The following is a 56,946-nucleotide window of genomic DNA, read 5'->3' as shown; positions in this document are numbered from 1 at the left end:
GTCGGCGCGGTCGGTGTGGTCGGCGGTGCAGGCTGCTGTTCGACGGCGACGGCCGGTGCGGCCGGGGCCGGGGCCGGGGCGACCACGGGGGCGACCGGGGGTTCCGGTGCGACGGGCGCGGGCGGCGCCGCGGTCGCCGTCGGTGCCGGGATCGCCGGTGCCGGATCGGCGGGCGGCGCCGGCTCGGTCGCCGGGCCCTGCGCCGAGGGGTGCGCGCTGCGGCCGAAGAGGCTCTCGGCGATCCCCGGCGCGATGACGAAGCCGAGCGCCACGGCGGCTGCGATCGCCGCGCCGGTGACGCCGAGCGCCCAGCGGGTGGAGGTCGAGGTCGCCGAGCCGCTCTGCGACGAGGTCCCAGACGGCTCCGCGACTCCGTCCGGGCCGAGCGCATAGGCCGCCGAGCCCGCGCCGCCGTGCAGCCACGCGGTGTAGGCGGTGGCCCCGGCGACACCGGCGACGAGGGGGAGCAGCACGAGGCCGAGCCGCGAGCCCACCTCCTCCGCTTCCGCAGCGACGATGCTGCAGCGGGCGCAGTCGGCGAGGTGGGCGTCGATCCTGGCCGTCTCCCGTTTGGTCGTCTTCTTCCTGGCGTAGGCGCCGAGGTGGTCGATGGTCCACCGGTGCTCGGAGTCGGCGGCCACGGTGGCGAGGTGCGCCTGGATCCACGCCTGCCGCAGGCCCTCCCGCGCGCGGTAGGCGAGGGCGGCGACTGCGCTCGCGCTCATACCGAGCAGCGGCGCGATGTCCTTGGGCGACATCTCCTCCACCTCGCTGTACCAGAGCACCTCCTGCCATCGGCTCGGGAGGCTGCGGAACGCCCGGGCGGTCAGCGAGCGGTCGAGCGCGGCGACGGTCGCGTCCTCCTCGAACGACGGGTCCTCCAGGGCGTCGGCGTCCTCGAGCGGCGTCTCGCGCCGCGATCGGCCCCAGGAGGTGGCGATGTTGCGGATCGTTGTGAAGAGGTACGGCCGGAACGCACTGGTCGGGCCGCCTCCCGACTGGATCGCCGTGAGGATCTTCGCGTACGCCTCGGCGGTGATGTCCTCCGGGTCGGACGTGGAGGTCGCCGACCGTGCGACGACGGCGCCTGCGCGGTTGTGCCGTTCCCAGAGCACGCCGAAGGCGTCGTTGTCGCCGCCGCGGACGAGCTCGATCAGCTCCACGTCGGAGAAGGAGTCGTACGACGTCATTCCCGTTCCTCTCGGATCCTCGAAACTAACAAATCCGAGGGACGCCCGCACACGGGCGTCCCTCGGAGGGTGGTCGGAGCGATCAGCCGTGCAGCTGGCCGCGGTGGGCGGGCCGGCGTCGCCGGCCGAGCAGCACCCCGCCCAGGCCGAGCGCAAGCAGCACGACGGCAGCGACGATCGGGAGTGCGATGTCGGATCCGGTGTGCGCGAGCGCCACGGGGTCGCCGGTGCCGGCGGCGGCCGGGTGGGCGGGGGTCGCCGGCGGGTTGGGGACGACCTGGCCGCCCGGGGTGGTCGTGGCCGGGTCGGTCGGCGTCGGCGTGGACGTCGGAATCGCGTGGAACCCGAAGTCGAGCGTGAGGTCGGAGGCGCCGTCCGTGGTCAGGTCGGTGGACTCGGCGGTCCACGTCGACGAGTCGCCCTGGGTGTCGCCCACGTGCTCGCGGGTGGGTGTGAGCCCGTCGAGTGCCTTCGCCGACGCGGTCCGGTCGATCGTGACCGTGTAGTGCTGGCCGGCCGGGAGGACGGGGAGGCCGGAGAAGAGGTACTTCCCCTGGGCGTCGGTCACGGTGGGGCCCACGACCTGCCCGCCGACGCCGGTCACCGGCGCGCCGGTCGGTCCGGTCAGCTTCAACGTCACGCCCGGGATGCCGTGCTCGCCGGCGTCCTGGCGTCCGTTCGCGTCGGTGTCCAGCCACACGTAGTCCCCGACGGAGACGGACTGCGTCCCGCCGCCGACGCCGCCCGCCGCGGTGCGCTTGATGGTCTGGGTCTTGGTCCACGTCTGCCCTGGGGCCGTCACGGTGACGGCGTTGGAGTAGTTGCCGAGGCTCTGATCGGTGATGGTGCCCTGGTAGCGGACGTCGATGAACTCGTTCGGCGCGATCCGGTCGAGCACGATGTGGAGCGATGCACCCGCGCAGTCCACGGTGTAGCGGTAGGGATCGACCGCGGTGGTCGGGGTGCCTCCCGCGAGGCTGCCGCGCGTGGTGATCCGGATGGTGGCGCAGTCGATCGCGCTGCCGGGGCCGATCTGGTCGACGATGTCGATGGGGCCGGTGAATCCGGTGGGGTTGCCCGGCAGCTCGACCAGCCAGTTGATGTTGTCCTTGGGATCGCGGGTGCCCTCGTACGAGCCGTCGGCCCAGCCTGCGCCCTTCCAGAGTCCGCGCTGCGTGGGCGGGGTGGACGGCTGCGAGGTGCCGGGGTCCGTGGGCTTCGGGGTCGGCTTCGGGGCGATCTCCACCGTCGTGACGCTCGTGCCGAACGTGAGCACGACCGGCCCTCCGGTCTCGGTGACCACGCTGTGATCCCACTGCGCGGTGAGGAAGCCGGATCCGGCCACCGAACGGTGCGACGCGACGTAGTCGGTGAGTGTGAAGACCACGGTCTTGCCGTTCCACGCGGCAGTGGCGACCGGGCTCCCGTCCGCGGCGGCCAGGGTGAAACGGGCGAGGCTCGCGGCGTTCAGGGCGTCGGGGAGTTGCAGGGAGAACGTGTCGCCTGGCGTGCTGCCGTCCGGGACGGCCCAGGTGAAGTCCAGGCGGAGGCGCTCGCTGTAGCCGTACGACGACTTGTCGGTCTTCACGCTCGTGATCGCTCCGGGGATCTCGGCGGCGTTCGCGGGCGCCGCGAGGGCCGCCAGCCCCGTGAGTGAGAGGAGGACGGCCACCAGCGATGCGATAATCCGCTTCGGCCAGGGGGATTTGGCGGCTCGGGTGCCGCGCAGGGCAGGGTGATGCATCTCGGGTTTCACTGCTTTCGGGTAAGCGGTCCTTCCGGGGCGCGACGAACACGCCTCGGAAGAACGGGACAACGCCCCTCCTCGACAGCCGCACGCATTCGGGGCGTGAGGGAGCCGCGACGGCTTCGGGGGCCGTCGCAACGGAGGGGTACTTTCGCGTGGTTCACCTGAGAGACGTGGTCACCCCTCCGTTATGACGCGACGTCGGGGTGATTCTCAGGGTGAATACCTGCCGAGACGACGGTGGGACCTCCCGCCCTCCCGATTGGATGGGCCTGCGCAGGCGAATCCATCGTCCGCGCCACAGCGAACGAGTGGGTCCTCTGCCCACCAGGGCGGAGACGGAATGCGCACGAGCAGCGCCATGCGGACACTCGGAGCGGGTCGCCGGACGGCGATGAGCCCCGGCGTGAGACGGTCGGTCTCGCACCGGGGCTCTCGCGCGGGGTTCAGGTCAGGCGCGCCAGGTAGCGCCGATCAGACGAAGCGGTCGATGAAGGTCAGCGCCGTGTCGGCGACCTCCCGCCATCCCGAGTCGATGGTGAGCGAGTGGCCGCGGTCCGGGATCGTGACGAACTCGGTGACGCCCGGGTTCTTCGACTGGAGCTTGTAGCTGGCGTGGGTGATCGCGAGCGGGACCGTGTGGTCCTTCTCGCCGCCGATGATGAGCAACGGCCCCCGCTCCGGGTTCTTGGTGTCGACCTGCGTCTCTCCGCCGAACGGGTTGAAGTTGGCGAAGGCCGCCTGGAAGAGCGGCACCCCCGCGGCCGGCACGTGGTACGTGTCGTAGAGGCGCCTGCCCTCTTCTTGGCTGAGGTTGTTGACCCACCCGTACTGGAACTGCTCCCAGGTCAGCGTGACCCCGCGGCCCGCGTTGGCCGGATTGGTCAGGACGGGAGCGGCGGACTTCAGGGAGGATGCGGGCAGGGGCAGCACACCCTTGAACGGTGCGTTGTCGATCGCGACCGTGACGGAGGCCGCCCCGACGCCGGCGATCTTCTGCGCGATGAGCCCGCCGAAGGAGTGCCCGATGACGACGGGCGCGCGGTCGAGCGCGGCGATGGCGTCGAGGTAGTGATCCGTGACCTGCTGCACCATCTTGCGGGCGAAGGCCTCCGGGTGCTCTCGAGCCTCCTGGACGGTCGCAGGGTCGTCGGGCCAGCCCGGGGCGAGGGTGACGTACCCGAGGTCCTCGAACAGGTCGCGCCAGGACTGCCAGCTGCTGGAGAGGAGCCAGAGCCCATGCACGAACACGACCGGGGTGCGGTCGGTGTCGTTGGCCCGCGCGACTTCGGCGCGCTCCCACTCGGCGAGGGTGTCGGTCATGTCGGGTTCCTTCCGGTCGGTGGACGCGTTCCGCCGCGTCACAATGGTCCGAATCTGCCAGCCGCGGCCCCACGGGACCGGTCCGACCGTGCACGACTCCCGACTCACCGTGCACGCCGCGATCGCGCTGGCCCGCTGTCCGGCGGTCAGTCCCGTGCGGAGTGGGCGGACCGCCAGTCCGACGGGCCGACACCGAACTCGGCCCGGAACCGTCGGGCGAAGTGGCTGGGATCCCGGAAGCCGACCCGGTAGGCGATGGTCGTCACCGACAGGGCGTCGGGTCCGGTGCGCAACAGGAGGTCCCGTGCGGCGCGCAGGCGCTCGACGATGATGGTCTGCTCCACCGAGAGCGACCCGCGATGGAACAGCTTGTAGAGCTGCCGCAGCGAGACATGGTGCGCCGCCGCGACCGCTGCGGGCGTGAGTCCGGGATTGTCGAGGTTCTCCCGGATGAACCGGAGGATCGTCTCGACGAGCTCGGCTTCGCCGGAGTACGGACCCTCCGAGTGCCGATCGACGGCGGACAGGACCAACGCGCGCACCAGGGCGAGCGTCGACTGCGCGACCTGCTCGCCGGCCGTTGTGCCCTCGAGCCCGGCACGATTCCTGCTGAGGAAGACCATCTGGTTCCGGACGAGGTCGTAGAGCGGGCTGGCCGCAAGGGCGGGCGCCGCCGCGCCGATCACACCGGCCGGGATTCCGAGCACATCGTGCGACATCCGGATCGCCAGGGCGCCGCCGACGCCCTCCCACTCGACCGAGTAGGCGGTGAGGCCGTCGTTGAGCGCCAGCTCGCCCGGCCGGACGAGCACCTGGCGCCCGGCCTTGTCGTATCGCAGCTCGTTACGGCACTGCACGGTCAATGAGACGAGGTTCTCGCCCGCGCTGTCGAAGTGGGCCGACGTGCGACGGAGCGACAGGCCGGTCGCATCCGAGGCGAAGAAGCTGACGTTCTCGCACTCCCACACATCCATGCGGCACCGACGAGCGCCGTCCGCCGTCCCGAGGGCGACCTCGATGGCGCCCACACCCGAGAACGCGGCCTGCAGCGCGTCGGTGCGCTCACGGACCGGGTGATCCTCGGTGTCGAAGACGATCATCCGTTCACGACCGCGACCGAGTCCCGTTCCACCACCGGCATCGGGATGAGGTGCCGCGCGGGCGTCCTGTCGCCCGCGAGCGCCAGCTCCATCGCCTTGCGGCCCATCTGCTCGTAGGGGATCCGCGCGGTCGAGAGCGACGGGCGCAGGATGGAGGCGAGCACGTCGTCGTCGAAGGAGACGATCGAGACGTCGTCGGGGATGCGCACGCCGGCCTCCTGGAACGCCTGGTAGACGCCGAAGGCCACATTGTCGTTGAGGCAGATGAGCCCGGTGACGTCGGCGCCGCTCTCGAGCAGTTCGCGGGCCATCCGGTAGCCGGCCTCCGGCTCCCAGTGGCGCTCGTGCAGGTCGGCCACGAGCTCGATGGAGTTGTCGGCGAGCACGCCGTCGATCCCGGCGAAGCGGTCGAGGATCGTCACCGACTCCTCCGGGGGGAGGATCTCCGGCGCGATCCGGCCGAGCAGCGCGATCCGGCGATGGCCGGCGTCGAGGAGCAGTTGCGTCATCGCGGCCCCGGCGGCCCGTTCGTCGGGCAGCACGACGGGGTACTCGGTCGCCGTCGTCGCGTTCAGCATCACGACCGGGATGTCGTCGGGCAGCGGGGGCAGGCCGACTCGGCGGGCGGCCATCGACCCGAAGACGAGGCCGGCTGCCCGGCGGTCGACCATCGCGTCGAGGGCGTCGCCGAGCCGCTCGGGGTGGTGGCCGGTCTCCGCGATCAGCACCGTGTGCTCGTGGTCCTCTGCGACATCGAGGAGGCCCCGGATCATCGCAGAGGCGTAGCGGGTGAGCGTGACGTCGTCGGACACGAACCCGATGATCGGCGATTTGCCGAACCGGAGTGTGCGTGCCGCGGGGTTCGGCCGGTAGTTGAGCTCCTCGGCGATCCGCCGCACGCGCTCGGCCGTCTCGGGGGAGAGGCGCGTACCCGGGCGGTCGTTCAGGATCAGGCTGACGGCCGCCTTGGACAGGCCGGCTCGCCTGGCGACGTCGGCGATCGTCACCCTCTCCGGCATGCCGACCTCCTTCGCTCTGCGGACCATTCAAGCAGGAGATTTTCCCGCCGCGCTTGCGCAGGCCTCATCCTATTGCTATTTTCTACCTTGCTAAACGCGTTTAGCAGCAAGCTAAACGCGTTCAGCATCGCCCGCACCACGCGGGACGACGATCACACATCCAACGGAGGATCACCATCGTGAGGAAGACCATCAGCCGGGCGCTCATCGCCACGGCCGTCGTCGCGGCCACCGCGGCGCTCACTCTCACCGGCTGTGCCAAGGGCGGCGGCGGCACGGGCACGTCCGGCGGCCAGCTCGTCATGTGGACGCACAACGCCGGCAACTCGGCGGAGCTGTCGGCCATCGAAGCCATCGTCTCCGACTTCAACAAGTCGCAGTCGAAGTACACGGTGAAGGTCCAGGCCTTCCCGCAGGACTCGTACAACCAGTCGGTCACCGCGGCTGCCGCCTCCAAGAAGCTGCCCTGCATCCTCGACATCGACGGCCCCAACGTGCCGAACTGGGCCTGGGCCGGCTATCTGGCGCCGCTCACCGGGATGGACTCGACCCTGTCGAAGTTCCTCCCGTCGACGGTCGGGACGTACGACGGCAAGACCTACTCGTACGGCTTCTACGATGTCGCGCTCGCGATGATGTCGCGCAAATCCACGCTGGAGGCCGCCGGCATCCGCATCCCGACGGTCGACCAGCCGTGGACGGAGGCGGAGTTCCAGCAGGCCCTCGACAAGCTGAAGGCGTCCGGCACATTCCAGTACCCCGCCGACTTCTCCACCGGGCTGACCGGCGAATGGTGGCCGTACGCCTACTCGCCGTTCCTGCAGAGCGCGGGTGGCGACCTGATCGACCGGAACGGCTACAAGACCGCCGACGGCGTCCTCAACGGAGCGAAGGCGGTCGACTGGGCGAAGTGGTTCCGCGGTCTCGTCGTGAGCGGCGACATCTCCGCCAAGTCCGGCACCGACCCCGTCGCGGACTTCGTGAACGGCAAGACCGGCATCCTCTACGACGGCGGCTGGGCCGCCGAGCAGGTCCGCGCGCAGTTCAAGGACGACGCGGTCTTCCTCCCGTCGGTGGATCTGGGCAACGGCCCGAAGATCGGCGGCGCCTCCTGGCAGTGGGGCGTCTCCAAGACCTGCTCCGACTCCGCCGGCGCCCTGGCGTACATGAAGTTCGCCGCGGCCGACAAGTACGTCGCAGCGGTCGCCACGGCGACGGGAACGATCCCGGCGACGGACGCCGCCGCCGCGATGGTCCCCGGCTACCAGGCGGGCGGCGAGAACGCGATCTTCCGCGAGTTCTCGAAGAAGTTCGCCGAGGTGCGCCCGGTGACCCCCGGTTATCCGTTCATCGCCACCACCTTCACGAAGGCCGCGCAGGACATCATCAACGGCGCGGACCCGAAGTCGACCCTCGACCAGGCGGTCAAGGACATCGACGCCAACCAGAAGTCGAACAACTACTTCAAGTAGCCGCCGCCTTCAGCAACCGCTGGCCCGGTCCGGGCGGCGCCTCTCCCCGCCCGGACCGGACCAGTCGACAGACAAGGACGTCACTCATGAGCACCATCGCCAAGCCGGCGCCGCAACGCAGCGCCGTCGCACCCGCCCCGCGCAGGCGGACGAGGACACGCGTCGTCGGAGGCCGCAAGGAGGCCGCCGTCGGCTGGGTCATGCTCCTGCCCGCTGCCGTCCTGATCGTCACGTTCCTGCTGGTCCCGATCGGCCTGACCTTCGGGCTCGCGTTCACCAACGCCCGCCTGGTGTCGCCCGAGCCCGCGCAGTTCGTGGGCATGGACAACTTCGTCGCCCTCTTCACCGACGACACCTTCTGGGCGTCGCTGCGCAACACGATCATCTTCACCGTCGTGATCGTGCCGCTGCAGTCCGGCCTCGCGCTCGTCCTGGCGCTCCTGGTCAACACGAGGACCCGCGGGACGACGTTCTTCCGCACCGTGTTCTTCCTCCCCGTCGTCACCTCCATCGTCGTCGTGTCGATGCTCTGGCTGTTCATGTACCAGAAGGACGGCCTGATCAACGTGCTGCTGGCGAAGATCGGCATCCAGGGGCCGGACTGGCTCGGCGATCCGCACTGGGCGCTCCTGGCGATCATCCTCATGTCGGCCTGGCAGGCGATGGGCTTCCACATGATCATCTGGCTCGCCGGCCTGCAGACGGTGCCGGCCGAGCTCTACGAAGCGGCGTCGCTCGACGGCGCCACCCGGTGGCAGCAGTTCGCCCATGTGACGTGGCCCGGTCTGCGGGCCACGCGCACCTTCATCCTCATCACGATCACGATCGCCGCGTTCGGTCTCTTCACCCAGGTGCAGATCATGACCCAGGGCGGCCCGCTCAACTCCACGACCACGCTGGTCTTCCAGGCGGTGCGCAGCGGATTCCAGCAGCAGCAGACCGGCTACGCGTCGGCCATCTCCCTGGTGTTCTTCGTGCTCGTGCTCGCGGTCACCCTCATCCAGCGATTCCTCACCCGCGACAAGGAGGCCCGGCGATGAGCGACACCATCCGCGACGTCGCGGACATCGACACCCCGCACGCCATCGAGCCGGACCGGAGGCGACGTTCGGTCTGGCGCCCTGCGCTGACGCTCGCGGTCAAGATCGTGCTGGCGCTCGTGTTCGGCCTGCCGCTGGTCTTCATGATCGTCTCGAGCTTCAAGCCGGACGCGCAGATCTTCCACGACCTCGACGGCATCCAGGCGTTCCTGCCGGTCGGCCACCTCAGCGTCGACAACTACCTGGGCGTGTTCGACCGGGTGCCGTTCGCGCAGTTCCTGTTCAACTCCATCCTGATCTCGGTGCTGACCGTCGGCCTCGGACTGATCGTGAACTCTCTGGCGGCGTTCGCGCTCTCCCGGATGCGGATCCCGGGCGGCCGGATCGCCCTCGGCGTGATTCTGGCGACCTTGATCGTGCCGTTCGAGGTCATGGCTCTTCCGCTGCTGTGGGAGGTCAACCAGCTGCCGTACTTCGACGGCACCCAACTCGTCCAGGGCTGGCTCGACACCTACACGGTGCAGATCGTGCCGTTCATCGCCAACGCGTTCTCGATCTTCCTCTTCTACCAGTACTTCGACTCCATCCCGAAGGAGCTGGACGAGGCGGCGCGCGTCGACGGCGCCGGCTGGTTCCGCATCTACCGGAGCATCATCATGCCGCTGGCCGGCCCCGCGGTGGCGACCGTCGCGATCCTGACCTTCCTGCCCGCCTGGAACCAGTACCTGTGGCCGCTCATGGTCACCCAGAGCGAGGCGGTGCGCCCGGCGATGGTCGGCATCGACTACTTCAAGCAGCTCAACACCTCGTGGGGTCAGATCATGGCCTACGCGAGCATCATCACCGTTCCGGTGCTGGCGCTGTTCGTGGCGTTCCAGCGCTCGTTCGTCAACTCCATCGCCTCGCAAGGGCTGAAAGGCTGACCGTATGTTCGTCCTCCCCGACAGCTGGGTGTGGGATTTCTGGCTCGCCGACGACGGGGACAGGTACCACCTGTTCTTCCTGTACGCGTCGAAAGCGCTGAAGGATCCGGACGCCAGACACTACCGCGCCTCCATCGGACACGCCGTCTCCGACGACCTGGTGAACTGGACCCGGGTGGTCGACGCTCTGGTGCGCGGCGACGCCCCCGCCTTCGACGAGCTCGCCACCTGGACGGGCAGCGTCGTGCGCGGCGACGACGGCCTCTGGCGCATGTTCTACACGGGCACGGCGCTCAGCGAGGGCAGCAACGTGCAGAGCGTCGGAGTGGCGACCTCGCCCGACCTCTACGACTGGACGAAGAGCGAGCGGAACCCCGTCCTCGCCGCCGACTCGCGGTGGTACGAACGCCTTGCCGACGGATACTGGCACGACGAGGCCTTCCGCGACCCGTGGGTGTACCGCGACGAGCGCGCGGGCGCCTGGCGGATGCTGGTCACCGCGCGTTCCAACCACGGCCGGCCCGACGATCGCGGCGTCATCGCGACCGCCCTCTCCGACGACCTGGAGACCTGGGAGCTGCAGCCGCCGCTCAGCGAGCCGGGAGGCGGCTTCGGCCAGCTCGAGGTGCTCAACACGGCCGAGATCGACGGCGAGAGCGTGCTCTTCTTCTCCTGCCTCGCCCCGGACCTCGCCGAGGAAAGGCGACGCACGGGCACCACGGGCGGCATCTGGACGGTCATCGCCGATGCCGACGGCCGGTGGGATCCACGACGGGCGCAGCTACTGACCGGCGACGACCTGTACGTCGGTCGCGTCATCCGCGACCGCGTGACGGAGCTGCCCCTGTTCCTGGCGTTCGAGAACACCGCGCCAGACGGGTCGTTCGTCGGCGCCATCGCCGACCCGCGTTCGATCTCCGTCCGCGACGGCGAGGTCGTGCTCGGCCCTCCGGCACGCGCGGAGTCCTGCGGCTCCGCCGTCGCCGCCGGTCGATGAGCGCGGCGCACGCGACCGACGTCCTGGTGATCGGCGAGGCGCTCGTCGACGTGTTCACCGGGCCGGGTGGAGCGCACGAGGCGTTCGGCGGCAGTCCGGCCAACACGGCCCTGGCGCTCGGCCGGCTGGGCCACCGGGTGAGGCTCGCCACCGCCATCGGCCGCGATCGGCGGGGGGAAGGGCTCACGGCCTGGCTGGCCGCCTCCGGCGTCACCGTCGAGTCGACGGACACGGCACGCACGGCGACGGCGGAGACCGTCCTCGCGCCCGACGGGTCGGCCGACTACGCGTTCGACATCGCCTGGGACGTCGACCTGTCCGGCGTCGCTCCTTCCCCGCTCGTCCACACCGGCTCCATCGCCGCCGTGCTCGAACCGGGAGCCGATGCCGTCGAGCGCTACCTGCGAAATGTGCAGTCGACCTCCACCGTGAGCATCGACCCGAACATCCGCCCGTCGCTCGTCGGCCCGGGCGACCGCGTCCGCATCGAGCGCCTGCTCGCGCTCGCCGACGTGATCAAGCTCAGCGACGACGACCTCGCCTGGCTCGCACCGGGGAGCTCGCCACGAGCTGCGGCATCACGCTGGCTGGAGGCCGGTGCGGCGCTCGTCGTGGTGACCAGGGGTGCGCGAGGTGCGCTGGGCTTCTCGCACAGTGCGCGCGTCGCGTGCGCAGCCCACCGGGTCGAGGTGGTCGACACGGTGGCCGCCGGCGACACGTTCACGGCAGCGCTGCTCGACGGGCTGGCGTCGGAGGGGCTGATCGGAGCGCAGCGACGGAACGCCCTCCGCGAGATCGGAGTCGACGCACTCGAACGTGTCCTTTCGCGCGCCGCCGTGGCGTCGGCGGTCACGGTCGGGCGCCGCGGCGCGAACCCGCCGACACGCGAGGAGCTGGCGGCCGCCGGAGGGTGACGGCGGGTCACACCGCCATCGTGCGGATGCGCACCTCCCGCTCCATCCGCTTCTCGTGGCGTTCGCGACCCTTGATCGCCTCCAGCTCGCGGCTCTTCGGGGGAGCGTTCGTGACCAGCTGGTCGAGCATCCGGCGGGTGGCCTGGGCGATCTCGTCGATCGCCTGGTCGAAGGCCGCGGCGTTCGCCCGGGAGGGACGGGTCGAGCCGCTGACCTTGCGGACGAACTGCAGGGCGGCTTCACGCACCTCGTCGTCGGTCGTCGGCGGTTCGAAGTTGTGGAGGCAGCGGATGTTCCGGCACATGCCGTGACGATACTCCGATCACGGACCGCGCTGTGCGAGTTCTCAGGAACCATGGCGCAGGATGTCTTGGTTACCCGCACCACGAATAGGAACCACCCCCATGAGCTCGCTTCGCGACCACATCGAGCGCACCCTCCGCGACACCGAAACCGACATCGCCGCCGAGACCGTCCCCGTCAGCACCGGTTCGTTCAGCACCGGCTCTTTCGGCGTTCCGCAGGGTCGCTAGCCCGGCGCGGCGCCGCCGCCCGTCCCGATCGAGAGGGGCGTCCGCAGGGCGGATCTTGACACCCGCCCCATCCGGGCCCTAGACAGAGCGCGTGGCGGTGTTCACCCTCGACGAGGTCCCGGCGGCCGACCGCGCCGCCGTGCTGGAGGATGCGTTCCGCAGCTACGCGCTTCCACTCCGGCTGCGACTGTCCCGTGCCGAGCGTCTCCGGGCCGAGTTCGATCGCGTGGTCGGTGATTTCGGCGTCGTGGAGTCGTTCCGCGTGGACGGCGCGACAGGTCACGTCGTGCGCGACGTCAGCACCAGGGACAGTGCGATCCCGGAGCTCGTGACCGTGCACCTCGAACGCTCCGGTCACGTGCAGCTGGAGCAGGACGGCCGGCGCGCGGCACCCCGGCCGGGCGATCTCGTCATCAGCACGACGGCCTCCCCGTTCACGACCTACCAGGACCGCGTCGGCGCGCAGCGGACGATCACCATCGCCGCCGCCGACGTCGGGGTCGGCTGGAACCGGCTCCGCGGGGTCACCGCCCGCGTGCTCAGCGCGCGCGATCCTCGCATCCGGATCGCGTCGCACTACCTGGATGAGACGGCCCGCACGGCGCTCGAGCATCCCGATGCCGTCGCGGCCCTCGGGCGGGCGACCCTCGAAATCGTCAAGGTCGTCCTCGGCGTCGTGCTCGACGACGAGAACGGGCTCCGCTCGGCCGCGGCGCTCACGCTCGGCGAGCGCGTGGTGTGCTTCATCGACCTCAACCTCGCCGATCCCGGGCTGGACGCGGCGACCGTGGCACGCGCCCACGACATCTCCGTGCGCTACCTCTACGTCGTGCTCGCGCAGCAGGGCATCGGCCTGGGCGACTACATCCGTGCGAACCGGATCCGGCGGGCCCAGCGGATGCTGGCCGACCCGGCACTGGCCGGGCTCGCGATCAGCACCATCGCGCAGCGTTGCGGCTTCACCGACCACTCGGCGTTCTCGCGGACCTTCCGCGGGGTGACCGGAACGAGCCCGCGCGAGTGGCGCGAGGAGCGCGTGCACGAATCCGCCAGACCGGTGCACGCACAGCACACGACACCCCGCGACACCACGACCTAACCTTCGTCGAGAGGCGGCCGCCGGGCCGCAGGAGAGGCCACCATGACCGATATCACCGAGGCTGAGCTGGACCAGATCGAGCGCGCGAACGCGACGGGCCGCCCTGTCGTCGTCTTCGTGCACGGGCTGTGGCTGCTCTCCAGCAGTTGGGATCCCTGGCGCGAGCTCTTCGAGCAGAACGGCTACGCGACCATCGCCCCCGGGTGGCCGGACGACCCGCCGAGCGTCGATGAGGCGCGCGAGCATCCCGAGGTGTTCGCCAAGAAGATGGTGCAGCAGGTCACCGACCACTACCTGGCCGCGATGTCGCGGCTGACCGCGAAACCGGCGGTCATCGGCCACTCGTTCGGCGGGCTGATCGCCCAGAAGATCGCCGGAGAGGGCGCGTCCGCGGCCACCGTGGCGATCGACAACGCGCCGTTCCGGGGCGTGCTGCCGCTGCCGGCGTCGTCGATCAAGTCGGCCTTCCCGGTGCTCGGCAACCCGGCGAACCGCGGCCGTGCTGTCGCCCTGACCTTCGAGCAGTTCCAGTACGGCTGGGCCAACAACCTGGACGAGGAGGAGGCCCGCAGACTGTACGAGACGTACCATGTGCCCGCCGCCGGGGCTCCGCTGTTCCAGGCGGTCGTCGCGAACTTCAACCCGTTCTCGAACAACGAGATCACGGCGGACACGAAGAACCCGGGCCGCGGCCCCCTGCTGATCATCGCCGGCGCGGAGGACCACACCGTGCCGCTCGCGATCACCCGGTCGACCTTCCACTTGCAGGAGAAGAACCCCGGCGTCACCGAGATCGTCGAGATCGAAGGGCGCGGGCACTCCCTCACGATCGACCACGGCTGGCGCGATGTGGCCCAGCCTGCGCTGGACTTCATCCGGCGCTTCCTGCCCGCCGACTGACCGACACGACCACACAACAGAACGATCACCACACAGGGAGAGACGCCATGCCGCACTTCACCACCTCCGACGGAACCGAGCTCTACTACACCGACCAGGGCTCCGGCCGTCCGGTCCTGTTCTCGCACGGCTGGCCGCTGAGCTCGGACGCCTGGCAGGTCGAGCTGAAGGTTTTCGCCGACGCCGGATACCGCGTGATCGCCCACGACCGCCGTGGCCACGGCCGGTCGTCGCAGACGTACACCGGCAACGACATGAGCACGTACGCGAGCGACCTCGCGCAGCTCGTCGACCACCTCGACCTCCGCGACCTCGTCGTGGTCGGGCACTCGACGGGTGGCGGCGAGGTCGTCCGGTACGCGGCGCAGCACGGCGCCGGCCGGGTGCGCGCGGTCGTCACGGCCGGTGCGGTGCCTCCGCTGATGCTCAAGACCGACGCGAACCCCGAGGGCACCCCGATCGAGGCCTTCGACGGCATCCGCGCCAACGTGCTGCACGACCGGTCGCAGTTCTGGAAGGACTTGGCTCTGCCGTTCTTCGGCTTCAACCGCGACGGGGCGCCCGTCTCGCAGGGCCTCATCGACGACTTCTGGCGCCAGGGGATGCTGGTCAACCTCGCCGCTGCCTACGACTGCGTGAAAGCGTTCAGCGAGACCGACCAGACCGCCGACCTCCAGGCGCTGGACGTGCCGATCTTCATCGCGCACGGCGACGACGACCAGATCGTCCCGATCGCAGCAGCGGCGGAGAAGTCCATCGAGCTGGTGAAGGACGGAACGCTCAAGGTCTACCCCGGCGCGCCGCACGGGATCTACGGCGCCTACCAGGAGGAGCTCGACAAGGACATCCTTGCGTTCATCGGGTGACTGAGCGGTGAGCCCTGTTCCGGTGATCGAGCTCACTCTGGCGCGGCCACGCATCGTGGGAACAGAATGCGGCCATGTTGATCAATACCCCGCGGTTTCCGCCGCCCGTGGTGCGGAGTCCGGTCCTCCTCCGCGCTCGTGTCTACGCTCTGGAGGACCTCTCGGCAGACGAGGTGACGCGCATTCTCGGCGCGGCGTTCGACGTCATTGCGTTGGGCTGGGCAGCAGTGTCGCCCGACTTCGTCACCAATCGAAACCTTGCTGCCTCGTTGCGGGAGGAGACTCCGTGGGCTGACTACGCCCTGGGCGGTGAACCCGGGCGTGACCTCAGTGGCGCGCTGAAGCGGGTGCGAAGGACCATCGTGAACGTCGCCTCCGTCGGCTACGGGAGCCCGCTTCAAGCTTTCACAGCCCCCGTCGGCTTGGCCCTCAGTGTGGGGAAGGGCATCGCCTCGCTGATCAACGAGCTCTTGAACGGGGCGGCCGAGCGAAGGAGTAAGGACGCTGAAACCGAAGGCCGGGTGCTCAGCAACACCGTCCTGGACGCAACGACCGACGTGAGCGTCGACATGCGCTACGAGCAGCTGGCTGCGATGGAGCTCGAAAATGATCTGCAGCGGGAAGAGCTGCGTCGCGCTCGCATCGACAACGAGCGGCGACAATTCGAACTCGCCCGTGACGTGCTCGCGCTGCAGGAGCGGCTCAATCCCGATCACCGTTGGACACCCGATGAAGCCGTCCGAATCCTCAACAACGTCCGCGTGCTGGAGAGCGTGGAGCTCGCGGCAGGCCTCAAACTCGACGTGTCGGTCGGCGATGCGATCGACGCCGCGGACGACGCTCGGTAGAGAGAACTATGGCATCACCCAGACTTGGATTTCGGTGATCGATGCTGACACGGGGCCGTTGTTCGGGCTCGGATCCAGCGGTGGGACGTAGCTCTTGACTGTGAACTTCACCGACGTCGTCTCGCCCGTCGGCGTCAGAGGCTGCACGAACCGGAACGGGCTCGTAGTGTCGAGTGACGGCAGCGAGCTCGTCTTCGAGCCGGTGTCGGTCGTTATTGTGATCGCACCGACGGATCCGTTCTCGAGGAATCCGGAACCATCGGCCGCCACGGCCTGTGAGAGACCACCGTTCGCGTAGCCGTTGACGATACATATCAGTCGGACATCGTGCGCGTGGCCTCGGAACGTCACAGTGATGAAGCGCCCCACGCCGCCGTTCTTCTCTGGGGCGACCCAGGCGGTCGAGAGGCTCCCATCGAACGCGGAAGAGGGCGGATAGACGTAGGTCTTCTTCAATCGCGTGGATGTGTAGGTGAGGTAGCCGCCTTCAGCGTGAATCTGGGAGGGTCCGAGCAGTATCAGGTTGTTTGGTGCGCTGCACGAGGCTGCGTCCGCGGCTTTCATGTCGTTGATCCCTCCGACGATCGCGTTGACGACCAAACTGCCGAAGATCACAACGAAAAAGGTCGTCACCCCAGCGTTGAGCAGCGAAGGCCAAAGCACCCTCGCGCGCCACCTCTTGTGCCGGGCGGCCCGGGCGAGATCTTTCCCCTTCGCGTTCATGGCGGGATTCTCCGCGTCCTCGAGACGTTTGGCCAGGCCACTGTGCCGGGTGTGACGCAACGCGGCCCGCAGCCCGTTTCGGTCGGCCTCCGCACACCGTAATCTGACGGAGCACCTCTTCGTCTCGCGGAAGGACACCGATGCGCACAGAGCTCCCCATCGACGCGTGGCGCGACACCCGCGACACCCTCCACCTGTGGACCCAGGTCGTCGGCAAGATCCGGATGGCGCTGACCCCGCCGGTGAACCACTGGTGGCATGTGACGCTGTACCTGAGCGCCCGCGGGCTGAGCACTGGGCCGATCCCGATTCCCGCGGGCGTCCTCGACATCGAGTTCGACTTCGTCGAGCACCGGCTCGTGCTGCGCACCAGCGACGGCGGGGAGCGCGTCCTTCCGTTCGCCGGGCAGTCGGTCGCGTCGTTCTACGAGGGGACGCTGAAGGCGCTGGGCGAGCTCGGGGTGGAGGTCCAGATCCATCCCGTCCCGAACGAGGTCGAGGTGGCGGTGCCGTTCGCCGACGACGTGGAGCACTGCACCTATGTGCCCGAGCACGCGCACGCGTTCTGGCTGCAGCTGATCGACGCCGACCGGCAGCTGCGCCGGTTCCGGTCGGACTTCACCGGCAAGGTCAGCCCCGTCCACTACTTCTGGGGCGCGATGGACCTCGCCGTCACCCGGTTCTCGGGCCGGGACGCCCCCGCGCACCCCGGCGGCGCGCCCAACTGCCCCGACAGCGTGATGCTCGAGGGGTACTCGCGCGAGCTGAGCAGCGCCGGGTTCTGGCCGGGGGGAGGGACCGAGGGAGCGTATTACTCGTACGCGTACCCGGCTCCGGAGGGATTCTCGGACGCGCCGGTGCCCGCCGGCGCGTACTTCAGCGCGGAGCTCGGCGAGTTCCTGCTGCCGTACGAGACCGTGCGCCGGTCCGCCGATCCCGATGCGCTCGTGCAGGAGTTCCTCCAGGCGACCTACCGCGCGGCCGCCGAGCTCGGCCGCTGGCCGTCGACGGTCGTGGTCGGGTCGTGACGGACCCGCAGCAGCGACCCGGGATCCCGGACGCCCGGGACTCGGCGGCGGCGCTCGGGGATCGGCCCCTGGCGTTCTACAACGCGCTGCTGACCGAGCATTTCGTGCTCGAGTCGGCGCGCGGGATCACCGTGAGCGAGTCGAGCAGCCGGGCCTCGCTCTACCTGATGACGCTCTCCAGCGGGCTGGTGGCGTTCGGTTTCCTCGCGGCCACTCCCTACGCGGGGGTCTTCCTCGGCGTGGTGATCCCGGTCATCGTCATCCTGGGCGTCTTCACCTACGAACGACTCGTGCAGACGTCACTGGAGGACGTCGCCGCCCTCGCGTCCATCCAGCGGATCCGCCGCTACTACGGGGGATTGCTGCCGGGCGCTGACGAGTTCTTCCCCGTCCCGCAGGGGAGTGCGCCCAACGAACTGCTGGAGATCGGGCAGCGCGGGTACCGGCGCGGCGTGTTCTTCACCATCTCGTCGGCGATCGCGATCGTCAACTCGATCGTCGCCGGCGTCGGGATCGCTCTGCTCGTCTACTGGCCGAGCCGGAACCTCGCGATCGCGGTCGTGGTCGGCGTCCTCGGTGCACTGGTCCTGATCGTCCTCCACGGTGCATACCAGGAGTCGCGATACTTCCGGCAGCGTCGGCTGCTGTCCGCCGACCCGACCCCGCCGGCACCACGATGAGTTCCGCGTTCGCGCCGCTCGGCGTCCGGGTCTTCCGGCTGCTCTGGATCGCCGGCCTGGTCAGCAACATCGGCAGCTGGATGCAGACCGTCGGGGCGCAGTGGCTGCTGGTCGAGCAGGGGAGCCCGGCGTCGGTGGTGGCGCTGGTGCAGACCGCTGCCGCCGCCCCCGTGCTGCTGCTCGCGCTCCCGGCGGGGGTGCTCGGCGAGTTCTTCAACCGGCGGACGCTGTTGATCGTGGTGCAGACGGCGCAGTTCCTGATCGTGCTCGGCCTGGCCTGGCTGACCTGGGCGGGCGCGATGACCCCGGCCCTGCTGCTCGCGGTGACGTTCCTGCTCGGTGCCGGCTCCGCGCTCCAACTGCCCGCGTACCAGGCGGTCGTGCCCGACGTGGTGCCAGCGCCGATGATCGCCGACGCCGCCGTGCTGTCCTCCATCGGCGTCAACGTCGCGCGGGCGATCGGCCCCGCGCTGGCGGGCCTCGTGGTCGCGCAGTTGGGGGTGACCGCGGTGTTCGTGGCGAACGCGCTGTCGTTCCTCGTCTTCCTCATCGCGTTGTTCGCCTGGCGCGGGTACACGCCGAAGCGCGGCCGGCCGGAGCGGTTCCTGGACGCGACCCGCGCCGGCCTGCGCTACGTGCGCAACGCGGGCGCGATCCGCGGGCTGTACCTGCGGCTCGCGCTGTTCCTGCTGCCCGCGAACGGCCTGTGGGCGCTGCTGCCGGTGCTGGCGAGCACCGAGCTGCACCTGGATGCGGGAGGCTACGGCCTCCTGCTGGCCTCGCTCGGGGTGGGCTCGGTCGCCGGGGCGTTCCTGCTGCCTCCGTTGCGGGCGCGGTGGAGCACGGGCACGATCGTCGCCGTCGCTTCTGCCGTGTTCGGTGTCTGCATCCTCGTCGTCGCCCTGACCTCTCTGCTCTGGGTGGTGCTGGTCGTGCTGGTGATCGCCGGCTTCGCCTGGATCGGCGTGATCGCGACGATCAACGGGACCGTGCAGTCGTTCCTGCCGGTGTGGGTGCGTACGCGCGGCCTCTCGATCTATCAGCTGGTGCTCTTCGGGTCGACCGCCGTCGGAGCAGCCGCTACCGGTGCCCTGGCGAGCTGGGTGGGTGTCGTCGGCGTGCTGCTCGGCTGCGGGGCACTGCTGGTCGTGCTCGGGATCGTCGGCGCGCTGCGACCCGCGATCGACACCAGGGACAAGGGCAGGGCGATCGTCACGATGCCGCTGACCGACGTGCCGCTCGTGCAGGGGGAGGAGCCGGACGACCTCGCGGCGACGCCGGTGCTGGTGCTGATTCGCTACGCGGTCGCCGCGGAGCGCCGCGACGAGTTCGCGCAGCGGATGGACGCCGTGGGCCGCTCACGACGCCGCACGGGTGCCAGAGACTGGCGGCTCTACACCGACCGCGAGGACCCGGCGGTCCTGGTGGAGGCGTTCCAGGTCGGGTCGTGGAGCGAGCACCTGAGCCAGCACGAGGAGCGCATGACCGAGTACGACCGCCAGCTGCTCGACCGGGCGCGGGCGCTCGCCGACGGGGAGCCCGTCGTCGAGCACCTGCTGGAGGCGGAGGTCGTGCAACCGCGTCGGCGGTGACCGGCTCGGCCGCTACGCGCCGCGCAGCGCCCTGACCATGCTCTGCAGGCTGCGGAACGCGTCCGCCCGCTCTGGCTCGCTCATGCCGGACAGCATCCGCAGCTCCACGGACCGGACGGCGGCCGTCGCCTTCTCGAGGCTCCGCCGGCCGCGGGGCGTGAGCTGCGTGGGCAGCGCCTTGCCCACGGGCGCCTCGGTGGCGCGGGTGACGAAGCCGTCGCGCTCGAGCGCCTGGAGCAGCACGTTCATGGTCTGCCGCGTGACGAACGCGCCGCGCGCGAGCTCCGAGTTGGAGAGGCCGGGGCGCTGGGCGAGTAGCTCGAGGCAGGAGTAGTGCGTCACGCTCATCCCGAGCGGTCGCAGCACCTCCTCCATGGCGGTGCGGAGGGCGCTCGACGCCTCCTTCAGCAGATAGCCCAGCGACGTCTCCAGATCGATGCCCTCAGCGCCTTGACTCATGTCAGTAGTCTGACATAGGTTGATACATGTCAGAAAACTGACACGACACAAGGAGTTCCATCATGTCCGCCACCGGCCCCGACTTCATCTCCCTGCAGGTCCGCGACCTCGACGTCTCGCAGGCGTTCTACGAGACCTACCTCGGCCTCGTCCGCTCACCGGCGGGGCCGCCGCACGCCGTCGTCTTCGACACGGCGCCGATCGCGTTCGCGCTCCGCGACCTCGTCGAGGGCACCGACCTCGACGCCGTGGACCAGCCCGGCATCGGCGTCGCGCTCTGGCTGCACGCCACCGACGTCCAGGCGATCCACGACGCGCTCGTCGCCGACGGCCGCACCATCGTCTCCGCGCCGATCGACGGCCCGTTCGGGCGCACCTTCACCTTCGCCGACCCCGACGGCTACCGGATCACGCTGCACGACAGGGCCTGAACGTGCCCCTCGGCGGGAGGATGCCGCCGACCGATATGCTGATCGCGTGTTCGAGGTGGCGAGCCGGAGCCCCCGGCAGTGGGCGGCGTCCGTCATCCTCGGCTTCGCGGAGACGACGAACCTCTCCATCGCCGGACGGCGCTTCGACGTCCGCGGCGCCGGGCCGAACTCGGAGGCGCTGGTCGCCCTGCTGACGGCGATCGGTGCGCGCAGGGTCGCCGCCGGCGAGACGCCCGACTACCTCTTCGTCAGCGGCGAAGGCGGGACGCCGCTCCTGCCGCGCGACCTCGACGCGCTGGCCCCGGACCCCGACCGGCCGCTCGTGCTCGTGGACGCGACCCCGGACGGCACGGCGGTCGCCGACGACAGCGCGCGGGCCGACCAATTGCGCGCGGGCGTCCGGGCGACCTCCCTCCCGCACGTCGTCGTCGTGCGACTCGACGACACCCGGCACGGCCCGCACGAGAGCGCCGCCGCCGACCGGATCGCCTGGGCGCGGCGGTTCATGCCCGCGTCCGCGCGGCTGGCCGCACAGCTGGCGGAGGACGGCACCGTCCGCGGCGTGCGCATCGGCGTCAGCATGGTGCTTGAGCCGAAGACGGCCGTGCTCGCACTGATGCTCCGCGACGCGGGCGCCGAGGTCGCGGTGTTCTCCCACCCCGACGAGACCGACGACGACGTGGCCGACGCGCTCCGGGAGGCCGGCCTCCGCGTCCACGCCAGGGCCGCCGCGGGGCCCGACGAGCACCGGGCGCTCGCGATGGCGTTCCTCGAGGAGCGCCCGGCCGTGCTCGTCGACGACGGTTCGCACGTGATCCGGCTGGCCCACGAGGCGGCGCCGCGCCTCCTCGACGGCATGATCGGCGCGGCGGAGGAGACCACCAGCGGCCTGCGTCCGCTGCGGGCGATGGCCGCGGAGGGACTCCTGCGCATCCCCGTCGTCGCGGTGAACGACGCGCGCAGCAAGACGCTCTTCGACAACCGCTACGGCACCGGCCAGTCCTGCCTGTTCACGATCCTCGGTCTGACCGGTCTCGACCTCTTCGGCGCTGCCGTCGTCGTCGCGGGCTACGGGCCGGTCGGCGAAGGGGTCGCCCGGCACGCGCGGGCGCTCGGCGCGGCGGTCGTGGTCGCCGAGCCCGACCCGGTGCGCGCGCTGGCGGCGAGCTACGACGGGTTCCGGGTGTCGCGGCTCGTGGAGGCGGTGGCCGCGGCCGACCTGGTGGTGTCCGCGACCGGAGTGCGCGACACGATCGGTCTCGACGTCCTCCGGGCCTGCCCGCCGTCGGCGGTCGTCGCCGTCGCCGGGGGCGTGCCGCAGGAGGTGGCCGTGGACGACGCCCTCGCGGCCGGCGCGACCCGCGAGGTCATCGGCTGGAAGCGCGAGCGGATCGCGTTCCCCGGCGGCACGAGCGTCGAGCTCCTCGACGGCGGCGGCTGCATCAACGTGACAGCCGGAGAGGGCAACCCCATCGAGATCATGGACCTGTCGTTCGCCGTGCAGCTGTCGGCCATCCGCCACCTCGTCGAGACGGCGGGGACCCTCACGCCGGGCGTCCATCCGCTGCCCGCTGCCGCGGACGACGCGGTGGCGGCCCAGGCGCTCGCCGCGGCCGGCCTCCGGATCGACGACGCGGCCGCGCCCGCGGCCCCCGTACCGCTCTGGCCGCGCTTCGGGAGCATCGCATGAGGGGCGACGTCACCGTCTTCTCGGCCGGCCTCGTCGTCCCGATGACGGCGCCGCCGATCCTGCGCGGGGCGGTCGCCGTCGCGGACGGGCGGATCCTGCACGTCGGCGAGCGGCGCTGGGTGATCGACTCGCTGGAGCAGCAGGACGTGCCCTACCTCGAGCACTGGTGGGACGGCGCTCTGCTGCCCGGCCTCGTGAACGCGCACTCCCACCTGCAGTACACCGGCATGGCCGAGGTGGGCGCGGGGCAGTACTCCGGCTTCGACGACTGGGCCGACGCGTTCACGGTCGTCTACGAGCGGCCGCACGACTGGCGGGCCGATGCACTGCTGGGCGCCGACGAGCTGATCCGACACGGCGTCACCGCCGTCGCCGACATCGTCACCGACCGGGAGGCCTCCGACGTCCTCCATGTCGCGGGGCTCCGCGGCATCGCGTTCTGGGAGGTGATGAACTGGGAGACCGCCGAATGGAACGAGCGCGGTCGCGAGCAGGTCATCGCCGATCTGGAGGGTATCCCGGCGACTCCCGGCGCCGGCCTGTCGCCGCACGCCCCCTACTCGCTCGACACCGTTCCGCTCCTCGACATGCCGGACATCGTGCGGCAGCGCGGCCAGCGGCTGCACATCCATCTCGGCGAGTCCGCCTTCGAGGAGGAGCGGCTCGACACCGAGGGCGGCGACACCCACCGCGCCTGGCACTTCGTCGGGGTGCAGAGCTTCCGCGCCCTGCGCTCGCTCGGCTTCGGCACCGGCGCGACGGAGTTCGTGGATCGGCTCGGCGTGCTCGGGCCCGACTGCCACGTCGCCCACGGCGTCTACATGACGGCGAAGGACCGCGCGCTGCTGCGTGCGCGCGGAACGTCCGTCGCGCTCTGCCCGCGCTCCAACGAGGTCATCGGTCTCGCGCCGCCTCCCGTCGCCGCGTACCTGAAGGAGGGGAGCGCGATCGCCGTCGGCACGGACTCCCTGTCGTCCAGCCCCTCGCTCGACCTGATGAGCGACGTCGCCGCGCTGCACCGGATCGCCAGGGAGCAGGGCTACACGCGGCGCGACCTGCACAGCCGGCTGCTGTCCGCCGCCACCCTCGGCGGCGCCCACGCTCTCGGTCTGGACATCGGCCCGGCCCGCATCGGCCACCTCGCCGTCGGCGCACTCGCCGACCTCTCGTTCTTCGACGTGCCGGTCGGCCGGGTGGGCGACACCCTGGCGGAGCTGGTGGAGGCCGGCGCCGGGCGGGTCGCCGCCACGGTCATCGGCGGCGACACGCGCTGGTCGGCCCCGTCGTGGACCGGGCCACGGGTGAACGCGGAGGTGAGCTCATGAGCGAGTCGGTGGAGCCTGTCGAGCCCGTGCAGCCTGTCGCCAGGCGCACGGTCTCCGGCGAACTCATCGAGTGGGTGGTGCCGCCGTCCCGGGCGCTCGCGCTCGGCCTGGAGCCGCACCCCGAGGGCGGCTGGTACCGCCGCACGTGGGCGGCGGACGCCGTCGTCGCCACCGAGCGCGGCGACCGCCCGGCCGCGACCCTGATCTACTTCCTGCTGCCGCCGAGGGAGGCGTCGGCGTGGCACGTCGTCACCTCCGACGAGCTCTGGCTGTGGCACGGCCCCGACACGCTGGCCCTGCAGCTGGGCGGCGACGGCGACGCCCCCGCGGCCGGGGAGGTCCTGACGCTCGGCGCGGACGAAGCAGCGGGCCAGCGCGCTCAAGCGCTCGTGCCGGCGGGTGTGTGGCAGCGCACGCTGCCCTCCGACGGCGAGACCCTGGTCAGCTGCGTCGTCTCGCCGGGGTTCAGCTTCGACGATTTCACCCTGCACGACGTACATAATCCGTAATCGTCGCGCGCGCACGCGACGTTTCCCTCTACCATCGAATGATTTGGTCGCCCGAGACCGTCTGAAAGGTGCTCCCGTGTCCGCAGCCTCCTCCCGCTTCACCCGTGTGCTCGCCGCCGTCGGCGCCGCGGTCGTCGTCGCCGCCCTGGCCGCCTGCAGCTCGACCCCGTCGAGCAGCGGCGCGTCGAGCCACGGCCTGCAGACGCAGACCGCGGGCAAGCTCACGATCGCGACCGGCCAGCCGGCCTACTCGCCGTGGGTCATCGACGACAAGCCGCAGAGCGGCCAAGGCTTCGAGGCCGCCGTCGCCTACGCCGTCGCCGAGAAGCTCGGCTTCGCCAAGAGCGACGTCGTCTGGACCCGCACCACCTTCGACAGCGCCATCGCGCCGGGACCGAAGACTTTCGACCTCAACATCCAGCAGTTCACGATCTCGGCCGACCGCAAGAAGGCCGTCGACTTCTCGTCGCCGTACTACACGACCAGCCAGGCGCTGGTGACCACGAAGTCGTCGCCGGCCGCTTCGGTGACCTCGGTGGAGGGCCTCAAGAAGATCAAGATCGGCGTTGCGACCGCGACCACCACCCTGACGCTCGTGAAGAAGGAGGTCGGGGGCGACAACATCTCCGTCTTCAACTCCAACGACGACGCGGTGCTCGCTCTCAAGACCGGCCAGGTCGACGCGGTCGCGACCGACCTCCCGACCGCCTTCTACCTCTCCGCCTCGCAGATCGACAACGGGGTCGTGAGCGGGCAGTTCGCCGACAACTCGGGCGGCGACCAGTTCGGCATCGTGCTGCCCAAGGACTCGCCGAACACCAAGAAGGTCAGCGAGGCCGTCGATGCGCTCCGCTCGAGCGGCGAGCTCGACGCGATCACCAAGAAGTGGCTGTCGACGACGGTGAACGTCCCGGTCTTCAAGTGATCGGACGCCCTCCCGCCGCGATCGCCGGGGCTCCCGCGTGAGCCGGCGAACGGTTCAGCAGCAGCAGACCAGGCTCGACGGCACGCCGGTGAGCGCGATCGAGCTGGACCGCCGAGCGTTCCGCGCCAAGCAGTCCGGCCGGTCGGTGCTGATCAGTCTCGCGAGCACCATCGTGCTCGCGGTGCTGGTGTGGCTGACCGTGGTGAACACGCCGGGCTGGGCGCTCGTGCAGCAGTCGTTCTTCAACGTGAAGGTCGGCTGGGAGTTCCTCGGCTCGATCCTGCTCGGCCTCTGGCTGAACATCCAGATCCTGTTCTACGCCGCGATCGGCGTCGCGATCTTCGGGACACTGCTCGCGATCGTGCGCACCCTGCGCGGCCCGGTGTTCTTCCCGCTGCGGGTCATCGCGACGGTCTACACCGACCTGTTCCGCGGGATGCCGCTGATCATCGTGCTCTACCTGGTCGGTTTCGGCATCCCGGCGCTCGGCGTCATCCCCCGCATGCCGCCGGAGTTCTGGGGCACGATCGCGCTCATCCTCACCTACTCCGCCTACGTGGCAGAGGTGCTCCGTGCGGGCATGGAGGCCGTGCACCCGTCGCAGCGCCTGGCGGCGCGCTCGCTCGGGCTGTCGCACGCGCAGATGCTCCGCCTGGTCGTCCTGCCGCAGGGTGTCCGCAAGGTGACGCCGGCGCTCGTCAACGACTTCGTCTCGATGCAGAAGGACGTCGGTCTGGTCTCGGTGCTCGGCGCCGTCGACGCGGTGCGAGCCGCCCAGATCGCGTCGGCGGACGCCTACAACTTCACGCCGTACATCGTGGCCGGACTGCTGTTCGTCGCGATCAGCTGGCCGCTCATCCGCCTCACCGACTGGCTGTCGGCGCGGGCGCAGAAGCGCGAACAGATCGGAGGCACGGTGTGACCGCGTCCCAGACCCCCGCACCCGGCGTCCCGGCCTCCGACGTCGTCCTGCGCGTCGAGGGCCTGTACAAGAGCTTCGGCGACACCCCTGTGCTGCGGGGCATCGACCTGGAGGTCGACCGGCACCAGGTCGTCGTCGCGATCGGCGCGAGCGGCTCCGGCAAGTCGACGCTGCTCAAGACGATCAACCTGCTGGAGCAGATCGACGACGGCCGCATCTTCCTCAAGGGCGAGGACATCAGCGATCCGCGCATCGACGTGGACCGCACGCGCGCACGCATCGGCGTGGTCTTCCAGCAGTTCAACCTGTTCCCGCACCTGAGCGTGCTCGACAACGTGACCCTCGCCAGCCGCAAGGTGCACGGCATCCCGCGGGCGGAGGCGGAGGCGACGGCCGTGCAGTGGCTGGAGCGCATCGGCCTGGGCGGGAAGGTCAAGGACTTCCCCGACCGGCTCTCCGGCGGCCAGCAGCAGCGCGTCGCGATCATCCGCGCGATCGTGACCAACCCGGAGCTGCTGCTCCTGGACGAGATCACCAGCGCCCTCGACCCGCTGCTCGTCGGCGAGGTGCTCGACCTGGTGACCGAGCTGAAGGCGGCCGGCTCCACCATCCTGATGACGACGCACGAGATGCACTTCGCGCGCACCGTCGCCGACCACATCATCTTCCTCCACGACGGTGTGCTCCTGGAGCAGGGACCGCCCGAGCAGATCTTCGGCGACCCCCGCGAAGAGGCGACCCGCCAGTACCTGGCGCGGGTGCACAGCGGCTGAGGGCCGCAACCCACGGAACGAGGGCGGTGGGCTCCCGCCCACCGCCCTCGCCTTCGCTCAGCGACCGACGGCCACCGAATCGAACTGGTTGATCGCGGACTGGGTCACGTCGTGCGAGGTCGAGAGTATCCCCGCGTCCTGGGTTGCCGCGGCCGTCGATAGCGTGACCGGGGAGCCGATCGGGACGTAGTTCGCGCCGTCGTACGAGTACGACGCGGTGAACGAGGTCCCCGAGCGGCTCAGCTTCACCCAGATCGGACGGAAGACGTCGATCGCGGCGTGGGCGCTCGAGTCCAGGTAACCGTCGCCGTTGGAGTCCCACTCGAAGTCGACTCCGTTGCGCGCGGTCACCGCGACCACGGCGTAGCCCGCCGAGGTACCGGCCTTGGTCAGGTCGTTGCGCACGACCACCCCGGACTTCGCCCACGCGTTGGCATCGTTCACCGACACCACACGTGCCGACACGCTCGACCCGGAGGCCAGCGAGCCGGCCCGGTAGATCGCCCCGTACTGGTCGTCGTGCTGACCGCCCGCGCCCCACACGTCGGCTCCCGCCGCGGCGATCCCGAAGGTCCCGCCGGTCTGGCCGAAGTACGTGCCGGCCGCCGAGGCGCTCGCGGTCGCGAAGCCCGGCGCCACGGGCGACGACACCGGGCAGCCGGCGAGGCCGAACAGGTTGGCGTTGAGCGCCGTGCGGTACTGCGGCGCGACGCCGGCCGCGCACATCACGTCACGCGCAGCCTGGGGCCAGTTCGCCGCGGACACCTTGACGTTGTTCGCCAGGGTGTTGTTGTGCGCTGCGGCGTTCGGCGCCGAGACGCCTCCGGAGTTGTACCAGTTGTTCTGGATGACGTTGTCACTCGTGTTGTTTCGCAGGCTGTACGCGTTGGTGAACACAAATGAACCGCCCTGCACGACGTTGTTCTCGTACGTCATCGACCGGGACCCCTCGTCGAGGTAGAGCCCGACGCCGGAGATGTTGAACAGGTAGTTCTTGTCGACGACGCTGCCGGGGCTGGCCGACAGGTTGTACAGCGTGCCGCCGTCGGCGAATCGGGCCTTGGTGTTGTGAACCAGGTTGCCCTCCACGCGGTTGTCCTTGAGCGTGGTCGGCGTGGTGTAGAGGGTGTTGTACGTGTAGTAGCCGCGATCGACGTAGTCGTTCGAGCCCCCCGCGTCATTGATGCCCCAGCCGTAGCCGGTGTCGATTCCGTCGTACGGCACGTTGGCGACTTCGTTGTGCAGGATCTGCGCGTTGGTCACGTAGGTGCTGAGGATGCCGCCGTTGTCCTTGTAGTCCACCGAGACCCGGTCGACGGTGTTGTCCTGGATCGTGATGTCCTTGTTGGTCATCCGCGGATCGCTCGGGTGATGGGCGTCGGGGAGGACCCCGCCCACCGAGATGCCGTGGCCGCTGTCCTCCAGGAAGCGGTTGCCCGTCACCTGGATGCTGCTCGCGCCGTAGCCGATCCCGGTCGTCGTCGCGTTGGCGTCGTTGCCGATGCCGAGCGCTGACGACCCGAGATTGGTGAAGGTGTTGCCGGTGAAGGTGATCCGGCTCGCGGCCGAGACCTGAACCGCCCCTGGCTCCTGGTACCAGCTGGTCCGAGCGCGCTCGAACATCTCGCAGCCGCGCGCGCAGCTGGTGAAGGCGTCGGCCGGTCGATAGTCGTAGGCGCCCTTGATGAAGAGCCCGTTCTGCTGGTCGGCGTACCCGTCGGTCGAGGGTTCGAGCCACGATGTCCCGGAGAACTGGAGGCCTTCGAACGAGAGGCCACGCACCGGCTGGTCGTACGTGCCGCCGATGCTGATGAGCGACTGCAGGCGCGGCAGCTCGATGTCGAGCGTGTTCGGATCGACCCCGGCGGCCGGCTTGTAGTAGAGCGTGCCGGCCTGCGGGTCGATGTACCACTGGTTCGTCTGCGTGAGGAACGCCAGAGAGTTGTCGAGATACCACGTCGGCGCGGCGAGCAGCGAGCTCTGCACGGTGTCCCAGCCCCAGGTGTTGTTGTCCCAGGCCGGCTGAGCCATCGTGATCCGGGTGCCGACGATGCTCTGCACGGGCGAGTACCGGTTGGTGAAGTCGCCCAGCGACTCGAACTCGATCCGCCCTTGGTCGGGCAGAGCGGCGAGGGAGGCGAGCGCGGGGTTGTTGATCGTCAGCCCGGTCGGCGTCGGGGTGACGTCGGAGTTGGCCAGCTTGATGGAGGCGCGCGGAGCGATCACCCCGTCCACGTAGAGCTGACGGGTGTCGAGCCCGGCGGGAGTCGGCGCCTGCCAGATTCCTGTGCCGGCGCTCGACGGCGTCCAACCGCCCACGCTCGAGGCTCCGGTGATCTCGGGGTGGGCTCCCGGGGCGGCCGCCCAGTGCACGGTGTTGTCGCCGCCACCGTCTTCTGCAGTGAAGGTGAGCGGCTTCGAGAGGCGGTAGACGCCGTCCGCGAGCTGGACGGTCACGTCGCCGTGCTTGATGGAGGGGCGCAGGACGTGCTGCGCACGTTCGAGGGAGCACGGCATGGCCTGGCTGCAGTGTCCGGCGTCCTTGCCGTCGGGGGCCGCGTAGAAGATGGTCGCCGGCGCCGCTTGTGCGGGAGCGGCGACCAGTGCGGAGACGATGACAGCGCCGGCGCCCAGGATCGCGAGGAGTGCCGGCTTGCGTCCCTTCTTCCTGGCCATCGACCGTCGCGAGACAGACGTCAATGTCATTTCGTTCGCTTTCTGTTGTGGGAGGCGTCGGTGCCCCCAGAACAGGGTTAGCATACGTATTATGTTTACTGCAAGAGACGTGTGATGTTTACCCTAGAACGATCGGTCGGCTGATCGGATTGCAGGGTCGGCGACCAGCCCTCTCGCATCGAGCTCCTCCCACAGGGCCTCCGGGATCTCTGCGCTGTAGCGCTCGACCGTGCTGTGCACGTGCGTGGCCGTCCGCATGCCGGTGACGACGGAGACGACGGCCGGATGCCGCAGCGCGTACTGGATCGCGGCCGCAGGGAGGCCGACTCCGTGCCGGGTGCAGACCTCCGCGATGCGGACGGCGCGCTCGATGACGGAGGGCGGCGCATCGCCGTAGTCGAAGTGCGCCGACGGGTCGACGGCCTCGGAGCTCAGCAGACCCGAGTTGTACACGGCGGCCGCGACCACACCGACACCGCGCTCGGCGGCGAGCGGGAGCAGCTCGTCGAGAGCTGCCGAGTCGAGCAGTGTGAATCGGCCGGCGACCATGACCACGTCCACATCGCAGCGGCGGATGAACTCCGCGAGCATCGGCGCTTGATTCATCCCGGCGCCGATGTTCCGCACCACGCCCTGATCGCGGAGTTCGATCAGGGCGGCGATGCCCGTGGTCGAGGCGGCCTCCCAGTGGTCGTCGGGGTCGTGGAGGTAGGCGATGTCGAGCCGGTCCGTCCCCAACCGGCCGAGCGACGCTTCGACGGAGCGGAGGATGCCGTCGCGGCTGAAGTCCCACACCCGGCGTGTCTGCGCCGGGACGATGAAACCGTCGTCGTCGAGCCGGTCGGCCGTCTCCGGGCTGTCGATGAGCAGTCGGCCGACCTTCGACGAGACCGTGATGGAGTCGCGTGGTGTCGCGGCGAGTGCTGTGCCCAGGCGGCGCTCGGAGAGGCCGAGGCCGTAGTGCGGCGCGGTGTCGAAGTAGCGCAGGCCGTCGTGGAGGGCGGCCGCCACGGCCTCGGCGGAGGCGTCGTCCGTGGTTTCGCGGAAGAGGTTCCCCAGTTGTGCGGCGCCGAATCCGAGCTCGGTGAGGCGGGTCCCGGTGCGCAGCGGCCTGGTCGGAAGCGTGGCGGTCATGGCGAGAGTCTATTCCATTCAGCATACGTATTATGTTTAGATACACGTGAGTCTCTCGAGGAAGGAGCGCCGGGCGATGCTGACGGCGAATTACGTAGGTGACCGGACGATAACGGTCGACGAGCGGGAGCCGCAGGCGCTGCGGCCGGGGGAGGTGCGCATCGCCGTCGCCTACGTCGGCATCTGCGGCACCGACCTCCATGTCTTCCACGGCGACATGGACGGGCGCGTCACGGCTCCGGCCACGATCGGTCACGAGATGTCCGGCACCATCGCGGAGCTCGGTCCCGGGGTCGAGGGGTGGGCGGTCGGAGATCCCGTGACGGTGATGCCGCTGAGCTGGGACGGCACCTGTCCCGCGTGCCGTGCCGGAAACGAGCACATCTGCCAGAACCTCGACTTCATCGGCATCGACAGCCCCGGCGCCCTCCAGGAGAGCTGGAATGTCCCCGCGTCGACGCTCGTGCGGCTTCCGGACGCAGTCTCTCTGAGGGACGCGGCACTGGTGGAACCCGTCGCGGTCGCGGTGCACGACGTGCGGCGGTCGGAGCTGGCGCCCGGCGACAAGGCGGTCGTCATCGGCGCCGGTCCCATCGGGGTGCTCATCGCGACCGTGGCCGAAGCGTTCGGCGCGGAGGTGGTGATCGCCGAGATCGACCCGCGACGCCGTGCGGTCGCCGAGGGGATCGGCCTGCGCACGCTGGACCCGTCGGCGGTCGACCAGGTCGCCTGGGTGGAGGAATGGACAGGCGGCGCGGGCGCCGACGTGGTCTTCGAGGTGTCCGGCTCCGCAGCGGCCGTGCTCGGGGCGACCGCGCTGGCCAAGGTCCGGGGAACGCTCGTCGTCGTTGCGATCCACTCGCAGCCGCGCCCGATCGACCTCCACCGGCTGTTCTGGCGCGAGCTGAGGATCCTGGGCGCGCGCGTTTATCAGCGGCAGGACTTCGAGCGCGCGATCGAACTGGTCGCCGACGGCGCCATCCCGGCTGACCGCCTGATCACCCGGGTGGTGCCGCTGCCTGAGGTCGCGAGCGCCTTCGCCGACCTCGAAGCCGGCCAGGCGATGAAGATCCTCGTGGAGGTCGGCCGGTGAGCGGGCTGGTGAACGGCTTCGACCTGACCGGCCGCCTCGCCGTCGTCACCGGCGCGAAGCGAGGTATCGGGCGGGCGATCGCGGAGGCGCTCGCCGCGGCGGGCGCCGACATCATCGGAGTGTCGGCGACCCTCGATCCGGAATCGTCCGAAGTGGGCGACCGCGTGCGCGCGCTGGGCAGGGGTTTCGAGGGCCATCGCGTCGACTTCGCCGACCGGGCCGCTGTGCTGGAGTTCGGCCGGCGGATCTCCGGCCGGGACAGGCCGGTCGACATCCTCGTCAACAACGCGGGCACGATCCGCCGGGCACCGGCGATCGACCATCCGCTCGAGTGGTTCGACGAGGTCATCGAGGTCGATCTGGCCAGCGGCTTCGTGCTCGCCCAGACGCTCGGCAGACCGATGCTCGAGCGCGGGAGGGGCAGAATCGTCTTCACGGCGTCGCTGCTGTCGTTCCAGGGCGGGATCAACGTGCCAGGCTACGCGGCCGCGAAGTCGGGTGTCGCCGGGCTGGTCCGAGCGCTCTCGAACGAGTGGGCGTCCTCCGGGGTGACGGTGAACGGCATCGCGCCCGGCTATATCGCGACCGACAACACCGAGGCTCTGCGGGATGACCCTGTGCGCTCGCGCGCGATCCTGGACCGCATCCCGGCGGGGCGCTGGGGGGCGGCCGAGGATATCGGCGGAGCCGCCGTCTTCCTCGCGTCCGACGCGGCGGGGTACATCTCCGGCGCCGTGCTGCCGGTCGACGGCGGGTGGCTGGGGCGCTGACCCGGCCGGCCCGATAACAATCGGATCTCGGTGCAACTGCCTCTTGGCAAAGGTAATACGTATCTTCTATAGTCATCATACGTCTCCTCGGAGTCGTCAATGAAGTCGACAAGACAAGGACATCTCATGGTCGGAATCCACACTGTGGTGCACCCGCGTCGCCGGACGGCGCTGGTCGCGACCGCACTCAGCGCCGCGACGGCGCTGCTGGCCCTCGCCGGTTGCAGCACCGGCGGGAGCTCGGCGAACGGGTCGTACGGCTTTCCCGAAGCCGCCCAAGACACCTCCTCGACGATCACCGTCTGGGTGGACGCGGACCGCCAGGCCGCGGCGAAGGCATTCGAGAAGGCGCACCCGGACACCAAGATCAAGGTCGTGACCTACGACGGGTCGGCCAACGGCTCCAACTCGTTCCGGACGAAGATCCAGCTCTTCGACCGGGCGGGCAGCGGCTGGCCGGACGTCGTGTTCTCGAGCCAGAACAACGACGCCTCCTGGGCGAGCCAGAAGACCGACGGCAAGCAGGCGTTCGCCGCCGTGCTCGACAAGGGCCTGGTGCCGAAGGAAACCCTGTCCAACTTCACGCAGGGCGCCCTGAACCCCTGCACCGTCTCCGGTCAGGTCTACTGCCTGCGCAACGACCTGGCGCAGGCCGTGCTCTGGTACAACAAGTCGCTCATGGACCAATTCGGCTACACCGTGCCGACCACGTGGGAGGAGTATCAGGCACTCGGCCAGAAGGTCGCAGCGGAGCACCCCGGCTACATCGTCGGCACGCAGGGAGACGCGTGGACGCCCGAGGTGTTCATGTGGGGCAGCAAGTGCCAGGCCAACGACATCACCGGCCCGACGAGCGTGACGGTCAAGACCGACACGACGGAGTGCAAGCGGGCGGCGACCCTGCTCGACACGCTCCGCAGCGACGGCACCGTTCCGAACGTGAGCGTCTTCACTCCGGAGTTCGTCAAGAACTACACCGGAAAGGTGCTGATGATGCCCGGCCCCGCCTGGTACGCCGGCGCCATCTTCAACAACGCGCAGTCGCTCAACGTGCCGGCCGGGCAGCTCGCGGTCGCCGCTCCGCTCCCGTGGAAGGGCGAGGACAAGGCTGTCACCGGAAACGTCGGTGGAGGCACCTGGTTCATCTCCAGCCACTCGAAGAACCTGAAGGCCGCCGAGCAGTTCGCGGAGTTCGTGACGACCGCCGACGACTACCAGGTGAACGTCGCGCCGGGCTACCCGGCGTACGCGCCCGCCGCCCAGAAGTGGATCGCCAAGCAGGATGCGAGCAAGTACTACGCCACCCCGCTGCAGCCGATCGTCACCGCGGCCTCCCAGGTCTGGGACGGCTGGGGATACGGTCTCTTCAGCCAGGAGGCGGTCTGGGCCAAGACGATGACCCCGGCCATCACCGGAGGAAAGAACATCGCCGACCTCCTGCCGACCTGGCAGCAGGCGATCGAGAACCAGGCCAAGGTCAACGGATACAAGGTGAACTGACATGACCCTCGCTCGTCCGAGCGACCAGCTGACCGCCGGCGCACCCCAGCGCCGGCGGTCGGCGGCACGGGAAGGCCGCGCTCCAGGGCGCACACCGATCGGCTACCTGTTCGTCTCGCTCTACGCTCTGCTCACCCTGGCGTTCGGAATCGCCCCCGCGGTGTACTCGGTCGTCCTCGCCTTCACCCGATCGGACGGAGGCTTCGCCGGCTTCGACAACTTCGTGAAGGTCGTCACCGACTTCCGGTTCTGGCCGGCCGTCGAGCACGTGGTCGCCTACCTCGTGATCTGGCTGATCGGCCTGCTGGTCTTCGTCGTGGCCCTGGCGCTCATCGTGCACGCCCTGCGCGTGCGCTGGGCCAGCACCTCCCTGCGCTTCATCTACTACCTCCCCGGCGCGCTCGCGGGCGCGTCCAGCGTGCTGCTCTGGCTGTTCGTGCTCGACCCGACGGCCAGCCCGGTGAGCGGGCTGCTGCGGGCGATGGGCTTCACGAGCTTCGTCCAGGTCATCCAGCCGGGGAACCTCCCCGTCATCTTCGCGATCATCGCGTTCTGGACGGGCGCCGGCGGCTGGATCGTCATCATGTACGGCGCGTTGAACAACATCAGCACGGAGGTCATCGAGGCCGCGCGCATCGACGGCGCCAACGCCGTGCAGATCGCGTGGAGCATCCAGCTGCCGATGCTGCGCAAGTGGATCGCCTACATGGGCGTGATGTCGCTCGCGGCCGGCACGCAGCTGTTCGTCGAGCCGCAACTGCTCAGCCAGGCCAGCAACGCGATCGTCCCCAACGACTACTCGCTCAACCAGCTCGCGTACCAGTACGCCTTCCAGCAGAACGACTTCAACGGCGCGGCGGCGATCTCGCTCCTGCTGCTCATCGTCGCTCTCCTGCTGTCGTGGGTGTTCGTCACGCGCGGCGGCCTCTTCGAAAGGGAATAGCGATGACGACTCTCTCGCAACAGCGCAGGCAACGCGTGAACCTCGGGGGCTGGAGCGGCCGGGCCATCGCCGGCGTCGTCCTCCTGGTGTTCGTCCTCTTCTTCGTCATCCCGATCGTCTGGCTCCTGCTGGCGGTGACGAAGTCGTCCAAGGCGCTCATCCTGGACAACCCGTTCGCACTCGGCTCCTGGGCCGATTTCACGGCCAACTGGAATCAGCTGTTCGGCTTCCAGGACGGCGCGGTGACGACGTGGATCGGCAACTCTGCGCTCTACGCGGTCGGGGCGCTGATCATCACGCTCCTGGTGAGCATCCCGGCCGGCTACGCCCTGGCGCTGACGGAGTTCCGGCTCCGCAAGGCCCTGCTGGTGCTGACCCTGGTGGTCATGCTCATCCCCAGCACCGCGCTGGTGCTGCCGATCTTCCTCGAGCTCAACACCGTCGGCCTGATCGGGAGCCCGCTCTCGGTCATCCTTCCGATGTCGTTCTTCCCGTTCGGGGTGTACCTGACCTACATCTACTTCTCGACGAGCGTGCCGAGGGACCTGCTGGCGGCCGCCCGGATCGACGGCTGTTCGGAGTTCCAGGTCTTCACACGCATCGCCCTGCCGCTCGCCGCGCCGATCGTGGCACTGGTCGCGTTCTTCAGCTTCGTGCAGAACTGGAACAACTTCTTCCTCCCGTTCGTCATGCTTCCGTCGAGCGACGGCTATCCCGTGCAGGTGGGTCTGACGTCGCTGCTCGCGTCGACGCCCGCCTTCAACCCGAGTTCGGCCGGGTCGGACTCGGTCCAGCTGCCGACACTGGCGCTCGCCACCATCGTCTCGATCCTCCCGGTCCTGATCGTGTTCCTCTTCTCGCAGCGCTTCCTCGTCACGGGGATGACGGCAGGGGGTACGAAGGAATGACCGCATCCGCTCGCAAGGAGACACGTCCATGAAAATCACCGGCTATCGCAGTCTCGGCACTGTGCACGATTGGGGCCGCATCACCGGCGACGTGAACGGGGTGCAGACCGGCAACACCACTCCCGTGCCCGTGCTCATCATCGAGACGGACAGCGGCCTCGAGGGCGTCGGCCTCGGCGCGCACGGCGACATCGCGCGGATCTTCCCCGCCATCGAGGGGGAGGACCCCCGCGCCGTCGTCGCGCTCTACGACCGGATGCTGGACTGGGTGTTCAAGGCCGGCCACTCCGGCTCAACCTTCGGCACGATCGGCGCGATCGACATGGCGCTGTGGGACCTCAAGGCCAAAGCCGCGGAGGAGCCGCTCTGGCGGACGCTGGGAGCCAGGGAGCGCTTCGTTCCCGGCTACGCCTCCGGCCTCGAGTACGGGCTGACCGACGAGGAGCTCGCCGAGCTGTACGGCCGGTTCGCCGACCGCGGCTTCAAGGCGGGCAAGCTCAAGGGCGGTCGCGATCTCGAGCGCGATCTGCCGCGGCTGGAGATCCTGCGCGACGCGCTCAGCCGCAACTCCCGTCATCCTGCGCTGATGTTCGACGTCAACGAGTCGTGGAACCACGCGCAGGCGGCACGCTACGTCGGCGCGATCGAGGAGCAGCTCGACCTCACCTGGGTGGAGGAACCGCTGCGGCGGTGGGACGCTGCGGGCATGGCGGCCTTGCGCGGGAAGATCCGCGCCGCGATCGCGAGCGGTGAGAACCTCACCGGCCTCGAACAGTATCGCCCGCTGCTGGACGCCAACGCAGTCGATGTCGTCCAGGTCGGCAACGTCTGGGGGATCACCCACTTCTTGCGCGTGGCCACGCTCGCGCACGGCCACGACCTCCCGGTCAGCCCTGTCGCCTTCAACACGAACCCCGTGGCGCACGCGGCTGCCGCCGTGCCGAACCTCCTGACGTTCGAGGTGCAGGACCTCTCCTTCCCTCTCGGACTCGATGTCGACCAGCAGCTCGACGACGGCGGCATCGTCCTCGGCGACCGGCCGGGGCTGGGGATCATCGTCGACGAGTCGATCGTGACGAGCGCCGGCGCCCCGGCGGCGCCTCCTGCCACCGGACCGCACGTGCGCCCGGAGCGGGCGGCGCTCCGGCTCGTCGCAGAGCCGGACGTGATCGACGACCCCACGATCCCGCTGAGGCCGGTCTCGTGAGCGCCGAACCCCAGCGGTTCGCGTTCGTGACCGGTGTGCGGCCGGAGAAGCGGGAGGAGTATCTGGAACTGCACAGGGCGGTCTGGCCCGCCGTCGAAGCGAAGCTGACGGAGTGCAACATCCGGAACTACAGCATCTTCATCGTCGGCGACACGCTGTTCGCGTACTACGAGTACATCGGCGACGACCACGAGGCCGACCAGCGCCGGATCGCCGCCGACCCGGTGTCTCAGGAGTGGTGGACCCACACCGACCCGTGCAACATCCCGCTCGGCGGAGATCGCGACACCCGGTCGCCGTGGCAGCAGCTCGACGAGATCTGGCACCTCCCGTGACCGAGCGCGTCGACGCCCACGTGCACCTCTGGAACCGGGCGACCGACCCGCAGGACTGGATCGATCCCGCCACGATGCCGGCGATCGCGCGCGACTTCGGCACGCACGACCTCCGGGAGATGCTGCGCGCAACCGGCATGGACCGGGCGGTCCTCGTCCAGGCCAGCAACAGCCTCGGCGAGAGCGTCCGCCTGGCCGCCTCCGACCCGACGGTTGTCGCAGGACTCGTCTGCTGGGTCGACCTGTCGGGCGATGTCGCCGCGCAGCTGGCCACGATCGGTGAGGGCGCGCGGGTCCCGGTCGTCGGCGTGCGTCATCTCGCGCACATCGATCCCGACCCGGAGTGGCTGCTCCGACACGAGGTCGGGTACGGCCTCGAGCATCTCGAGGCCCACGGGCTGACGTTCGACTTCGTCGTGCGCGACTGGCAGCTCGGTCAGGCCGCGCGCGTGGCGGTCGAGCACCCCGGTCTGCGGTTCGTGCTGGACCATCTCGGCGGTCCGTACGCCGACGACGCGGACCGGTCGGTCTGGGAGGCAGGGATCCGCAGCCTGGCCGCCCTCCCGAACACCGTGGCGAAGCTCTCCGGGCTCGCCTCAGGGCATCGCCCCGGCACGTGGTCGGCGGAGACGTTCGCGCCCGTGGTCGCAGCGGCGCTGGAAGCGTTCGGCCCCGGCCGACTGCTCTACGGCTCCGACTGGCCGCTCGCCGAGCTCGGCGGCGGCGCCTCCGTGTGGCGGGAGGCGGTAGACATGCTCCTCGCCGGGCTCACCGAGGGCGAGCAGGACAGAGTGCTCGGCGGTGCCGCGGCCGAGGTGTACTCACTCGTCTGAGGAAGAGACCGGGGTCGGCACCGAGGCGCCGGCGCCCCGCACGCGCGGGGCGTGGTCGGGGAGGCGGCGGCGCTCCCACGAGATGTGGATGTGGTCGTGCATGGCCTTCGCCGCGCCGGGCACGTCGCCGCGCGCGATCGCGTCCACGATCGCGGCGTGCTCGTCCAGCGTCAGGGAGACCGCGTCCGGCGGGTTGATGCCCTGGTAGCGGCTGGATTCGACCGCGCGCTTGTACAGGTGCTTGGCGATGTTCTCGGCCAGGCCGTTGCCCGAGATCTCCATGAGCGCGTAGTGGAAGACGACATCGGCCTGGCGGAAGGAGTCTGTCTCCGACTCGCTCTCGCGCATAGCGGTGAGCGCGTTCTCCAGCCGGCGCAGCTCCTCCGAGGTGTGCGACGCCGCCACCGCGCTCGCCATCGCGGACTCCAGACTCGCGCGCACGATGGTCAGCTCGTCGAGCACGCCGAGGCTCTCGTCGTTGTCGATCAGCGCGGACAGCACGACCGGGTCGAGCATGTTCCAGTAGCCGGACGCCTGCACCTGCGTGCCGCGCCCCTGCGAGACGATGACGAGCCCCTTCTCCTCGAGGCGCTTCACCGACTCGCGCAACACCGTGCGGCTGACCCCGAAGTGCTCGCTCAGCGGACCCTCCGGAGGCAGGAGATCGCCCTCCTTGAGCTGCCCGGTCACGATCAGCTCGACGAGCTCGGCGACGACCGCCACGCCGAGCCTGCCCGCCGGCAGCCGGCGAGGGATCAGCTGGGATGCGGTGATGGGGTCGGACGCCATAGGTATGACCTTAGCGCCGTGAGTTGCGGATCGGGGCGATCCGGCGGAACCGGTCACCGCCGGAATCGGTCCCGGCGACCGCCGCAACAGTTGTGCTATGTTTGTTCCAACATTCGGACCCATCCAGCCTTCGGGCTGGGTGGGTTCTTCGTTTAGGTCTATTGGGGGAGACGTGAAGGAATGGGTCGATGTGAACACGCAGGTTCAACGACACGTCAACCGCGGGTTAGACCTGGGACACGTCGCCCCCGGCAGGTTCGCGATGTTCCTGTACTCGAGCAATTACTACCGGGTGAGCGGTTACGCCCGTTGCTTCTATGATCCGGCTGATTCCACGGATCGATATCGCGAGGGCACCACCGCCATCGACCTGATGGAGGTCTACGATCTGGATCGCGCGGTCCGCAACGCCATCCTTGATGGTGTCTCGGTGGTCGAACCCACACTCCGAAGCAGGGTGGCCTATCACCTGGCGAAGGTCGTCGGCGGCGGGGACGCGTACTTGGATGAGAGCCTCTATCTCCCGGAGGCCACTCGGCCCGACCCTACGGACCCCGGATTCAGTCGGTGGCAGAAGCAAGTCAAAAACCGTGCAACGGTTCTCGGAGATCTCAGCGCTGTGCAGGAACGCGACGAGATATTCATCCAGCACCACGTCAGCAACGGAGAGCCGGTGCCGTTCTGGGCGGCTGTGGAGGTCATTTCGATGGGAACCTTTTCTCGTCTACTGCGTGCACTGAGGGACAAGTCCGTGTTAGAGCCCGTGGCGAAGTCGGTCAAGATAGACGACGTACCTAAACTCCTCCAGGCCGTACAGAACATCACGTTCCTTCGCAACATCGCCGCTCACCATGGGCGCGTCTGGAACAGGCGATTCGATGGGAACGTCACGCTTCCGGAGATCGCCCTGAACATCAAAAGGGCATACCTGCACCCCCAGACGCCAGCCGCGGGGATCACTCTCCTCGCCAGCCTGGTCGACCAGATCGAAGGCAGTGTGGACTATTCAAAGTTCCTCCTCGACCTGGTTCACTCGATCCCGGGCCTGGAGGTTGGCTACTACCACCCGACGCTTTGAGCGGTTGAACCTCGAGTCCAATCCATGAGGACCGCGAGGTGGCTTGATACCGCGTCGCCGCTTCCGGCGCTCGGCGCGAAGTCATGCAAAACGCAGAACGGGGCCGGCACCTCGCCGGCCCCGCTCCTGCGCCGCACCGCTACTTGGTGACGGTGACCGTCATGGTCCTGCTGCTCGTGGTGCCCGCGGCGTTGGTGAAGTCGACGCGGTAGGTGTACGTCCCCTTCTCCTTCGCCTCGACCTTCAGCGTGGCCGACTGGGCGTTCGGGGTGTTCGCGGTCAGGTCGCCCTGGCCGACGGCGACGCCGTTCTCGTAGAACGTGTAGGAGGTCGCGTTCGTGCCCCACCACAGGTTCGCCGTGACGGTGTAGGTACCGCCGCCGTTCCAGTCGTCGTTGCTCAGCACCGGCGCTCCCGGGTTCGCCTGCGTCACCTTCACGGTCGTGCTCGTCGTGGCGGTGGTGCCGTGGCTGTTCACCAGTTCGCCCGTGTAGACGTAGGTGCCGTTCGTCTTGCCCGTCACCGGGATGGAGACGTTCTGGGCACCGACTCCGCCGAACGTGAGCTTGGTGGTCGCGATCAGGGTCCCGTTCTCGTAGAGCCGGTAGATCGATCCCTCCTCGCCCCACCACAGGTTCATGACGACGTTGTACGAGCCGTCCTGCAGGCCGGTGTCCCAGCCGTTGTCGTTCGAGAGCGCGGCCTGGCCCGGCTTGGCGGTCGCGCCGTCCGGAACGGTGACCGGATCGGTGAGGCCCGACTCCGCGCTCTCGCCCGCCGCGTTGATAGCGGTGACGCCGAACGCCGCCGTGTCGCCGGGCCAGACCCCGGTGATCGACGCGGAGGTGGCGTCGGCTCCGACAGTCGCGACCGGATCCGTCACGCCGTCCCGGTAGATCCGGTAACCGGTGACGGGAGTGCCGCCGTCGTCGGCCGGCGCGGTCCACGAGACCGTGACAGCCGACGCGGCCGCGGTCGCGGTCGCAGCCGCGGGCGCCGCCGGTGCGCCGACCGCGTGCAGCGTCCAGAAGTGGTCTGCGGTCTGCGCGTCGGTCGCCGACGTGTTCGTCGTCGCCGACGAGCCTGCGACGACCGTGCCGTTGCGGCCGCTGCCCGACGAGTCGACCAGGGTCGATCCGCCTGCCTCGTCGAACGCGTAGTGCACGACGTCGCCGCTGCCGGCCTGCCCGGAGGCGAGAGCGCCCACCTCGGCCGCGCTCAGCGCGCGGCTGTAGATGTTGAAGTCGTCGACCGTGGCGTTCAAGGCGGGGTCGCTGCCGTACTGGGACTTGCCGATGTAGTTCCTGGTGCTCTGGCCGAACGCCGACGGGTGCACCGTCATGGCGGAGTTCGTCGCGACGACCTGACCGTTCACGTACAGCGTGCCGGTGGTTCCGGCGACCGTGACGGTCACCAGCGACCACTGGTTCAGCGGCAGCGTCTTGGTGCTGCTGTTGAGACGCTGCTCGCCGCCGGCTCCGCTCGTGGTGATCGCGTAGCGCAGCTCGGTGCCGTCGTTGAGGGTGAGGAACATGCTGGCGTTGCTGCTGGAGCCGATGTCGAACAGTCGCTGCCACGAGGCGTTGCTGGCGGGGTTCACCCACGCGGAGACCGTGTAGTCGCCGGTGAGCCCGCTGACCGCACCGGTCGGGAGGGTGGCGTAGGCCGTGCTGTTGCAGAACGAGAGCGCCGAGCCGATCCTGCCCGGCTGCCGGGGGCCGGTTGCCGTGCAGCCCGAGGTGACCGAGCCGTCGGTCCACTGGACGACGCCGGCTCCTGCGGCCTTGCTCATCCCGGCGACAGCGAGCACCAGGCCGGTGCCGTAGTTCGCGAACCGGTAGTCGCCCCTGCCGTCCGGGACGACCTGCCAGAGGTGGTCGTCGGTGCCGCTGTCGCCCCAGACGACGGCGGGCGCACCCGTCGCGGTCGCGGCTCCCTGGATCCCGAGCACCAGGCCGGTGGCCGGGTTCACCACTTTGTAGAGGCCAGAGCCCGCGGCGACCAGCCGCCAGGTCTGCGTGGCGCTGCCTCCCGCGGCCGGAGCGTTCTGCACCGCCGCGGTGCCGGCGGAGGTGCCGGAGGCCTGGGTGTCGAGTGCGAGCCCGCTGTTGAGGTTGGTGATCGTGTAGGTGCCGGAGAGATCGGCGGTGTCGGCGGCCGGGGTGACGACGATGTGGTACCCGTAAGCCGGGTTCATCACGACGGGGATCGTGATCGATCCGTCGGCGCCCACCTGGTAGGTGGAGGTCGAGATCGTGGTCGGCGCGGCCACGGCAACGGTGCGGCCGTAGGAGGGCGTGAACTCGAGCTTGACGTTCACCTTCGAGCCGAGCGCGAGCTTTTCGAGCCCGGCGACCCGGATGCCCGCCGTGCCGGACGTGCCTCCGGTGATGATGTCGACCTCCTTCTTGTCGGGGGTGATCGAGGCGGCCGCGTCGAAGTTGTTGTTGCCGGGAGGGGTGGTGGTGACCATGTCGCCGTTCATGCCCGCGTACCACGTGTAGAGCCAGTACGCCCCGTTCGGGCTGCCGCCCTGTCCGGTGAGGAGGTCGCCGAGAGCGCCCGACTGGTTCCAGAAGGCGAGCTCCGCCGTGTGGACGCCGAGGCGTTCGAACTTGGCGATGTAGCCGACCAGCGAGCCGGGGATGCCGACCTCGGCGGGTGCCGCGTACTCCTCGATGTCGATCGGGCGGCGCTGGATGCCCAGGGCGTCCTCCATCGCCTCCACCTTCGCCACGTCGCCGGCGATCTTCGACGATGTCTCCAGCTCGTGCCAGGCGAGGATGTCGGGCACCGTGTTCGTGGCGACGGCATTGGTGAGGAAGTTCTGCATGTCGCCGATGTTGTCGGACAGGCTCGGGCCCTGGATCGGCGTCGTCGCGTCGAGGCTGCGGATGAGCCGGTAGGTGTGCGTCCAGAAGTCCTCGAAGGTGCCGTTGGCGGCGAGCCAGGTGTTGTCCGACTCGTTCCAGGGCGCGTACGCGGCCAGGTTCGTCATCCCGGAGGCTTTGACGGCCGCGACCTGGTCGGTGACGACCTGATCCCAGGTGCTCCAGCTGAACTGGTACGGCCAGCCCGCGTAGTAGTCGGAGAGCCGGTCGACGACCTTCGCGCCGGCTGCGTCGGCCTTCTGCCATGTCTGGCCGATATCGCCGGTGGGCTGCTGCTTTCCGCCGATCGGCTTCATGACGAACTCGCTCGGCTTGAGCGCTTGCACAAGGCTGTCGGACGGCGTCGTCGCGTTGGCGAGGCCGTAAAGGGAGCCGGTGGCCACGTGGCTCACGGGGCGGAAGGGCTGGTCGGCCTGGACAGTGAGAGTGTTGGCGGCCGTGGGGGCGGCGCCCGCGGGAAGCGCGGCGAGCGTGCCGCCTGCGGCGACCAGCGCGGTGCCGGCGACCGCCGCGGCGATCCGGCGCAGTGCCGTCCGCCGCTGCCGGCGCGGGCCGGCGTCCCCATCGCGGACCGGTACGGAAGACCGGCCCGAGCGAGTATCAGACATGATTGTTCTCCGTTGCTCAATCAGTGGTGGAGCAGACACGGCGTCGTGCATGCGGTCGTCTGCGCGGTGGTGGTTAATCGAACCGGTTCGATTAATCACAGCTGCAAATTAGCCCCGCTTCGCCCTCGGCGTCAAGCAACGGTCGGCGAACCGATTCGACGTAGCGCGAACGAGGTCGTTGCCGTCGCGCGGGTGCTGGACGTGAAACAATCGGCTGATCCGCGCAGGGGAGGAGCTCGCATGGCCGCCACGATCGGTGACGTCGCCCGGGCGGCCGGCGTCTCGCGCAGCACCGTCTCGTACGCCCTCTCGGGCAAGCGGGTGATCTCCGCCGAGACCCGGGAGCGCATCGAGGCTGCGATCGTCGAGCTCGGGTTCACGCCGAACGCAGGGGCGCGAGCCCTGGCGACCGCGCACACCAGCGTCCTGGGGCTGTACCTGCAATTCCAGGAGGACGAGTTCGCCCCGGCCATGCTGCAGTACGTCCTGCCCGTCTCCACCACAGCGCGAGCGCACGGCTACGACCTGCTGATGGTGACCGATGCCGACCTGGTCGGGGCCATCCGGCGCACGACCTCCTCGCACATGGTGGACGGCGTCGTGCTGCTCGACGTCACCTACGACGACGCCAGGCTCGGCCCACTGCGCGAGGCGAGACAGCCGGCCGTGCTCATCGGCTATGCCCGTGATTCCGCGGGTTTCGACTCGTTCGACCTGGATTTCGGCGAGGCCGCGCGGATGATCGTCGACCACCTCGCGGAGCGCGGCCACCGCGAACTGATCCTGATCACGCCGCCCGAGCACGTCGCCGACCGGGGAGGGTCGTACGTCTGGAGGTTCCGGGATGCCGCCTTCGAGCGCGCAGCGCGCTACGGCCTGCGGTTGACAGCCGTCGCGGGCGACTCGCGGCACCCCGGAATCGAACAGGCCCTCGACACGGCGCTGAGCGACCATCCCGGGGCGACCGCGCTCATCGTTCACAACGACGCCACCATCGCCGCCCTGCCGCGCTATCTGGACGAGCGCAGCATCCGCGTGCCGCACGACCTCTCCGTCGTCGGCGTGTTCTCGCAGGAGTTCGGGCAGTCTTTCTCGCTGCCCTACACCGCCGTCGAGTCGCTGCCGGACCGGTTGGGCGAGCTCGCGGTGACGCAGCTCGTGCGCCGCATCACCGACCAGGAGGCCGCCGGCGCGCCGATGGTGCGCCTGATCGAGCCCGGCTTCACCGATCGCGGCAGCACGCGGTCCCTGTAGCGCCGTCGACCTCGCGTCGTTCTTCGCCGATTTTCCGCGGATTTCCAGGGAGCGGACGGTAAGCGAACCGCTTCGACTTGCGCGGGCCGTCCAAGGCGCATATGTTCATCGAACCGGTTCGACATTCTCGGTCACCGGAACGGCACGCGATTCGACGACGAAGGAGGCAGAGTGGCCGTCACCATCTCGGACGTGGCCCGCCACGCAGGCGTCTCGCCGAGCACCGTCTCCTACGCCCTCTCCGGCAAACGCACGATCTCGCCGTCGACGCGGGAGCGGATCGACGAGGCGATCGCCGAGCTCGGCTTCACGGCGAACGCGGGCGCCCGCGCACTGGCCACCTCCCAGACGATGGTGATCGGGCTGCTGACCCAGTTCCACCAGGACGAGTTCGCGCCGGCGATGCTCCAGTACGTGCTGCCGGTCTCCGACACGGCGCGCGAACTCGGCTACGACATCCTGCTCGTCACGGAGGTCGACGCCACGGCGGCGCTGCGACGCGTGACGAGCGCAGGCATGGTCGACGGCGTCGTGCTGCTCGACGTCATCCACGAGGACCCCCGACTCGACACACTCCGTGCCGCTCCTCAGCCGGGAGCGCTCGTCGGCCTCCCGAAGCACACGGAAGGCCTCGACGTCTTCGACCTCGACTTCGGGGAGTCCGCGCGTCTCCTGGTCGACCACCTCTACGGGCTCGGCCATCGGGAGATCGTCGTGGTGTCGCCTCCGAAGCACGTCTTCGAGCGCGGAGGCGCGTACGGCTGGCGGTTCCGCGACGCGGCCCTGGAGCGCGCGGCGCGCTACGGCCTGCAGATGCACCCGTACTACGGCGAGAGCAAGCAGCCGGCGATCGGCCAGAGCATCAACGCCATCCTCGATGCCCGTCCCACCGCGACCGCCCTCGTCGTGCACAACGATGCCACCATCGCGGCGCTGCCCTCGGTGCTCGCGGCCCGCGGCACGCGTGTGCCGACCGACCTGTCGGTCGTCAGCCTCTACTCCAAAGACTTCGGTCGAGCCTTCTCGCTGCCCTATACAGCGGTCGAGAGCTCGCCCGATCAGCTGGGCCAGCAAGCGGTCCGGCAGCTGGTGCGGCGGATCGCCAACCCGGAGCTCGCAGGGGCGCCGGTCACCCGATTCATCGCGCCGGAACTCACGATCCGCGGAAGCACCCGATAACCCACCACCCCAACTCGAACGCAGCGAAGCACTTCCCGGACACGAAGACACAGTCAGCACATTCAAGGAGGAATACTGTGATCGCACACACGCGCACGCGCCTCATCGGGGCCGCCGTGCTCGCCGCCGCCGTCATCGGCGGTCTCGCCGCCTGCTCCGGCTCGGGCTCGGGCTCCGGCTCGGGCAGCAGCGCAGGAGGCAGCTACACGTTCTGGGACCCGTACCCCCAGTTCGACGCCACCGCCGACTGGACCAAACTGGTCGAGGAGTGCGGCACCAAGGCGGGAGTCACCGTCAAGCGCACCGGCTACGACACCAGCGACCTGACCAGCAAGGCTCTCCTCGCCGGCCAGCAGGGCACGTCGCCCGACCTGCTGCTCGTCGACAACCCCGTGGTGTCGACGCTGGCCGACGCGGGGATCCTGACCAGCACGGCCGAGAACAAGCTCTCGACCGCCGACATCCAGAAGAACATCCTGGCGGCGGGCCAGCTGGATGGGAAGACCTACGGTGTCCCCATCGGCGCGAACACGCTGGCGCTCTACTACAACAAGGCCGTGCTCAGCGCAGCCGGCGTCGATATCGCCACGGTGAAGGACTGGAGCAGCCTGACCGACGCCCTCGCCAAAGTGACCGCCGCCGGCAAGAAGGGCATCACCTTCTCGGCCATCGGCACCGAAGAGGGCAGCTTCCAGTTCCTCCCCTGGTTCTGGGGCTCCGGCGCCGATCTCAAGCACCTCGACTCCGCCAAGGCGCAGCAGGCGCTCAGCCTCTGGACCGACTGGGTGAAGAAGGGCTACGCGCCCAACTCGGTGATCAACAACACCCAGACCACCTCCTGGCAGGAGTTCGCGACCGGCGACTTCGCGTTCGGTGAGAACGGCACTTGGCAGCTCGGCAACGTGAAGAAGGCCGGCATCGACTACGGCATCCTCACCATCCCGGGAATCGACGGCGGCTCGGCACCCGCGCCGACCGGCGGCGAATTCATGACCATCCCGGTTCAGAAGGACACTGCGCGGTACGCCACCTCGAAGAAGATCGCCGAGTGCCTCACCAGCACCGACGCCTTCGTCAAGACCGACACCACGCTCTCCTACATCGCCCCCACCCAGGCCGCGCAGCAGCAGCAGGTGCAGGCGAACCCGGAACTCAAGCCCTGGGTCGACGCCGTCGCCGCAGCGAAGGGCCGCACCAGCGACAACCTCGGCACGAACTACCCGAAGATCTCGAAGGAGCTCTGGGGCGCCGTGCAGAACGCTCTGAGCGGCTCGCAGTCTCCGGCGGACGCGCTCAAGGCCGCGCAGTCGGCCGCGGCTGCCGCCACCAAGTAGTCGGCACCACCCGCACCACCAGCGACAAAGGTAAAACCGATGACAACAACGCAGACAGCGGCTCCGCGGTCTGGGCCGAGCCGGGCCGGTGGGGCGTCACGAGACGCCTCGCCGGTCCGCACCGGCCGGCTCAGGAGGCCGCGTTCCACCCAGTGGGCGGCGTGGGCGTTCCTCGCCCCCGTCGTGATCTATCTGATCGTCTTCTACGCGTATCCGCTCTACCGCAACGTCGAGCTGAGCGTGAAGGACTACACCGTCCGCTCGTTCGTGCAGGGCGGCGCTCCGTTCGTGGGCCTCGACAACTACGTGAAGGTCGTCCAGGACCCGACGTTCGTACCTGCGCTCGTGCACACGGCGCTCTTCACCGTCGTCTCGATCGTCTTCCAGTTCACGTTCGGGCTGCTCCTCGCGGTGTTCTTCCATCAGAACTTCCGGCTCTCCGGCACGTTGCGCGCACTGTTCCTCGTGCCGTGGCTGCTGCCGCTGATCGTCTCGGCGTCGACCTGGTCGTGGATGATGAACAGCGACTCCGGCGTCATCAACTCCGTCCTCCACACGTTCGGCCTCCCGCCGGTCAACTGGCTCACCTCGCCCACCTGGGCGCTGGTCAGCGTGATCATCGCGAACATCTGGATCGGCATCCCGTTCAACCTGGTCATCCTCTACTCCGGGCTGCAGAACATCTCGGCCGACCTCTATGAGGCGGCCTCCCTCGACGGGGCCAATGCGTGGCAGAAGTTCTGGCGGATCACGTTCCCGCTGCTGCGCCCGGTGTCGGCGATCACGATCCTGCTGGGGCTCGTCTACACGCTGAAGGTGTTCGACATCATCTGGATCATGACCCGCGGCGGTCCCGGCAACTCGTCGACCACATTCTCGATCTGGTCGTACCAGCTGGGCTTCGGCTCGACCCTCCCCGACCTCAGCCCCGCTGCGGCGGTCGGCAATCTGCTGATCGTCCTGGCGCTGGTGTTCGGCCTCATCTACATCCAGGTGCAGCGGAAGCAGGACAACGCATGAACGGCAAGCGACCCTGGTGGAAGACGGCTCTCGGCGTCGTGCTGACGGCGGTCATGCTCTTCCCGGTCTACTGGATGGTGAACGTCTCGCTCACGCCGACGTCGCAGATGCGCAAGAACCCGCCGGACTGGTTCCCGCTCCATCCGACCTTCGAGGGCTATCAGGCCGTCATCAGCCAGCAGATCCCGTACCTCCTCACCAGCCTGATCGTGGGACTCGGCACCGTCGTGCTCACGGTGGCCCTGTCGGCGCCGGCCGCGTACTCGCTGGCCAAGCTGCGCCCGCGAGGTCGCGGCGTGCTCAACTTCGTACTTCTCATCGCACAGATGATCCCGGGAATCATCATGGCGATGGGGTTCTACGCGATCTACATCAACCTCGGCATCCTGAACACGATCCCCGGCCTGATCATCGCGGACTCGACGATCGCGGTGCCGTTCGGCGTGCTCATCTTCACCGCGTTCATGTCGGGCATCCCCGACGAGCTCATGAGCGCCGCGAAGATCGACGGAGCGGGATCGTGGCGCACCTTCCGATCGATCGTGCTGCCGGTGAGCCGCAACTCGATCGTCACGGTGTCGCTGTTCGCGTTCCTCTGGGCATGGTCGGACTTCATCTTCTCGTCGACGCTCAACGCCGGCGGCAGTCTCCAGACCATCACCCTCGGCATCTACAAGTACATCGGCAACAACAACCAGGAGTGGAACGCGATCATGGCGACAGCGGTCGTCGCGTCGATCCCGACCGCCGTGCTGCTCGTGCTCGCGCAGAAGTACGTCGCCGCCGGGGTCACTGCGGGGGCGGTGAAGGACTGACATGACGACGATGCCCTCCGGGTTCGCGTTCGACATCGACGAGATCCCGTTCTCGCATCGCGGGGCCTGGTTCGACCTCTCCCGCGTGATCGGCCTGCACGAGCGCGCCGACGACCTTCACCTCGTGTCCCACCAGACCGGGATGCATCCCGTCCTGCGCCTGAGCCCCGAGCGATCGGGTGTCGTCGTCGCCGCGCGCGTCGAGGCGACGCCCTCCGTCCTGACCTGGACCGCCGATGCCGGAGTCGTGCGCGCCGCGTTCGACGGCCCATCGGCGATCCGGTTCGCGGGCGACGGCCTCGGGATGCGGTTCGCGACCGGTGTGCGACTGACGCCCTTCACCGGAGCGTTCCTCTTCACCGATCCGCTCGACGGCGGCGTCGTGCTCACGAGCTACGAGACCGGGCGGCGCTACCGGTTCACGGTGCTGCGCGGGCACGTGGAGGTCGTCGGCGACGGCGTGCTGGGGGAGGCCGAGCGCGCGGTCGTGCTCGCGGCGGACGAGCCGTGGGAGGTCGCGGTCGAGGAATTCGAGACGGCGCTCCCGGCGTACCGGTCCGCCGCGTCGTTCGACGAGGTGGCACGCGGCGCGGCCGACGCGTTCGCCGCGTACGCTGCGGCGCTGATCCCGGCGGGCGCCGGCGGCGCAACCGGCGGCACTGCCGCTGTCAAGGCCGCCTACGTGCTCTGGTCGGCGACCGTGCGGCCCGCCGGCTTCGTCGGGCGCGAGGCGATCCTCATGTCGAAGCACTGGATGGACAAGGTGTGGAGCTGGGACCACTGCTTCAACGCCATCGCCCTCGCCCCCGCCGACGTCGACGCGGCCCTCGACCAGTTCCTCCTGCCGTTCGATCATCAGGACGCAACCGGGGCTCTGCCGGACTCGCTCACGCACTCCGAGATCCTCTACAACTTCGTCAAGCCGCCGATCCACGGCTGGGCGTTCCGGAGGATCGAGGCGCGCGCCGAGCGTCCGCTCACCGCGAGCGAACTCGCGGCGGTGTATCGGGCGCTGGCCTCCTGGACGCGATTCTGGCTCGACCACCGCCGCGCACCCGGTCACGCGCTGCCCTATTACCAGCACGGCAACGACAGCGGCTGGGACAACTCGACGACGTTCGACGCGTCACGCGTGATCGAGTCCCCTGATCTCGCGGCCTTCCTGCTGCTGCAGCTCGACGAGCTCGCGTCGCTGGCGAACCGCGTCGGCGAGTCGCCGCGGGAGTGGGAGCGTTCGCATGATGAGCTGGCGAGCGCACTGTTCGGCGAGCTCTGGACCGGCGACACGTTCATCGCGCGAGCGGTGGAGGCGCGCACGCCCTGTTCCGCTTCGAGCCTCCTGAACTGCCTGCCCATCGTGCTGGGCGCCGACCTGCCGCCCGACATCGCGGAGCGGCTCGCGGCGGCCATCGAGGAGCACCTCACCGAGTGGGGTCCGGCCACGGAACCGGTCGGCTCTCCGCTCTATGAGAGCGACGGCTACTGGCGCGGCCCCATCTGGGCGCCCTCCACCGCGCTCATCGAGGATGGGCTGCGCCGCGCCGGCCGGGCCTCGCTCGCCGACCGGGTGGCCGACGGTTTCCGCCGCGCGTGCGAGGCCTCCGGGTTCGCCGAGAACTTCGACGCGGTCACCGGCGAGGGGCTGCGCGATCGCGCCTACACCTGGACGGCCGGCGTCTACCTCGCGTTGCAGCACGATGCCGCCGACCGCTCCCAGGCGGCGACCGCCGGAATCGAGAAGGAGGACATCCCCGCATGACGAGCACGACGAATCCGGCGCGCCCGACGATCGCGGCGACGGCCACCGGTGGCCCCGTCGTGCCCTCCGCCTCGCTGCTGCGCCCGCTCCCGCTCGACGAGGTGCGCATCCGCGGCGGCTTCTGGGGTGAGCGGCAGGAGCTCAACGCGCAGACGATCGTCGCGCACTGCCAGAGCTGGATGGAGCGGATCGGCTGGATCGCGAACTTCGACGCAGCGGCGGCCGGAACGGTCGCGCAGCACCATCACGGCATCGAGTTCGTCGACTCGGAGGTCTACAAGCTGCTCGAAGCCATGGCCTGGGAGCTCGGACGCGAGCACTCGAGCGAGCTCGCGACCCGCTACGACGCACTCGTCGAGCGCGTCGCTGCGGCTCAGGAGCCCGACGGCTACCTGCACACGAGCTTCGGCCGGCCGGGCCAGCGCCCCCGCTACAGCGACCTGGAGTGGGGACACGAGCTGTACTCGTTCGGCCATCTCCTCCAGGCGGCCACCGCACGGCTGCGCACCGGGCACGACGACCGGCTCGTGGAGGTCGCCCGCGCCCTGGCAGACCACGTCTGGTCGGAGTTCGGTCCAGGGGGCCGCGATGCGGTGTGCGGTCACCCCGAGATCGAGGTCGCACTCGCCGAGTTCTCGCGGGCGACGGGGGAGCGGCGGTACCTGGAGCTCGCGCGCAGCTTCGTGGAACGACGCGGCCGGCGTCAGCTGGCGACGACGCTCTTCCAGGGCTCCGAGTACTTCCTCGACGACCTGCCGGTGCGCGACGCCGAGGTGCTCCGCGGCCACGCGGTGCGGGCGCTCTACCTCGCCGCCGGCGCGGCGGACGTCGCGGTCGAGACCGGGGACGACGAGCTGCTGGAGGCCGTGAAGACCCAGTGGGCGAACACCGTCGCCCGACGCACCTACGTCACCGGCGGGATGGGGGCGCACCACCAGAACGAGGAGTTCGGCTCCGACTTCGAGCTGCCGCCCGACCGCGCCTACTCCGAGACCTGTGCGAGCATCGCCTCCGTGATGCTCGGCTGGCGGCTGCTGCTGCAGACCGGCGAGGCGCGGTACGCCGACCTGATCGAGCGGACGCTGTTCAACGCGTTCGCGGTCTCGCCGCGGGAGGACGGGCGGGCCTTCTACTACGCGAACACGCTGCACCAGCGCGAGCGCGGCAGCGAGCCCGCCGACGACGAGCTGAGCGAGCGCGCCGAGGCGAGCCTGCGGGCACCGTGGTTCGAGGTCTCGTGCTGCCCGACCAACGTCGCGCGCACGCTGGCGAGCCTGGCCGGGTATTTCGTGACCGTGGGAGACGACTCCGTGCAGCTGCACCAGTACGCCGACCTCGACGTCGACACACGCACCACCGAGGGCGCTCCCGTCGCCTTCAGCGTGCGCACGGCTTACCCGTTCGATGGCGCGATCGAGCTCACCGTGCGGGAGGCCGGACGCTTCCGTCTCCAGCTGCGCGTCCCGGAGTGGGCGCGCGGCTCGGCGACCGCCTCGGTCAACGGGGAGGACGTGCGTGTCGATGGCGCGTATCTGACGGTCGATCGGGAGTTCGCCGCCGGGGACGTGGTCGCGCTGAGTCTCGACGTGCGCCCGCGGCTGCTCCGCCCGTCGCCTCGCATCGATGCCGTGCGCGGGACTGTCGCGGTCGAACGCGGACCGTTCGTGCTCTGCCTCGAATCGGTGGACCTGCCTCGAGAGGCCGACTTCGCAGAGCTCCGCATCGACACCGCGACACCGCTGCGGCCGACGGCCGATGGTGCGATCGCGACGCTGGTCACCGGTGGCGCGCCGGGCGACGCCGGCGCTGCGTGGCCGTACGCGACGGAGGGGACGCTGCCGGACGCGCCCCAGCACACCTCCGCCACCCGGTTCGAGGCGCAGCTCCACCCCTACTTCGCGTGGGCGAACCGCGGGCCCAGCCTGATGCGCGTCTGGATCCCGCGAGCCTGAGAGACCGCCCGGCTGCCGGCCGACGTCATCGGTGCCGGCAGCCGGGCCCTGATCACTCGCGCGCTCACCGCCCCGCCAGCGAGCCTCCGATGCCGCCGACGCTGAAGTAGCGGTTGAGCACGGCGAACACGACGATCGGCGGGATCATCATGACGACGGCGACGCTCATCACCGGGCCCCAGTCGGTCTGGTTCTGCTGGAAGAACGTCTGCAGCCCGATCGGGAGCGTGTAGTTCTGGTCGGAGCGCAGGAAGATGACGGCGACCAGATAGTCGTTCCAGGCCAGGAGGAACGCGAAGATCGCGGTCGACAGCACGCCGGGGAGCGAGTTGCGCAGCACGACCCGCCAGAAGCTGCCGAACACCGAGCAGCCGTCCATCCAGGCCGCCTCCTCGAGGCTGATCGGGATCGAGTCGAAGTAGGCCGCCATCATCCAGATGGCCACGGACATGCTCCCGCCGACATACAGGATCACGATGCCGCCGAGCGAGTCGACCAGGCCGAGCCCGGCGAACAGGATGAACAGCGGGATGATCGCGGTGATCACCGGCAGCGACTGGATCACGAACAGCGTCAGCGAGAACCCGGCGACCAGCCTGCCGCGGCCCCGGGACAGCACGTAGCCCGCCGGCGCGGCGATCAGCACGGAGACCACGACGGTCGCGAGAGTGACGATCAGGCTGTTCGTCACCCAGCCGCCGAGGTCGGTCGAGGCGATCACGGTGAGGTAGTTCTCGATCGTCGCTCCGGTCTGGGCGCTGCCGAGCGCCGGCTGCAGCGAGAGCAGCACGACGGCCGCAAGCGGGACGAGCACGATGGCCGTGATCACGGCGAGCAGCGAGAAGCGCCACCAGCGGCCGCGGTCGTCCGCCTGGCGGGGTCGCCGCGCCGCCGTCGGCGTGGTCTGCTGGGCGAGAGCCGTCATTCGATGGCCGCCTTTCGGATCTGTCGGTAGAGGGTGACGCTCACGATGACCAGCACGATCGTCATCAGGAAGGCGATGGCCACCCCTGGCCCGGTCTGGAAGTTCTGGAAGACCGTCGTGTAGGCGAGGACGACGAGTGTCTGGGTCGAGTCGACCGGACCGCCTCCCGTGAGCAGGAAGATCGTCGGGAAGTCGTTCACGCAGAAGATCGTCATCAGGATCCAGCTGATGTAGGTCGGCCGGGCGATCATCGGGAGCGTGATGAACCGGAAGGTGTTCCAGCGGGAGGCGCCGTCCACCCGGGACGCCTCGTAGACGTTCGCGTCGACCGACGCGAGCGCGGAGGACATCATCATCATCATGAACGGGAAGCTGACCCAGACCTTGAAGAGGCAGACCGTGACCTGGGCGAGCAGCGGGTCGGCGAGGAAGAGCACATCGCCGAAGCCCAGCGCCTTGGCCAGCACCGGGAGCGGGCTCTGCGGGGTCGCGACCAGCCAGTTCCAGGCCGTGGACGACACCACGATCGGCACGACCCACGGCAGGAGCAGCAGCACCTTCAGGAGGCCGCTCGCCGGCACCCGGGTGCGGAGCAGCAGAGCCAGCCCGAGACCGATCGCCCAGCTTCCGAAGACGCCGACCACGGTGAACACGACGGTGAACCAGGCGGCGTGCCAGAACTGCGGCGACGTCAGAACGGTCGCATAGTTCTGCATGCCCACGAACGCCCCGGCGTCGACCAGGTCGCCGTTGCGCAGCGACTGCTGGCCGGCGTAGAGCAGAGGGTAGAGGTTGAGCAGCAGGAGCAGCAGGATCGCGGGCGTCGCGAACAGCACGAGGGTCAGGACGGCCGAGGTCGGGCGTCCCGGCCGCCGGGCTCCGGGGCGTCCCGGACCCGCGACTGCGACGCCGCGTCGCGCGCGGCGTACGGAGTCCAGCGTCGTCGGTGAGGCCATCATCGTCACTTCTGCTGGGAGGTCAGGGTCTTCTGCAGGGTCTGCAGGGCCTCCTTGGGCGTGGCCTTGAGCGAGAGGATGCTCTGCGCCCAGGTCGTCATCGCCGGCGTGCTGTCCACCAAGGTCACGTCGGCGAACAGCGCGTCGCCTCCCGGTGCGGCCCAGGTCTTGCAGATGGGCTGCCACTTCTCGATCATCGCCACGGCGTTCGGGTCGGAGCGGAACTCCTTCGTTTCCGCGATCGATTTCAGAACAGGGAGGCCGATGCCGGTGTTCTGCGTCCAGAGCGGGGCCATGTTCTTGTAGTAATAGGTCAGGAACGCCTCCGAACCCTTCTGGCTCGGGGTGTGCTTGTACATCATGATGTTGTTCGGGAAGTACAGCGCGCCCCTGCCGCCGCGCGCGCCGGTGAGCGGGTCGGTCACGGCCATGTCCTGCACGAGCGGACCGCCGAGCACCTGGGCCAGGCCGGGTCCCTCGAAGCCCATGCCGAACGTGCCGGCCTTCCACTGCGTCTGCGCGTTGGTGGTCGAGTAGCTGACGCTGCCGGGGTCCATGTAGCCCTTGCGGACGAGTTCGACGACGAACTCCAGGGCCTCGATGTTGGCCGGGGTCACGCAGTCGGGCTTCTGGTCGGCGTTGAACAGCCCACCGCCGTTGTTGATGAGGAGGCCGACCAGCGACTGGAAGCCGTTGCCCTGCGCCCCTGACGCGATGCCGAACCCGAACACGCCGATCTTCTTGAGCGCGGCGCTCACGTCGAGATAGGACTGCCAGTCGGTCGGCGCCTCGACGCCGGCCTTCTCGAGCAGGGATCTGCGGTACCAGAGCGCCCGCATGTCGAGGTTGTAGGGGAGTGCGACGTAGCCCTTGCTCGTCTTCATCGTGTCGAGGACCCCTGGCAGGAAGTCGTCCAGCATCCCGTTGCCCTTCCAGGAATCGAGAAGCGAGTCGGCGTACGCGATGTAGTTCTTCTCGGCGAACTGGAACGCCTGCGTCCCGCTGCCGCTGCTGACCGCCGGGCCGGTGTTGGAAGCGATCGCCGACGCGAACGTGGTCGTGAAGTTGGACCACTGGACCGCCTGGTAGCCGGCCGCCGGGAGGCCGTCCGCGGGCTTGTAGGCGAGGGCGATCTTCTTGTCCAGCGGTGAGAACGCCGTGCCTCCCCAGGGCATGTTCCAGAACTTCACGGTGGAGGAGGCCGTGCCTCCCGGCGAACTGCACGCCGCCAGCGCGGCGAGGACCGCCAAGCCGCCGGTGCCGGCGAGCAGTCCTCGACGGGAGACGGTTCCCGAAAGCAATCCGTTCGTCATGCGTGTCTTCTCCTCCATCGGCCGGGCCGTGCCGGCGGCTTTCTTCGTCGAACACCTGGAGAGGTGGATCCTCGGACTCAGTGATTTGCGCAACTTCGCGGCTCCCGGTCTGAGGTTGTCGGCCATGTTTTCAGCAATTATCAGCGGGCGCAAGACCGCGCACGCTACGAAAGTTTGCGCAACCACAGTGGCCCGGATAAGCTGCGGGCATGGGTGGCGAGGGTGTCAGACGCGAGCGGCCGACCCTCTCCGACGTCGCCGAGAGGGCGGGGACCAGCATCCCGACCGTGTCGAAGGTGCTCCGCGGCGGCACCGACGTCTCGCCCGCGACCCGCGACCGCGTGATGGAGGCCGTGCGCACGGTCGGCTACGCACGCACGACCAGGGCCACCGCCGCGGAGTCCGACGCCCCGGCGATGATCGACCTGGTCGTCAACCACGTGCACGGAACGTGGGCCAACGGTGTCCTCACGGGCGTCGAGAGCGCAGCGACAGCGGCGAACGTCGACGTCGTCATCACGATCGCCCGCGACGACGGCAACTGGGTGTCCCGGCTGCTGCGCCGACCGTCGCACGGCGCGATCGTGGTCCTGGTCGACCCGGCTCCCGCGCACTTCGCGGCCCTGGAGGCCGCCCGCATCCCGGT

Annotated in this window: 52 protein-coding genes (2 of these 52 cut by a window edge); 37 read left to right on the top strand and 15 right to left on the bottom strand. The window is 69.4% G+C overall.

The features are described from left to right. The 5 genes from JNB50_RS21760 to JNB50_RS21740 form a co-directional block, all read right to left on the bottom strand. Positions 1–1,190: the 5' portion of a sigma-70 family RNA polymerase sigma factor gene (locus tag JNB50_RS21760; protein ID WP_208042223.1), read on the bottom strand. Its footprint begins 604 nt before the window's first position; the window shows 1,190 of its 1,794 coding nt (coding positions 1–1,190); it begins with the start codon at positions 1,188–1,190; its stop codon lies beyond the left edge, outside the window. Positions 1,191–1,272: 82 nt separating this feature from the next. Beyond that, the gene (locus tag JNB50_RS21755) at positions 1,273–2,862 is read right to left on the bottom strand and encodes an SdrD B-like domain-containing protein (RefSeq protein WP_208042222.1); all 1,590 of its coding nucleotides are present in this window, start codon (positions 2,860–2,862) and stop codon (positions 1,273–1,275) included. Positions 2,863–3,411: 549 nt separating this feature from the next. After that, complete coding sequence (locus JNB50_RS21750; RefSeq protein WP_208042221.1) at positions 3,412–4,260, bottom strand: carboxylesterase; 849 nt, start codon at positions 4,258–4,260, stop codon at positions 3,412–3,414. A 146-nt stretch (positions 4,261–4,406) separates the two neighbouring features. Continuing rightward, entirely contained in the window at positions 4,407–5,360 is a 954-nt protein-coding gene (locus JNB50_RS21745) for a helix-turn-helix domain-containing protein (RefSeq protein ID WP_208042220.1), read from the bottom strand. Beyond that, the gene (locus tag JNB50_RS21740; protein WP_208042219.1) at positions 5,357–6,379 is read right to left on the bottom strand and encodes a LacI family DNA-binding transcriptional regulator; all 1,023 of its coding nucleotides are present in this window, start codon (positions 6,377–6,379) and stop codon (positions 5,357–5,359) included. The genes JNB50_RS21745 and JNB50_RS21740 overlap by 4 nt, the downstream gene beginning before the upstream one ends. 179 nt (positions 6,380–6,558) lie before the next feature. Here JNB50_RS21740 and JNB50_RS21735 point away from each other — a divergent pair, with 179 nt between their 5' ends. The 5 genes from JNB50_RS21735 (at position 6,559) to JNB50_RS21715 (ending at position 11,725) form a co-directional block, all read left to right on the top strand. After that, positions 6,559–7,851: an extracellular solute-binding protein gene (locus tag JNB50_RS21735; RefSeq protein ID WP_307794835.1), complete on the top strand. Its 1,293-nt coding sequence runs from the start codon at positions 6,559–6,561 to the stop codon at positions 7,849–7,851. A gap of 86 nt (positions 7,852–7,937) precedes the next feature. Then, positions 7,938–8,891, top strand: coding sequence for a carbohydrate ABC transporter permease (locus JNB50_RS21730; protein ID WP_208042218.1), 954 nt, complete (start codon positions 7,938–7,940; stop codon positions 8,889–8,891). Beyond that, positions 8,888–9,814 carry a carbohydrate ABC transporter permease gene (locus JNB50_RS21725; protein ID WP_208042217.1) on the top strand — a complete coding sequence of 309 codons (927 nt, stop codon included), beginning with the start codon at positions 8,888–8,890 and terminating at the stop codon, positions 9,812–9,814. Before JNB50_RS21730 ends, JNB50_RS21725 begins: the two co-directional genes overlap by 4 nt. Before the next feature lie 4 nt (positions 9,815–9,818). Beyond that, positions 9,819–10,811, top strand: coding sequence for a glycosyl hydrolase family 32 (locus JNB50_RS21720; RefSeq protein ID WP_208042216.1), 993 nt, complete (start codon positions 9,819–9,821; stop codon positions 10,809–10,811). Continuing rightward, a complete protein-coding gene (locus tag JNB50_RS21715; protein WP_208042215.1) occupies positions 10,808–11,725 on the top strand; it encodes a carbohydrate kinase in 918 nt (305 codons plus the stop codon). The genes JNB50_RS21720 and JNB50_RS21715 overlap by 4 nt, the downstream gene beginning before the upstream one ends. A 7-nt stretch (positions 11,726–11,732) precedes the next feature. On the opposite strand, the gene JNB50_RS21710 is transcribed toward JNB50_RS21715, so the two are convergent. Then, on the bottom strand, positions 11,733–12,029 hold the full coding sequence (locus tag JNB50_RS21710) for a DUF2277 domain-containing protein (RefSeq protein WP_208042214.1): 297 nt from the start codon (positions 12,027–12,029) through the stop codon (positions 11,733–11,735). A gap of 100 nt (positions 12,030–12,129) precedes the next feature. On the opposite strand from JNB50_RS21710, the gene JNB50_RS25640 reads away from it, so the two are divergent. The 5 genes from JNB50_RS25640 (at position 12,130) to JNB50_RS21690 (ending at position 15,971) form a co-directional block, all read left to right on the top strand. Beyond that, positions 12,130–12,258 (top strand): hypothetical protein, encoded by a 129-nt coding sequence (locus tag JNB50_RS25640; RefSeq protein ID WP_279555367.1) that lies wholly within the window; start codon positions 12,130–12,132, stop codon positions 12,256–12,258. A 91-nt stretch (positions 12,259–12,349) separates the two neighbouring features. Beyond that, entirely contained in the window at positions 12,350–13,357 is a 1,008-nt protein-coding gene (locus JNB50_RS21705) for a helix-turn-helix domain-containing protein (protein ID WP_208042213.1), read from the top strand. A 42-nt stretch (positions 13,358–13,399) separates the two neighbouring features. Further along, on the top strand, positions 13,400–14,257 hold the full coding sequence (locus JNB50_RS21700; RefSeq protein ID WP_208042212.1) for a carboxylesterase: 858 nt from the start codon (positions 13,400–13,402) through the stop codon (positions 14,255–14,257). 47 nt (positions 14,258–14,304) lie between these two features. Beyond that, positions 14,305–15,123: an alpha/beta fold hydrolase gene (locus JNB50_RS21695; RefSeq protein WP_208042211.1), complete on the top strand. Its 819-nt coding sequence runs from the start codon at positions 14,305–14,307 to the stop codon at positions 15,121–15,123. A gap of 74 nt (positions 15,124–15,197) precedes the next feature. Beyond that, positions 15,198–15,971 (top strand): hypothetical protein, encoded by a 774-nt coding sequence (locus JNB50_RS21690; protein ID WP_208042210.1) that lies wholly within the window; start codon positions 15,198–15,200, stop codon positions 15,969–15,971. A gap of 6 nt (positions 15,972–15,977) precedes the next feature. Here JNB50_RS21690 and JNB50_RS21685 read toward each other — a convergent pair whose 3' ends face one another. Further along, positions 15,978–16,694 carry a hypothetical protein gene (locus JNB50_RS21685; RefSeq protein WP_208042209.1) on the bottom strand — a complete coding sequence of 239 codons (717 nt, stop codon included), beginning with the start codon at positions 16,692–16,694 and terminating at the stop codon, positions 15,978–15,980. A 140-nt stretch (positions 16,695–16,834) separates the two neighbouring features. Here JNB50_RS21685 and JNB50_RS21680 point away from each other — a divergent pair, with 140 nt between their 5' ends. From JNB50_RS21680 to JNB50_RS21670, 3 genes are read left to right on the top strand one after another with little or no spacing between them, the layout of a single operon-like run. Further along, a complete protein-coding gene (locus JNB50_RS21680) occupies positions 16,835–17,722 on the top strand; it encodes a DUF5996 family protein (protein ID WP_208042208.1) in 888 nt (295 codons plus the stop codon). Continuing rightward, positions 17,719–18,402 carry a hypothetical protein gene (locus JNB50_RS21675; protein ID WP_208042207.1) on the top strand — a complete coding sequence of 228 codons (684 nt, stop codon included), beginning with the start codon at positions 17,719–17,721 and terminating at the stop codon, positions 18,400–18,402. Before JNB50_RS21680 ends, JNB50_RS21675 begins: the two co-directional genes overlap by 4 nt. Next, the gene (locus tag JNB50_RS21670) at positions 18,399–19,994 is read left to right on the top strand and encodes an MFS transporter (RefSeq protein ID WP_208042206.1); all 1,596 of its coding nucleotides are present in this window, start codon (positions 18,399–18,401) and stop codon (positions 19,992–19,994) included. The genes JNB50_RS21675 and JNB50_RS21670 overlap by 4 nt, the downstream gene beginning before the upstream one ends. 12 nt (positions 19,995–20,006) lie before the next feature. On the opposite strand, the gene JNB50_RS21665 is transcribed toward JNB50_RS21670, so the two are convergent. Continuing rightward, positions 20,007–20,453, bottom strand: a complete 447-nt coding sequence (locus JNB50_RS21665) for a MarR family winged helix-turn-helix transcriptional regulator (protein ID WP_208042205.1) — start codon at positions 20,451–20,453, stop codon at positions 20,007–20,009. A gap of 62 nt (positions 20,454–20,515) precedes the next feature. Between JNB50_RS21665 and JNB50_RS21660 the strand changes: the two genes are divergently transcribed. From JNB50_RS21660 to JNB50_RS21630, 7 genes are all read left to right on the top strand, one after another. Then, positions 20,516–20,884 (top strand): VOC family protein, encoded by a 369-nt coding sequence (locus JNB50_RS21660; protein ID WP_208042204.1) that lies wholly within the window; start codon positions 20,516–20,518, stop codon positions 20,882–20,884. Between the two features lie 46 nt (positions 20,885–20,930). After that, a complete protein-coding gene (locus JNB50_RS21655; protein WP_208042203.1) occupies positions 20,931–22,574 on the top strand; it encodes an adenosylhomocysteinase in 1,644 nt (547 codons plus the stop codon). Next, positions 22,571–23,899 carry an amidohydrolase family protein gene (locus JNB50_RS21650; protein ID WP_208042202.1) on the top strand — a complete coding sequence of 443 codons (1,329 nt, stop codon included), beginning with the start codon at positions 22,571–22,573 and terminating at the stop codon, positions 23,897–23,899. Before JNB50_RS21655 ends, JNB50_RS21650 begins: the two co-directional genes overlap by 4 nt. Further along, on the top strand, positions 23,896–24,408 hold the full coding sequence (locus JNB50_RS21645) for a cupin domain-containing protein (protein ID WP_208042201.1): 513 nt from the start codon (positions 23,896–23,898) through the stop codon (positions 24,406–24,408). Before JNB50_RS21650 ends, JNB50_RS21645 begins: the two co-directional genes overlap by 4 nt. 76 nt (positions 24,409–24,484) lie before the next feature. Further along, positions 24,485–25,333: an ABC transporter substrate-binding protein gene (locus JNB50_RS21640; protein ID WP_208042200.1), complete on the top strand. Its 849-nt coding sequence runs from the start codon at positions 24,485–24,487 to the stop codon at positions 25,331–25,333. A gap of 37 nt (positions 25,334–25,370) precedes the next feature. Next, complete coding sequence (locus tag JNB50_RS21635) at positions 25,371–26,255, top strand: amino acid ABC transporter permease (protein WP_307794834.1); 885 nt, start codon at positions 25,371–25,373, stop codon at positions 26,253–26,255. Further along, positions 26,252–27,028, top strand: a complete 777-nt coding sequence (locus tag JNB50_RS21630; RefSeq protein WP_208042199.1) for an amino acid ABC transporter ATP-binding protein — start codon at positions 26,252–26,254, stop codon at positions 27,026–27,028. The genes JNB50_RS21635 and JNB50_RS21630 overlap by 4 nt, the downstream gene beginning before the upstream one ends. A 57-nt stretch (positions 27,029–27,085) precedes the next feature. Here JNB50_RS21630 and JNB50_RS21625 read toward each other — a convergent pair whose 3' ends face one another. Beyond that, positions 27,086–29,734, bottom strand: coding sequence for a right-handed parallel beta-helix repeat-containing protein (locus tag JNB50_RS21625; protein WP_243768798.1), 2,649 nt, complete (start codon positions 29,732–29,734; stop codon positions 27,086–27,088). Between the two features lie 93 nt (positions 29,735–29,827). Next, positions 29,828–30,838 carry an aldo/keto reductase gene (locus JNB50_RS21620; protein WP_208042198.1) on the bottom strand — a complete coding sequence of 337 codons (1,011 nt, stop codon included), beginning with the start codon at positions 30,836–30,838 and terminating at the stop codon, positions 29,828–29,830. Positions 30,839–30,914: 76 nt separating this feature from the next. Here JNB50_RS21620 and JNB50_RS21615 point away from each other — a divergent pair, with 76 nt between their 5' ends. The 8 genes from JNB50_RS21615 to JNB50_RS21580 all read left to right on the top strand — a co-directional run bounded on the left by JNB50_RS21615 (position 30,915) and on the right by JNB50_RS21580 (position 38,427). Next, positions 30,915–31,931: a zinc-binding dehydrogenase gene (locus JNB50_RS21615; RefSeq protein ID WP_208042197.1), complete on the top strand. Its 1,017-nt coding sequence runs from the start codon at positions 30,915–30,917 to the stop codon at positions 31,929–31,931. A gap of 8 nt (positions 31,932–31,939) precedes the next feature. Beyond that, positions 31,940–32,701, top strand: a complete 762-nt coding sequence (locus tag JNB50_RS21610; protein ID WP_307794842.1) for an SDR family oxidoreductase — start codon at positions 31,940–31,942, stop codon at positions 32,699–32,701. A 126-nt stretch (positions 32,702–32,827) separates the two neighbouring features. After that, positions 32,828–34,201 carry an ABC transporter substrate-binding protein gene (locus JNB50_RS21605; protein ID WP_208042196.1) on the top strand — a complete coding sequence of 458 codons (1,374 nt, stop codon included), beginning with the start codon at positions 32,828–32,830 and terminating at the stop codon, positions 34,199–34,201. A 1-nt stretch (position 34,202) separates the two neighbouring features. Next, positions 34,203–35,144, top strand: a complete 942-nt coding sequence (locus JNB50_RS21600) for a carbohydrate ABC transporter permease (protein ID WP_208042195.1) — start codon at positions 34,203–34,205, stop codon at positions 35,142–35,144. Positions 35,145–35,146: 2 nt separating this feature from the next. Beyond that, positions 35,147–36,052: a carbohydrate ABC transporter permease gene (locus JNB50_RS21595; RefSeq protein WP_243768797.1), complete on the top strand. Its 906-nt coding sequence runs from the start codon at positions 35,147–35,149 to the stop codon at positions 36,050–36,052. Positions 36,053–36,080: 28 nt separating this feature from the next. Then, positions 36,081–37,259 carry a mandelate racemase/muconate lactonizing enzyme family protein gene (locus JNB50_RS21590; RefSeq protein WP_208042194.1) on the top strand — a complete coding sequence of 393 codons (1,179 nt, stop codon included), beginning with the start codon at positions 36,081–36,083 and terminating at the stop codon, positions 37,257–37,259. Further along, positions 37,256–37,594 (top strand): L-rhamnose mutarotase, encoded by a 339-nt coding sequence (locus JNB50_RS21585; RefSeq protein ID WP_208042193.1) that lies wholly within the window; start codon positions 37,256–37,258, stop codon positions 37,592–37,594. Before JNB50_RS21590 ends, JNB50_RS21585 begins: the two co-directional genes overlap by 4 nt. Then, positions 37,591–38,427, top strand: a complete 837-nt coding sequence (locus JNB50_RS21580; RefSeq protein WP_307794833.1) for an amidohydrolase family protein — start codon at positions 37,591–37,593, stop codon at positions 38,425–38,427. The genes JNB50_RS21585 and JNB50_RS21580 overlap by 4 nt, the downstream gene beginning before the upstream one ends. On the opposite strand, the gene JNB50_RS21575 is transcribed toward JNB50_RS21580, so the two are convergent. After that, on the bottom strand, positions 38,416–39,216 hold the full coding sequence (locus tag JNB50_RS21575) for a FadR/GntR family transcriptional regulator (RefSeq protein ID WP_208042192.1): 801 nt from the start codon (positions 39,214–39,216) through the stop codon (positions 38,416–38,418). The genes JNB50_RS21580 and JNB50_RS21575 overlap by 12 nt on opposite strands. 172 nt (positions 39,217–39,388) lie before the next feature. Here JNB50_RS21575 and JNB50_RS21570 point away from each other — a divergent pair, with 172 nt between their 5' ends. Next, positions 39,389–40,294: an Abi family protein gene (locus JNB50_RS21570; protein ID WP_208042191.1), complete on the top strand. Its 906-nt coding sequence runs from the start codon at positions 39,389–39,391 to the stop codon at positions 40,292–40,294. Positions 40,295–40,433: 139 nt separating this feature from the next. Here JNB50_RS21570 and JNB50_RS21565 read toward each other — a convergent pair whose 3' ends face one another. Then, on the bottom strand, positions 40,434–43,793 hold the full coding sequence (locus tag JNB50_RS21565; RefSeq protein ID WP_208042190.1) for a LamG-like jellyroll fold domain-containing protein: 3,360 nt from the start codon (positions 43,791–43,793) through the stop codon (positions 40,434–40,436). A 240-nt stretch (positions 43,794–44,033) separates the two neighbouring features. On the opposite strand from JNB50_RS21565, the gene JNB50_RS21560 reads away from it, so the two are divergent. The 7 genes from JNB50_RS21560 (at position 44,034) to JNB50_RS21530 (ending at position 53,106) form a co-directional block, all read left to right on the top strand. Continuing rightward, positions 44,034–45,047 (top strand): LacI family DNA-binding transcriptional regulator, encoded by a 1,014-nt coding sequence (locus JNB50_RS21560; protein WP_208042189.1) that lies wholly within the window; start codon positions 44,034–44,036, stop codon positions 45,045–45,047. Positions 45,048–45,218: 171 nt separating this feature from the next. Continuing rightward, a complete protein-coding gene (locus JNB50_RS21555; protein ID WP_208042188.1) occupies positions 45,219–46,226 on the top strand; it encodes a LacI family DNA-binding transcriptional regulator in 1,008 nt (335 codons plus the stop codon). Between the two features lie 77 nt (positions 46,227–46,303). Beyond that, positions 46,304–47,560, top strand: coding sequence for an extracellular solute-binding protein (locus JNB50_RS21550; protein ID WP_208042187.1), 1,257 nt, complete (start codon positions 46,304–46,306; stop codon positions 47,558–47,560). Between the two features lie 39 nt (positions 47,561–47,599). Then, positions 47,600–48,580: a carbohydrate ABC transporter permease gene (locus JNB50_RS21545; RefSeq protein WP_208042186.1), complete on the top strand. Its 981-nt coding sequence runs from the start codon at positions 47,600–47,602 to the stop codon at positions 48,578–48,580. After that, positions 48,577–49,395 carry a carbohydrate ABC transporter permease gene (locus JNB50_RS21540; protein WP_208042185.1) on the top strand — a complete coding sequence of 273 codons (819 nt, stop codon included), beginning with the start codon at positions 48,577–48,579 and terminating at the stop codon, positions 49,393–49,395. Before JNB50_RS21545 ends, JNB50_RS21540 begins: the two co-directional genes overlap by 4 nt. A 1-nt stretch (position 49,396) precedes the next feature. Next, entirely contained in the window at positions 49,397–51,154 is a 1,758-nt protein-coding gene (locus JNB50_RS21535) for an amylo-alpha-1,6-glucosidase (protein WP_243768796.1), read from the top strand. Further along, positions 51,151–53,106 (top strand): glycoside hydrolase family 127 protein, encoded by a 1,956-nt coding sequence (locus JNB50_RS21530; RefSeq protein WP_208042184.1) that lies wholly within the window; start codon positions 51,151–51,153, stop codon positions 53,104–53,106. The genes JNB50_RS21535 and JNB50_RS21530 overlap by 4 nt, the downstream gene beginning before the upstream one ends. Positions 53,107–53,170: 64 nt before the next feature. Here the strand turns inward: JNB50_RS21530 and JNB50_RS21525 are convergent, their stop codons facing one another. Genes JNB50_RS21525 through JNB50_RS21515 form a run of 3 tightly spaced genes read right to left on the bottom strand, consistent with a single transcriptional unit; the run spans position 53,171 to position 56,300 of the window. Beyond that, entirely contained in the window at positions 53,171–54,031 is an 861-nt protein-coding gene (locus tag JNB50_RS21525) for a carbohydrate ABC transporter permease (protein WP_208042183.1), read from the bottom strand. Next, positions 54,028–54,987 (bottom strand): carbohydrate ABC transporter permease, encoded by a 960-nt coding sequence (locus JNB50_RS21520; RefSeq protein WP_208042364.1) that lies wholly within the window; start codon positions 54,985–54,987, stop codon positions 54,028–54,030. Before JNB50_RS21520 ends, JNB50_RS21525 begins: the two co-directional genes overlap by 4 nt. A gap of 5 nt (positions 54,988–54,992) precedes the next feature. After that, positions 54,993–56,300 carry an ABC transporter substrate-binding protein gene (locus tag JNB50_RS21515; protein ID WP_208042182.1) on the bottom strand — a complete coding sequence of 436 codons (1,308 nt, stop codon included), beginning with the start codon at positions 56,298–56,300 and terminating at the stop codon, positions 54,993–54,995. Positions 56,301–56,509: 209 nt separating this feature from the next. Here JNB50_RS21515 and JNB50_RS21510 point away from each other — a divergent pair, with 209 nt between their 5' ends. Next, positions 56,510–56,946, top strand: the start of a protein-coding gene (locus JNB50_RS21510; RefSeq protein WP_208042181.1) for a LacI family DNA-binding transcriptional regulator. The gene runs 589 nt beyond the window's last position; the window shows 437 of its 1,026 coding nt (coding positions 1–437); its start codon is at positions 56,510–56,512; its stop codon lies off the right edge, out of view.

The organism is Leifsonia sp. TF02-11 (genome assembly GCF_017565305.1).
Taxonomy (GTDB): Bacteria; Actinomycetota; Actinomycetes; order Actinomycetales; family Microbacteriaceae; genus Leifsonia.
Note: the sequence above shows the minus strand (reverse complement) of the source record. Positions and strands in the feature narration are given on the sequence as shown.

What these genes read in the sequence shown, in the direction of transcription:
- JNB50_RS21740 (WP_208042219.1), bottom strand. Translation starts at nt 6,379, where the DNA reads ATGCCGGAGAGGGTGACGATCGCCGACGTCGCCAGGCGAGCCGGCCTG.
- JNB50_RS21515 (WP_208042182.1), bottom strand. Translation starts at nt 56,300, where the DNA reads ATGACGAACGGATTGCTTTCGGGAACCGTCTCCCGTCGAGGACTGCTC.
- JNB50_RS21625 (WP_243768798.1), bottom strand. Translation starts at nt 29,734, where the DNA reads ATGACATTGACGTCTGTCTCGCGACGGTCGATGGCCAGGAAGAAGGGA.
- JNB50_RS21695 (WP_208042211.1), top strand. Translation starts at nt 14,305, where the DNA reads ATGCCGCACTTCACCACCTCCGACGGAACCGAGCTCTACTACACCGAC.
- JNB50_RS21670 (WP_208042206.1), top strand. Translation starts at nt 18,399, where the DNA reads ATGAGTTCCGCGTTCGCGCCGCTCGGCGTCCGGGTCTTCCGGCTGCTC.
- JNB50_RS21535 (WP_243768796.1), top strand. Translation starts at nt 49,397, where the DNA reads ATGACGACGATGCCCTCCGGGTTCGCGTTCGACATCGACGAGATCCCG.
- JNB50_RS21590 (WP_208042194.1), top strand. Translation starts at nt 36,081, where the DNA reads ATGAAAATCACCGGCTATCGCAGTCTCGGCACTGTGCACGATTGGGGC.
- JNB50_RS21575 (WP_208042192.1), bottom strand. Translation starts at nt 39,216, where the DNA reads ATGGCGTCCGACCCCATCACCGCATCCCAGCTGATCCCTCGCCGGCTG.
- JNB50_RS21560 (WP_208042189.1), top strand. Translation starts at nt 44,034, where the DNA reads ATGGCCGCCACGATCGGTGACGTCGCCCGGGCGGCCGGCGTCTCGCGC.
- JNB50_RS21690 (WP_208042210.1), top strand. Translation starts at nt 15,198, where the DNA reads ATGTTGATCAATACCCCGCGGTTTCCGCCGCCCGTGGTGCGGAGTCCG.
- JNB50_RS21525 (WP_208042183.1), bottom strand. Translation starts at nt 54,031, where the DNA reads ATGACGGCTCTCGCCCAGCAGACCACGCCGACGGCGGCGCGGCGACCC.
- JNB50_RS21545 (WP_208042186.1), top strand. Translation starts at nt 47,600, where the DNA reads ATGACAACAACGCAGACAGCGGCTCCGCGGTCTGGGCCGAGCCGGGCC.
- JNB50_RS21710 (WP_208042214.1), bottom strand. Translation starts at nt 12,029, where the DNA reads ATGTGCCGGAACATCCGCTGCCTCCACAACTTCGAACCGCCGACGACC.
- JNB50_RS21750 (WP_208042221.1), bottom strand. Translation starts at nt 4,260, where the DNA reads ATGACCGACACCCTCGCCGAGTGGGAGCGCGCCGAAGTCGCGCGGGCC.
- JNB50_RS21685 (WP_208042209.1), bottom strand. Translation starts at nt 16,694, where the DNA reads ATGAACGCGAAGGGGAAAGATCTCGCCCGGGCCGCCCGGCACAAGAGG.
- JNB50_RS21600 (WP_208042195.1), top strand. Translation starts at nt 34,203, where the DNA reads ATGACCCTCGCTCGTCCGAGCGACCAGCTGACCGCCGGCGCACCCCAG.
- JNB50_RS21595 (WP_243768797.1), top strand. Translation starts at nt 35,147, where the DNA reads ATGACGACTCTCTCGCAACAGCGCAGGCAACGCGTGAACCTCGGGGGC.
- JNB50_RS21680 (WP_208042208.1), top strand. Translation starts at nt 16,835, where the DNA reads ATGCGCACAGAGCTCCCCATCGACGCGTGGCGCGACACCCGCGACACC.
- JNB50_RS21605 (WP_208042196.1), top strand. Translation starts at nt 32,828, where the DNA reads ATGGTCGGAATCCACACTGTGGTGCACCCGCGTCGCCGGACGGCGCTG.
- JNB50_RS21530 (WP_208042184.1), top strand. Translation starts at nt 51,151, where the DNA reads ATGACGAGCACGACGAATCCGGCGCGCCCGACGATCGCGGCGACGGCC.
- JNB50_RS21715 (WP_208042215.1), top strand. Translation starts at nt 10,808, where the DNA reads ATGAGCGCGGCGCACGCGACCGACGTCCTGGTGATCGGCGAGGCGCTC.
- JNB50_RS21725 (WP_208042217.1), top strand. Translation starts at nt 8,888, where the DNA reads ATGAGCGACACCATCCGCGACGTCGCGGACATCGACACCCCGCACGCC.
- JNB50_RS21745 (WP_208042220.1), bottom strand. Translation starts at nt 5,360, where the DNA reads ATGATCGTCTTCGACACCGAGGATCACCCGGTCCGTGAGCGCACCGAC.
- JNB50_RS21615 (WP_208042197.1), top strand. Translation starts at nt 30,915, where the DNA reads ATGCTGACGGCGAATTACGTAGGTGACCGGACGATAACGGTCGACGAG.
- JNB50_RS25640 (WP_279555367.1), top strand. Translation starts at nt 12,130, where the DNA reads ATGAGCTCGCTTCGCGACCACATCGAGCGCACCCTCCGCGACACCGAA.
- JNB50_RS21540 (WP_208042185.1), top strand. Translation starts at nt 48,577, where the DNA reads ATGAACGGCAAGCGACCCTGGTGGAAGACGGCTCTCGGCGTCGTGCTG.
- JNB50_RS21665 (WP_208042205.1), bottom strand. Translation starts at nt 20,453, where the DNA reads ATGAGTCAAGGCGCTGAGGGCATCGATCTGGAGACGTCGCTGGGCTAT.
- JNB50_RS21565 (WP_208042190.1), bottom strand. Translation starts at nt 43,793, where the DNA reads ATGTCTGATACTCGCTCGGGCCGGTCTTCCGTACCGGTCCGCGATGGG.
- JNB50_RS21720 (WP_208042216.1), top strand. Translation starts at nt 9,819, where the DNA reads ATGTTCGTCCTCCCCGACAGCTGGGTGTGGGATTTCTGGCTCGCCGAC.
- JNB50_RS21730 (WP_208042218.1), top strand. Translation starts at nt 7,938, where the DNA reads ATGAGCACCATCGCCAAGCCGGCGCCGCAACGCAGCGCCGTCGCACCC.
- JNB50_RS21660 (WP_208042204.1), top strand. Translation starts at nt 20,516, where the DNA reads ATGTCCGCCACCGGCCCCGACTTCATCTCCCTGCAGGTCCGCGACCTC.
- JNB50_RS21700 (WP_208042212.1), top strand. Translation starts at nt 13,400, where the DNA reads ATGACCGATATCACCGAGGCTGAGCTGGACCAGATCGAGCGCGCGAAC.
- JNB50_RS21645 (WP_208042201.1), top strand. Translation starts at nt 23,896, where the DNA reads ATGAGCGAGTCGGTGGAGCCTGTCGAGCCCGTGCAGCCTGTCGCCAGG.
- JNB50_RS21520 (WP_208042364.1), bottom strand. Translation starts at nt 54,987, where the DNA reads ATGGCCTCACCGACGACGCTGGACTCCGTACGCCGCGCGCGACGCGGC.
- JNB50_RS21650 (WP_208042202.1), top strand. Translation starts at nt 22,571, where the DNA reads ATGAGGGGCGACGTCACCGTCTTCTCGGCCGGCCTCGTCGTCCCGATG.
- JNB50_RS21620 (WP_208042198.1), bottom strand. Translation starts at nt 30,838, where the DNA reads ATGACCGCCACGCTTCCGACCAGGCCGCTGCGCACCGGGACCCGCCTC.